General features: G+C 66.4%; 41 protein-coding genes and 3 tRNA genes. 25 read left to right on the top strand and 19 right to left on the bottom strand.

Annotation, left to right across the window (positions count from 1 at the left end; genetic code table 11):
• The first annotated feature begins 239 nt into the window (after positions 1-239).
• Complete coding sequence (locus LCI23_RS18395; RefSeq protein ID WP_224947907.1) at positions 240-2,210, top strand: AAA family ATPase; 1,971 nt, start codon at positions 240-242, stop codon at positions 2,208-2,210.
• A gap of 498 nt (positions 2,211-2,708) precedes the next feature.
• Here LCI23_RS18395 and LCI23_RS18400 read toward each other — a convergent pair whose 3' ends face one another.
• From LCI23_RS18400 to LCI23_RS18410, 3 genes are all read right to left on the bottom strand, one after another.
• Positions 2,709-3,275, bottom strand: coding sequence for a DUF3267 domain-containing protein (locus tag LCI23_RS18400; protein ID WP_224947908.1), 567 nt, complete (start codon positions 3,273-3,275; stop codon positions 2,709-2,711).
• 249 nt (positions 3,276-3,524) lie between these two features.
• Positions 3,525-5,222 carry a YbaL family putative K(+) efflux transporter gene (gene ybaL / locus LCI23_RS18405; protein WP_224947909.1) on the bottom strand — a complete coding sequence of 566 codons (1,698 nt, stop codon included), beginning with the start codon at positions 5,220-5,222 and terminating at the stop codon, positions 3,525-3,527.
• A gap of 81 nt (positions 5,223-5,303) precedes the next feature.
• Complete coding sequence (locus tag LCI23_RS18410) at positions 5,304-5,939, bottom strand: TetR/AcrR family transcriptional regulator (protein WP_224947910.1); 636 nt, start codon at positions 5,937-5,939, stop codon at positions 5,304-5,306.
• Between the two features lie 110 nt (positions 5,940-6,049).
• Between LCI23_RS18410 and LCI23_RS18415 the strand changes: the two genes are divergently transcribed.
• From LCI23_RS18415 to LCI23_RS18440, 6 genes are all read left to right on the top strand, one after another.
• On the top strand, positions 6,050-7,234 hold the full coding sequence (locus LCI23_RS18415; protein WP_224947911.1) for a lipid-transfer protein: 1,185 nt from the start codon (positions 6,050-6,052) through the stop codon (positions 7,232-7,234).
• A gap of 9 nt (positions 7,235-7,243) precedes the next feature.
• Complete coding sequence (locus tag LCI23_RS18420; RefSeq protein WP_224947912.1) at positions 7,244-8,398, top strand: acyl-CoA dehydrogenase family protein; 1,155 nt, start codon at positions 7,244-7,246, stop codon at positions 8,396-8,398.
• A 16-nt stretch (positions 8,399-8,414) separates the two neighbouring features.
• Complete coding sequence (locus LCI23_RS18425) at positions 8,415-9,578, top strand: CaiB/BaiF CoA-transferase family protein (protein ID WP_224947913.1); 1,164 nt, start codon at positions 8,415-8,417, stop codon at positions 9,576-9,578.
• 45 nt (positions 9,579-9,623) lie between these two features.
• Positions 9,624-10,889 carry a DUF445 domain-containing protein gene (locus LCI23_RS18430; RefSeq protein ID WP_224947914.1) on the top strand — a complete coding sequence of 422 codons (1,266 nt, stop codon included), beginning with the start codon at positions 9,624-9,626 and terminating at the stop codon, positions 10,887-10,889.
• 32 nt (positions 10,890-10,921) lie between these two features.
• Positions 10,922-11,236, top strand: coding sequence for a putative signal transducing protein (locus tag LCI23_RS18435; protein ID WP_224947915.1), 315 nt, complete (start codon positions 10,922-10,924; stop codon positions 11,234-11,236).
• A gap of 89 nt (positions 11,237-11,325) precedes the next feature.
• The gene (locus LCI23_RS18440) at positions 11,326-11,484 is read left to right on the top strand and encodes a hypothetical protein (RefSeq protein ID WP_224947916.1); all 159 of its coding nucleotides are present in this window, start codon (positions 11,326-11,328) and stop codon (positions 11,482-11,484) included.
• Positions 11,485-11,545: 61 nt separating this feature from the next.
• On the opposite strand, the gene LCI23_RS18445 is transcribed toward LCI23_RS18440, so the two are convergent.
• The 5 genes from LCI23_RS18445 to LCI23_RS18465 all read right to left on the bottom strand — a co-directional run bounded on the left by LCI23_RS18445 (position 11,546) and on the right by LCI23_RS18465 (position 15,694).
• Positions 11,546-11,622 (bottom strand) — tRNA-Met (locus LCI23_RS18445).
• 74 nt (positions 11,623-11,696) lie between these two features.
• Positions 11,697-11,773 (bottom strand) — tRNA-Met (locus LCI23_RS18450).
• A gap of 82 nt (positions 11,774-11,855) precedes the next feature.
• Complete coding sequence (gene miaA, locus LCI23_RS18455; RefSeq protein WP_224947917.1) at positions 11,856-12,812, bottom strand: tRNA (adenosine(37)-N6)-dimethylallyltransferase MiaA; 957 nt, start codon at positions 12,810-12,812, stop codon at positions 11,856-11,858.
• Positions 12,812-14,740, bottom strand: coding sequence for a DNA mismatch repair endonuclease MutL (mutL, locus tag LCI23_RS18460; protein ID WP_224947918.1), 1,929 nt, complete (start codon positions 14,738-14,740; stop codon positions 12,812-12,814). The genes miaA and mutL overlap by 1 nt, the downstream gene beginning before the upstream one ends.
• A gap of 36 nt (positions 14,741-14,776) precedes the next feature.
• The gene (locus LCI23_RS18465) at positions 14,777-15,694 is read right to left on the bottom strand and encodes a peptidylprolyl isomerase (protein WP_224947919.1); all 918 of its coding nucleotides are present in this window, start codon (positions 15,692-15,694) and stop codon (positions 14,777-14,779) included.
• Between the two features lie 149 nt (positions 15,695-15,843).
• Here LCI23_RS18465 and LCI23_RS18470 point away from each other — a divergent pair, with 149 nt between their 5' ends.
• Both LCI23_RS18470 and LCI23_RS18475 read left to right on the top strand, forming a co-directional pair.
• Positions 15,844-16,488, top strand: coding sequence for a VTT domain-containing protein (locus tag LCI23_RS18470; RefSeq protein WP_224947920.1), 645 nt, complete (start codon positions 15,844-15,846; stop codon positions 16,486-16,488).
• A 151-nt stretch (positions 16,489-16,639) separates the two neighbouring features.
• The gene (locus tag LCI23_RS18475) at positions 16,640-17,728 is read left to right on the top strand and encodes a carbonic anhydrase (RefSeq protein ID WP_224947921.1); all 1,089 of its coding nucleotides are present in this window, start codon (positions 16,640-16,642) and stop codon (positions 17,726-17,728) included.
• A 22-nt stretch (positions 17,729-17,750) separates the two neighbouring features.
• Here LCI23_RS18475 and LCI23_RS18480 read toward each other — a convergent pair whose 3' ends face one another.
• The 3 genes from LCI23_RS18480 to tsaE are packed head-to-tail and all read right to left on the bottom strand — an operon-like array spanning position 17,751 to position 20,423.
• Positions 17,751-18,545 carry a D-hexose-6-phosphate mutarotase gene (locus LCI23_RS18480; protein ID WP_224947922.1) on the bottom strand — a complete coding sequence of 265 codons (795 nt, stop codon included), beginning with the start codon at positions 18,543-18,545 and terminating at the stop codon, positions 17,751-17,753.
• A gap of 13 nt (positions 18,546-18,558) precedes the next feature.
• Complete coding sequence (locus LCI23_RS18485) at positions 18,559-19,974, bottom strand: N-acetylmuramoyl-L-alanine amidase (RefSeq protein WP_224947923.1); 1,416 nt, start codon at positions 19,972-19,974, stop codon at positions 18,559-18,561.
• Complete coding sequence (tsaE, locus tag LCI23_RS18490; RefSeq protein WP_224947924.1) at positions 19,938-20,423, bottom strand: tRNA (adenosine(37)-N6)-threonylcarbamoyltransferase complex ATPase subunit type 1 TsaE; 486 nt, start codon at positions 20,421-20,423, stop codon at positions 19,938-19,940. The genes LCI23_RS18485 and tsaE overlap by 37 nt, the downstream gene beginning before the upstream one ends.
• Positions 20,424-20,476: 53 nt before the next feature.
• Between tsaE and queG the strand changes: the two genes are divergently transcribed.
• Complete coding sequence (gene queG, locus LCI23_RS18495; protein ID WP_224947925.1) at positions 20,477-21,610, top strand: tRNA epoxyqueuosine(34) reductase QueG; 1,134 nt, start codon at positions 20,477-20,479, stop codon at positions 21,608-21,610.
• Here the strand turns inward: queG and LCI23_RS18500 are convergent.
• From LCI23_RS18500 to LCI23_RS18510, 3 genes are all read right to left on the bottom strand, one after another.
• The gene (locus LCI23_RS18500; protein ID WP_224947926.1) at positions 21,581-21,958 is read right to left on the bottom strand and encodes a DUF3052 family protein; all 378 of its coding nucleotides are present in this window, start codon (positions 21,956-21,958) and stop codon (positions 21,581-21,583) included. The genes queG and LCI23_RS18500 overlap by 30 nt on opposite strands.
• Positions 21,959-22,090: 132 nt before the next feature.
• The gene (locus LCI23_RS18505; RefSeq protein ID WP_224947927.1) at positions 22,091-22,681 is read right to left on the bottom strand and encodes a response regulator transcription factor; all 591 of its coding nucleotides are present in this window, start codon (positions 22,679-22,681) and stop codon (positions 22,091-22,093) included.
• A gap of 47 nt (positions 22,682-22,728) precedes the next feature.
• A complete protein-coding gene (locus LCI23_RS18510; RefSeq protein ID WP_224947928.1) occupies positions 22,729-24,717 on the bottom strand; it encodes a nitrogen regulation protein NR(II) in 1,989 nt (662 codons plus the stop codon).
• A gap of 78 nt (positions 24,718-24,795) precedes the next feature.
• Here LCI23_RS18510 and LCI23_RS18515 point away from each other — a divergent pair, with 78 nt between their 5' ends.
• The 5 genes from LCI23_RS18515 (at position 24,796) to LCI23_RS18535 (ending at position 28,405) form a co-directional block, all read left to right on the top strand.
• Positions 24,796-25,806 carry a TRAP transporter substrate-binding protein gene (locus tag LCI23_RS18515; RefSeq protein WP_224947929.1) on the top strand — a complete coding sequence of 337 codons (1,011 nt, stop codon included), beginning with the start codon at positions 24,796-24,798 and terminating at the stop codon, positions 25,804-25,806.
• Between the two features lie 334 nt (positions 25,807-26,140).
• Positions 26,141-26,665 carry a methylated-DNA--[protein]-cysteine S-methyltransferase gene (locus tag LCI23_RS18520; protein WP_224947930.1) on the top strand — a complete coding sequence of 175 codons (525 nt, stop codon included), beginning with the start codon at positions 26,141-26,143 and terminating at the stop codon, positions 26,663-26,665.
• Positions 26,638-27,543 (top strand): site-specific tyrosine recombinase XerD, encoded by a 906-nt coding sequence (gene xerD / locus LCI23_RS18525; RefSeq protein ID WP_224947931.1) that lies wholly within the window; start codon positions 26,638-26,640, stop codon positions 27,541-27,543. The genes LCI23_RS18520 and xerD overlap by 28 nt, the downstream gene beginning before the upstream one ends.
• 79 nt (positions 27,544-27,622) lie before the next feature.
• Positions 27,623-27,796: a hypothetical protein gene (locus LCI23_RS18530; protein WP_224947932.1), complete on the top strand. Its 174-nt coding sequence runs from the start codon at positions 27,623-27,625 to the stop codon at positions 27,794-27,796.
• Positions 27,797-28,078: 282 nt separating this feature from the next.
• Positions 28,079-28,405: a PAS domain-containing protein gene (locus tag LCI23_RS18535; RefSeq protein ID WP_224947933.1), complete on the top strand. Its 327-nt coding sequence runs from the start codon at positions 28,079-28,081 to the stop codon at positions 28,403-28,405.
• A gap of 120 nt (positions 28,406-28,525) precedes the next feature.
• Here LCI23_RS18535 and LCI23_RS18540 read toward each other — a convergent pair whose 3' ends face one another.
• Positions 28,526-28,930 carry a hypothetical protein gene (locus tag LCI23_RS18540; RefSeq protein WP_224947934.1) on the bottom strand — a complete coding sequence of 135 codons (405 nt, stop codon included), beginning with the start codon at positions 28,928-28,930 and terminating at the stop codon, positions 28,526-28,528.
• Between the two features lie 93 nt (positions 28,931-29,023).
• Entirely contained in the window at positions 29,024-29,998 is a 975-nt protein-coding gene (locus LCI23_RS18545; protein ID WP_224947935.1) for an endonuclease/exonuclease/phosphatase family protein, read from the bottom strand.
• Between the two features lie 38 nt (positions 29,999-30,036).
• Between LCI23_RS18545 and LCI23_RS18550 the strand changes: the two genes are divergently transcribed.
• The 3 genes from LCI23_RS18550 to LCI23_RS18560 all read left to right on the top strand — a co-directional run bounded on the left by LCI23_RS18550 (position 30,037) and on the right by LCI23_RS18560 (position 32,045).
• Entirely contained in the window at positions 30,037-30,528 is a 492-nt protein-coding gene (locus LCI23_RS18550) for an aminoacyl-tRNA deacylase (protein WP_224947945.1), read from the top strand.
• A 95-nt stretch (positions 30,529-30,623) separates the two neighbouring features.
• Positions 30,624-31,244: a glycerol-3-phosphate 1-O-acyltransferase PlsY gene (gene plsY, locus LCI23_RS18555; RefSeq protein WP_224947936.1), complete on the top strand. Its 621-nt coding sequence runs from the start codon at positions 30,624-30,626 to the stop codon at positions 31,242-31,244.
• A gap of 135 nt (positions 31,245-31,379) precedes the next feature.
• Entirely contained in the window at positions 31,380-32,045 is a 666-nt protein-coding gene (locus LCI23_RS18560) for a DsbA family oxidoreductase (protein ID WP_224947937.1), read from the top strand.
• Positions 32,046-32,060: 15 nt separating this feature from the next.
• Here the strand turns inward: LCI23_RS18560 and LCI23_RS18565 are convergent, their stop codons facing one another.
• The 3 genes from LCI23_RS18565 to LCI23_RS18575 form a co-directional block, all read right to left on the bottom strand.
• Complete coding sequence (locus tag LCI23_RS18565) at positions 32,061-32,906, bottom strand: endonuclease/exonuclease/phosphatase family protein (RefSeq protein ID WP_224947938.1); 846 nt, start codon at positions 32,904-32,906, stop codon at positions 32,061-32,063.
• A gap of 122 nt (positions 32,907-33,028) precedes the next feature.
• Positions 33,029-34,069 carry a tRNA (adenosine(37)-N6)-threonylcarbamoyltransferase complex transferase subunit TsaD gene (gene tsaD / locus LCI23_RS18570; protein WP_224947939.1) on the bottom strand — a complete coding sequence of 347 codons (1,041 nt, stop codon included), beginning with the start codon at positions 34,067-34,069 and terminating at the stop codon, positions 33,029-33,031.
• 183 nt (positions 34,070-34,252) lie between these two features.
• Positions 34,253-35,314 carry a 3-deoxy-7-phosphoheptulonate synthase gene (locus tag LCI23_RS18575; RefSeq protein ID WP_235584488.1) on the bottom strand — a complete coding sequence of 354 codons (1,062 nt, stop codon included), beginning with the start codon at positions 35,312-35,314 and terminating at the stop codon, positions 34,253-34,255.
• A 109-nt stretch (positions 35,315-35,423) separates the two neighbouring features.
• On the opposite strand from LCI23_RS18575, the gene ybiB reads away from it, so the two are divergent.
• From ybiB to LCI23_RS18610, 7 genes are all read left to right on the top strand, one after another.
• Positions 35,424-36,383 (top strand): DNA-binding protein YbiB, encoded by a 960-nt coding sequence (gene ybiB, locus LCI23_RS18580; protein ID WP_224947940.1) that lies wholly within the window; start codon positions 35,424-35,426, stop codon positions 36,381-36,383.
• 99 nt (positions 36,384-36,482) lie between these two features.
• Entirely contained in the window at positions 36,483-37,700 is a 1,218-nt protein-coding gene (locus LCI23_RS18585; RefSeq protein ID WP_224947941.1) for an NAD(P)/FAD-dependent oxidoreductase, read from the top strand.
• Between the two features lie 97 nt (positions 37,701-37,797).
• Positions 37,798-38,010, top strand: a complete 213-nt coding sequence (gene rpsU / locus LCI23_RS18590) for a 30S ribosomal protein S21 (protein WP_005665410.1) — start codon at positions 37,798-37,800, stop codon at positions 38,008-38,010.
• A 138-nt stretch (positions 38,011-38,148) separates the two neighbouring features.
• Positions 38,149-38,598, top strand: a complete 450-nt coding sequence (locus tag LCI23_RS18595; protein WP_224947942.1) for a GatB/YqeY domain-containing protein — start codon at positions 38,149-38,151, stop codon at positions 38,596-38,598.
• 230 nt (positions 38,599-38,828) lie between these two features.
• Positions 38,829-40,625, top strand: coding sequence for a DNA primase (dnaG, locus tag LCI23_RS18600; protein WP_224947943.1), 1,797 nt, complete (start codon positions 38,829-38,831; stop codon positions 40,623-40,625).
• Between the two features lie 301 nt (positions 40,626-40,926).
• Positions 40,927-43,119, top strand: coding sequence for an RNA polymerase sigma factor RpoD (gene rpoD / locus LCI23_RS18605; protein WP_374041191.1), 2,193 nt, complete (start codon positions 40,927-40,929; stop codon positions 43,117-43,119).
• Between the two features lie 131 nt (positions 43,120-43,250).
• A tRNA-Ile gene (locus tag LCI23_RS18610) sits at positions 43,251-43,329 on the top strand.
• The last annotated feature ends 75 nt before the right edge of the window (positions 43,330-43,404 follow it).

The following is a 43,404-nucleotide window of genomic DNA, read 5'->3' on the forward strand; positions in this document are numbered from 1 at the left end:
TCCGTTTTTCTACTATCGCCATAATCGGCATTTTTTTCTCCATCCGGTATACACCTCGGTTTTTTTTAAGGGTATAGTCTTCCTTATCCCATTGCCTTCGGGCATCAAAACAATATCAAACGCACACGTTTGAACCCCTGAGCGGCCGCCTGCGCCGCAGCCGATCCCGCGAGAGACACCGCCGGCACGGCACTCATGAAGCACTGCTGTCCGTCTCAAACTTAGCTAGAGATCAAACGATGCCCAATTTCGCTCAACTTCAAGTTGCCTTCAAGAATGCCTTCAAGAGCCTCTCCGTGCGGATCGCCCTGGCGGCGCTGCTGGGTGTGCTGGCGACGGTGGCAATCTGGAAGTCGACCGTGCCCCAGGATCCGAATCCGGTCGTGCAGTCGCAAAATATTGCCGAGATCACCGAGCTGGCGGCCAAGAAGGCCCGCCTCGAGTACCTGCTGATCGCCAAGCCGCTGTCGGAGTCGCCGCGCTACGTCTACAAGTTCAAGGACGCGGACGCGATCCACGTGGTGAAAGTGCCGAGCACTTCGCACCTGTCGCTCGAGCGCGAAGTGCTGCTGAAGAACGCGATCCCCTATTCGATCGCCAAGGACGACTACCTGGCCAGCCACAAGGCCGTGATGGACGAAGGCGAGACTTTCCTCGAGAAGACCGGCACTTTCCTCAAGAACTATGGCCTGCAGATCGGTCTCGTGCTGCTGGTGCTCTACCTGCTGAAATTCGGCCTGCCGGGCATGAATGCCAGCGCCTCGATCATCACCCCGGACAAGCTCAAGGGCAGCATGGACGACCTGATCGGCATGGAAGACATCAAGCAGGAAGTGCTGCACCTGGAAGACATGATCCGCAACCGCGACGAATACCACTCGCACAACATCGACAAGCCCTTCAACGTGATGCTGACCGGCCCGGCCGGCACCGGCAAGACCAAGCTGGTCGGCTACCTGGCCAAGCGCCTCGACATGCCGCTGATCTCGGCCTCGGGTTCGGCGCTGGAATCGGGCTACGTGGGCGGCGGCTCGAAGGCGCTCAATGCGCTGTACAAGAAGGCCTGCGCCAAGGGCAAGTGCATCATCTTCCTCGATGAAGCGCAGAGCCTGTTCATGCCGCGCGGCCGCAGCGAGAAGAAATGGGAAGACGATACCGCCAACACCCTGCTGGGCCTGCTCGACGGCGTGAAGAGCGACAAGGGCCAGGGCGTGATCTGGGTGGTGGCGTCGAACTTCGATGACTCGAACACCGAGATGGACGAAGCGATGTTGCGCCGCTTCTCGGTGAAGATCAACTTCCGCCTGCCGAACAAGGCCGAGCGCAAGGAACTCCTGCGCAGCTTCCTGGCACGCAAGAAAGAAGGCCTGGTCGACTGGAACGATACCAACCTGGACCAGGTCGCGGAAATCACCCAGAACCTGAGCCCGGCGCTGCTGGAAACCGTGGTCGAGCGCGCGTCGATGCTGTCGATCCAGGAAAAGACGATCATCAACACCAACCTGCTGTTCCGTGCCTACGAGCGCGCCACCATCGGCCTGACCGACCGCGCCACCACGGCTGAAAAGACCAAGCAGCGCGAGCGCATCGCCCTGCACGAACTGGGTCACTTCTTCATGCAGATCGATCCCTACCTGCGCGCCGGCCTGAGCCTGCTTGAGGTGAAGGAAAAGTCGCACCTGCTGAAGATCAGCACCGAAGCGGTGTCGAAGATCGGCGCGCTGGGCTACGTGCTGCAGTCGGGCGAGGACATGTCGCTGCGCACCCTGGAAGAGCTGGAGCGCGACGTGATCGGCCTGTACGGCGGCGTGGCGGCGGAAGAGCTGTTCTACGGCCCGCGCGGCATCTCGGTGGGCAGCCAGAACGACATCGAGAAGATCACCAGGATGCTGAACCTGATGGTCGGCCGCCTGTCGATGTACTCGCGCTCGAAGCTGGACTATTCGCAGCTGCAGAAGGACATGGGCGGCGAGCACACGCTGCGCCTGGTGGAAGAAAAAGCCGACGAGCTCTACAGCTACACCCTGAACGCGATCCGCGACTACAAGCTGGTGATCGAGTCGCTGAAGGATACCTTGATGGAAGAGTATGTGCTGTCGAAGGATGCGGTGTTCGCGCTGCTCGAAGAGCGCAGCGAGCTGATCCACTCGCAGCTGCACGGCCGCCATGCCAACCTCAAGCTGTGCGTGGAAGAGGTGGTTGCCGCTTAAGTCTTACAAGGATTTTCCTTGCTGTTCTTGAACCCGCCTCGCGCAAGCCGGCGGGTTTTTTTATCCTCAACACACTGCGATCCCTGCCCATCCCTTTTGGCCGGCAGCCGGTGGCGCAGCATTTCCCATTCTGATGCGGATTGCGTGCATTCCGGAGCCAGAGGACGCCGGCCGGCGCTGCCTGGGTCGTTCATGTTACTTTCTCCGTTGACTGTCTGGCAGAACGCTTCCATCGAGATCAGCATAGCAGGTCACAGAGCCAGGACATCACAGCCTATCAGGCGGACAGGAATCGACCCAAGGCGGGCGCTGCTGGGCGAGCACGCGATTACGTCAGAAAGCCAACGGATTCAATGTCAAATGGCGCCGGCGCTACTTTCCAATCGCTTTCAGGTCGTGCGCCAGATGCTAGGTCAAGGGTGGAAGGTGGAAGGAGGCGAGTACGGATCTGTGGCGTGCATGAAGATAACTTCATCGTCTCCGCTGTTGTCCAGCCGCTCAGCCTTCGCGCCACCAGGTTTCCCAGCCCTTGTTGCGCGCCATGGCGCTCGAAGGCAGCTGCGTCATCAAGAGCCAGGCGCCGATCAGGTCGACGCAGGCGAACAGCGCGTTCAGGAGCGACACCAGCATGATCAAGTCGGAGCGAATTGACCATAGCGCGCACACCAGTAGGGGCGCCACGCTGATGATCAGGAACGGCGCCAGGAATACCGCCACGTAGCGGTTGCGCGACATCTCACCGAGGTACATTGCGTAAAAGATGCCCTTCGAGGGCCACACGCCGTACACGGAATCGTCGGACAGGCCGGCCTTCGGGTGCACCATGCCGTGCACCATTTCGTGCACCACGATCAGGATGGCTATGGCCGCAAACATCTCCCATAGCGGCGGCACCTGCGGCTTGCCGGCGATGGGCGTGAGCCAGTACCACAACACGGCCAACAGCACGACCACCCCCATGCCGACCGGTACGCCGATCAGCTGGATCCTGTCGGCCGGCGGTTCATCGAGCTTGCGCCAGGGAGCGGTCGGGTTGAAATCGTCGGAGTCGGGCACTGCGCCCATCTTGAATTTCATTGTACTTGGCGCACTGCGGGATAGTCGCCGGCCAAGTCGTACATCAGCAGAAAATGCATGCGAAACTCTTCCAGAAAATAATCAGCCTCGCATAGTAAACGTGAGATGTTCAAACAGCAATCAACAGCTTCGACGGGCTAATCCTGGTACCGACAATTCTACCGCTGCGTCCGCTTCCGGCCCGATCCCGGCCATTCAACGCGCCACCGGCTGCGCTTCGCCCCAAGCGCACCTGCTTCAATGCGCCGCCGCCCGCTCCTTGAGGGTCTCCATCACGTGCCGCGTCATGCTGGCCGCCAGTTCCTGCTCGCCGACGAACACCTTGCCGCCGGTATCCTCGCGCAGCAGCGCCGCCTCGCCTTCGTTATGCGAACGCACCACCACCTTGACCGATGGGTTGAGCATGCGCGCGATCTCCACCATCCGGCGCACGTGGAAAGTGTCGGGGGTGGCGATCACGAGCAGGGCGGCGTGCGTGATGTGGGCCTGGATCAGCACCGCCGGCTCGGCCGCGTTGCCGGCCACCGCCGGGATGCCGCGTGCGCGCAGGCCTTCGACCATTTCGCGGTTCTGCTCCGCCACGACGAAGTGCACGCCGCGCGCGGCCAGGTCGTCGGCGATGCGGCGGCCCACGCGGCCCAAGCCGACCAGCACCACCTGGCCGCTGAGCTTTTCGTGCGCCGTTTCCATCGGCAGCTCGGCCAGCGGGTCGACCGGGTGTTCCAGCCTGCGCGCCAGGTCCGGCTTGGAACGCAGCCATTTTTCCAGCGGCGTGGCGAGGGTGAAGATCAGCGGGTTGACCGCGATCGAGATGATGGCGCCGGCCAGGATCAGGTTCTGCCCCAGCACCGGGAGCAGTTCCAGCTGCATGCCCAGCGCCGCCAGGATGAAGGAGAACTCGCCGATCTGCGCCAGCGATGCCGACACCGTGATCGCGGTGTTGAGCGGATAGCGCAGCGCCAGCACCAGCACGAAGGCGGCGATCGACTTGCCGAACAGGATGATCGCGACCACGCCCAGCACCTGCAGCGGATACTCGACCAGCACCATCGGGTCGAACAGCATGCCGACCGAGACGAAGAACAGCACCGAGAATGCGTCGCGCAGCGGCAGCGATTCCTCGGCCGCGCGGTGGCTCAGTTCCGATTCGCGCAGCACCATGCCGGCGAAGAAGGCGCCCAGCGCGAAGGACACGCCGAAGAAGTGCGAGGACGCATAGGCGATGCCGACCGCCGCCGCGATCACGGACAGCGTGAACAGTTCGCGCGAGTTGGTCTTGGCGACCCGCCACAGGAACCATGGGAAGATCTTGCGGCCGACCACCAGCATGAAGGCGACGAAGGCGCCCACCTGCAGCAGGGTCTTGCCCAGCGCCGGCCACAATTCGGCGCCGGCGTCGCCGCGGCCGCCAAGCGGCCCGCTGAGTGCCGGCAGCATCACCAGCACCAGCACCATGACCAGGTCTTCGACCACCAGCCAGCCGACCGCGATGCGGCCGTTCAGGGAATCGAGCACGCCGCGCGCTTCCAGCGCCCGCAGCAGCACCACGGTACTGGCCACCGACAGCGCCAGGCCGAACACCAGGCCGGCGCCCAGCCCCCAGCCCCACCAATGCGCCAGCCCCATGCCCATCAGCGTCGCCACCGCGATCTGCAGCAGCGCGCCGGGCAGGGCGATCTTCTTCACGTCGAGCAGGTCGCCCAGCGAAAAGTGCAGGCCGACGCCGAACATCAGCAGCATCACACCGATCTCGGCCAACTGCGAAGCCAGCTGCACGTCCGCGACGAAACCCGGCGTGGCCGGGCCGATCAGGACACCGGCGGCGAGGTAGCCGACCAGCGCGGGCAGTTTCAGGCGTATGGCGAGCATGCCGAACAGGAGGCCGAAGCCCAGTGCGGCGGCAATGGTGGTGATCAGGCTGAATTCATGGTGCATCCGTGCGGCCTCCGTGGCAGGTTGTTAACCCCACGAGTATACGCGACAGGGTCCCCCTGCCCGGAATTATTTACCTGCGGATCAAGGCACGGTCGCGAGCGTTAGCAGCACTTTGTGCACCGATGCACGCACGGAGGCGAACTGCTCGGGACGCGCGCGGCGGTCCAGCCGGAACAGCATCAGGCCTTCGACCTGGGCCACGATCAGCACCGAGCGCCGCATGTACTCCTCGTCGTCGATGGCCGGGTTCAGTCCGCGCACCAGGCCGTAGATGGCCTTGCGTTCGCGCCCCACCATCTTGCCCATCAGGCTCGAAGCGAAGGGATGGCGCGAGGCCAGCGCCCAGATCTCGAAGAAGATCGCATGGGTCACCGGCTCGGTGATCTCGTCGAGGAACATGTCCACCGTGCTCAGGAAGCGCTCGACCTGGGGCCGGCCCGCCATCGCCACCGCGATGTGGTCCATCTTGGCCTGGAACTCGTCCATCGTATACAGCAGCAGCGCCTCGAGCAGTTGCTCCTTGCTGCCATAGTAGTGCTGCACGTTCGACAGGCTCATGCCGGCCTCCTGGGCCACGCGCCGCATCGACAGCCCGGCATAGCCTTCGCTGGCCAGCAGGCCGCGCGCGGCGAGGAGGATATCGCGCGCCCGTCCCAGGCCCTTTTCGGTGGTGGTCGAAGGCTTGTTGCGCAGCGTGCTGTCGAGAGTGGGCATCATGGCGCGATTATCGCAGACACGTACAAAAATTAGTACAGTTGACCTATAATCGGCTGATTAGGTCGTGCGACCTAATCGTATGCGGCTAGGGCAGGACGAGACAGGAGACAGTGGTGAAACAAGTATATGTCAGCGGCGTCGGGATGATCCCGTTCGCCAAGCCGGGGGCCAGCAGCCCGTATCACGAGATGGGCGCCCAGGCCGCCCGGGCCGCGCTCGAAGACGCGGGCCTGCCATATGACCTGGTCGAGCAGGCCTATGCCGGCTACGTGTATGGCGATTCGACCAGCGGCCAGAAGGCGCTGTACGCGGTGGGCATGAGCGGCATCCCGATCGTCAACGTCAACAACAATTGCTCGACCGGCTCGACCGCGCTGTTCCTGGGCCGCCAGGCGATCGCCAGCGGCGCTGCCGACTGCGTGCTGGTGCTGGGCTTCGAGCAGATGAGTCCCGGCGCGCTCGGCTCGGTGTTCACCGACCGCCCGACCCCGTTCGACGCCTTCGACGAAGTCACCGACCGCCTGGTCGGCAAGCCCCAGATCCCGCTGGCGCTGCGCTACTTCGGCGGCGCCGGCCTGGCCCACATGGAGAAATACGGCACCCCGCTGGAAGCGTTCGCCCGCATCCGCGCCAAGGCCAGCCGCCACGCCGTCAACAATCCGCTGGCGCTGTTTCGCAAGGAAGTCACGGCCCAGGACGTGCTGGACGCGCCGGCGATCTGGCCGGGCGTGATGACGCGCCTGATGGCCTGCCCGCCCACCTGCGGCGCGGCAGCAAGCCTGCTGGTGTCGGAAGATTTCGCGAAGCGCCACGGACTGCGCCGCGACGTGCACATCGCCGCCCAGGCCATGACCACCGACACCCCGGCCACTTTCGCCTCCGGCGACATGATGCGCCTGGTCGGCTACGACATGAGCCGCGCCGCCGCCCAGAAGGTCTACGAACAGTCCGGCCTCGGCCCGGAAGACCTGGACGTGGTCGAACTGCACGACTGCTTCGCGCACAACGAGCTGATCACCTATGAAGCCCTGGGCCTGTGCCCGGAAGGCGGCGCCGACAAGTTCATCCTCGACGGCGACAACACCTATGGCGGCAAGGTGGTCACGAATCCGTCCGGCGGCCTGCTGTCGAAGGGCCACCCGCTCGGGGCCACCGGCCTGGCCCAGTGCTACGAGCTGACCCACCAGCTGCGCGGCACGGCCGATGCGCGCCAGGTTGCCGGCGCGCGGGTCGCGCTGCAGCACAACCTGGGCCTGGGCGGCGCCTGCGTGGTCACCATGTACCGCAACGGATAAGGGCGGCGGATGGATACCATCGTCGATTCCCCATCCTCCTGGATGAATGAAGAACTGCGGTCCTTCCGCGACGCGGTGCGCCGCTTCGTGGCGGGCGAGATCACGTCGCACCAGGACAGGTGGCGCGCGCAGCAGCACGTCGACCGCGACCTGTGGCGCAAGGCCGGCGCGATGGGCCTGCTGCTGGCCGACATCCCCGAAGAATACGGCGGTGCGGGCGGCAGCTTCGCCCACATGGCGGTGGTGTTCGAGGAGCTGTCCTACGGCGGCGACACCGCCTTCGGCATCCACGTGCACGCCATCGTCGCCCACTACCTGCTGAACCAGGGTACCGAGGAGCAGAAGCGGAAATACCTGCCGCGCCTGGCCAGCGGCGAGATGATCGCGGCGATCGCCATGAGCGAGCCGGGCGCCGGGTCCGACCTGAAGGGCATCCGTACCACGGCCGTGCGCACGCCCGATGGCTACCGCGTGAGCGGCTCCAAGACCTTCATCTCGAACGGCTACCTGGCCGACCTGGTGCTGGTGGTGGCCAAGACCGACCCGGCCGCCGGCGCCAGGGGCGTATCCCTGCTGCTGCTGGAAACCAGGGACAACCCCGGCTTTCGCGTCGGGCGCATCCTGGAGAAGGTGGGGCAGAAGGGCCAGGACACCTGCGAGCTGTTCTTCGACGAGGCCCATGTACCGCTCGACAATGTGCTGGGCGGGGAGGAGGGCCGCGGCTTCGCCCACCTGATGACCGAGCTGCCGTATGAGCGCACCATCCTCGGCGTATGCGGCGTGGCCGCCATCGAGCGTGCGCTGGCGCTCACCATCGCGCACACGCGCGAGCGCAAGGCCTTCGGCCAGGCGCTCATCGAGATGCAGAACACCCGCTTCGTGCTGGCCGAGATCAAGACCGAGGCGACGGTGGCGCGCATCTTCATGGACCGCTGCGTCGAAGACATGATGGCCGGACGCATGGACACCGTGCGCGCCTCGATGGCCAAGTACTGGATCTCGGACCTGCAGTGCAAGGTGGTGGACCAGTGCGTGCAGCTGTTCGGCGGCTATGGCTACATGCTGGAATATCCGATCGCCCAGATGTACGTGGACGCGCGCGTGCAGCGCATCTATGGCGGCGCCAACGAGATCATGAAAGAGATCATTGCGCGGTCGCTCTAGCGCGGGAAAGGCAGGCATGGCACAGGCGAAGACGGGACCGCTGGCGGGCGTGCGGGTGGTCGAGATGGTGGGCATCGGGCCGTGTCCGTTCGCGGCGATGATGCTGGCCGACATGGGCGCGGACGTGATCCGTATCGACCGCAAGGGCAGGCCCGGCGAAGACAATCCCTATCCGGTGCTGGGTACCCGCCACGACGTGATGACGCGCGGACGCCGTTCGCTGTGCCTGGACCTGAAGAGGGAATCCGGACGCCAGGCCGCGCTGCAGCTGCTGGAAGGCGCCGACGTGCTGCTCGAGGGCTTCCGCCCGGGCGTGATGGAGCGCCTGGGCCTGGGGCCGGATGCCTGCCTGGAACGCAATCCGAAACTGGTCTATGGCCGCGTCACCGGCTGGGGCCAGGACGGGCCGCTGGCGCAGGCGGCCGGCCACGACATCAACTATGTGGCCTTGTCCGGCATGCTGCACGCAACCGGACGCGCCGGCAGCCCGCCGCCGCCGCCACTGAACCTGGTGGGCGACTTCGGGGGCGGCGGCATGATGCTGGCCTTTGGCGTGGTCTGTGCGGTGCTGGAGGCGCGCGCGTCCGGCCAGGGCCAGGTGGTGGACGCCGCCATGACCGACGGCGCGGCGCTGCTGGGCGCCATGATGTACGGCCTGCGCGGTTTCGGGGCCTGGAGCGACGCGCGCGAGGCCAACCTGCTCGATGGCGGCGCGCCCTTCTACGACACCTACGCCTGCAGCGACGGCAAGTTCATCTCGATCGGGGCGATCGAGCCGCAGTTCTTCGCCACCCTCCTGCGGCTCACCGGCCAGGACGATCCGCTCTTCACCCGGCGCTGGAACCGGGCCAACTGGCCCGAACTGAAGCGGCGCCTGGCGGCGCTGTTCGCGACGCGCAGCCGCGAGCAATGGTGCCGCCTGCTCGAAGGCAGCGACGTCTGTTTCGCGCCCGTCCTCGACCTGGACGAGGCGCCGCGCCATCCCCACAACGCGGCCCGGCATACCTTCGTGGAGATCGACGGCGTGACCCAGCCGGCGCCGGCGCCGCGCTTCAGCCGCACGGCGCCGGCCACCCCGCGCGCGCCCAGCAGCCCGGGGGCGGACAGCGTGGCGATCCTGCTCGAATGGGGCTTCACGGCCGAGTCAATCGAAGCGCTGAGGGCGCGCGAAGTCATATAGCATTCGGTGGCAGGCGGCATGGCCGCCATCCTGTTCCCGGAGCCCATGACGAAAGCCACCGAACTGCGCCAGTCGAAACTGCTTGCCCTCGCGTTCCTCGCGGGCGCGGCACTGCTGTTCGTGCTGACCCTGTTCCTGCCGCAGAACTGGTGGACCGGCCTGCTGCGCGCGTTTTCCGAAGCCGCCATGGTGGGCGCCCTGGCCGACTGGTTCGCGGTGGTGGCGCTGTTCAGGCGCGTGCCGATCCCGATCGTCTCGCGCCATACCGAGATCATCCCGAAGAACAAGGAGCGCATCGCCGATAACCTGGCGCGCTTCGTGCACGAAAAATTCCTCGACACCGAATCGATCGTGCGGCTGATCCAGCGCCACGACCCCGCGCAGAAGGTGGCCGACTGGCTGGTGCAGCCGGCCAATACCGCGCTGCTGGGCCAGCAGCTGGTGCGGGTGGGCGGCTGGATGCTCGACTTCATCGAGGATGGCGCGGTGCAGGGCCTGCTCCGGCGCGCCGTGCACGCCATGGTCAACAGCGTGGACCTGTCGACATCGGCCGGCACCATCCTGGAAAGCCTGACCCGCGACGGGCGTCACCAGGAGCTGCTCGACGAAGGCATCATGCAGCTGGCGCGCCTGCTCGACAACCAGGACACCCAGGCCACGATCTCGCAGGGCATCGTTGACTGGCTGCGCGAAGACTATGCCTTCATCGAGCGCATGCTGCCGTCGGAACTCATCGGCCGCAAGGGCGCCGACCTGGCGGTGCGGCTCGCCTCCGGCATCCTGAACAAGGTGGCGGCCGACCCGCGCCACCCGCTGCGCCAGCGCTTCGACGTGTTCACCGCCGAGTTCATCGAACGCCTGAAGGCCGACCCGGCCTTTGCCGCGAAGGCGGACGAGATCAAGGCCTACCTGCTGGGCGACGAGACCCTGAACGGCTACCTGGCCACGCTGTGGGGCGAGCTGAAGGACTGGGTCAGGCGCGACCTGCACAGCGAGGACTCGGCCCTGCGCCGGCGCCTGGTGGCCACCGGCGCCTGGATCGGCCAGGTGCTGGCCGAGGACCCGCAGCTGCGCGCCTCGCTCAACGAGAGCCTGGAAGCGGCCGCGCGCGGCGCCGCGCCCGAATTCGCGGGCTTCCTCACGCGCCACATCGCCGATACGGTGAAGCAGTGGGACGACCGCGAGATGTCGGAACAAATCGAACTCAACATCGGCAAGGACTTGCAGTACATTCGCATCAACGGCACGCTGGTCGGTGGCCTGATCGGGGTCACGCTGTACCTGCTGTCGCAGGCGCCGGCGCTGTTTTGACCGAATGGTAAAACTTTCTGGAAGAGGGCGGCATGGAACAACTCGCACTGAACGCCTGGCTGGCGGCGAACCCGGAGGTCGAGCAGATCCCGGGCCGCGACCTGTTCATCATCGCCCGCTACCTGGTACCGATGGAGGCGAACCTGGCCCAGGGCTGCCTGGTCGCGGCCGGCATCCCGGCGGTGCTGGCCGACGCCCACCTGATGCAGGCCGACCTGCTGCTGGCGCCCGCGCTGGGCGGAGTGCGCATCCTGGTGCCGCAGGAATACCTGCAGCACGCCGCCAGCGTGCTGGCCAGCCTGGCGCGCGGCGACTTCGCGCTGGACGAGTCGTTTACGGATGAGTAGAACGGCGGCTTGCGTGAACTGGCGAACGTTACGGGACGCCATTGCGGCGTAGCCTGATGCCGTCAACTACCATTGCAAGGAGACGCATCATGCCGCAAGGGGATAAATCGTCCTATACGGACAAGCAGAAGCGCCAGGCCCAGCACATCGAGCAGAGCTACGAAAAGAAAGGTGTGCCGAAGAAGGAAGCCGAACGGCGCGCCTGGGCGACCGAGAACAAGATCTCGGGTGGCGGCAAGAAGCATTGAGCCAGCCAGCCCCGCAAACGCACAACGGCCCGGTTCGCGAGAACCGGGCCGTTGTCGAATCTGGTGGTGATAGGTGGACTTGAACCACCGACCCCAGCATTATGAGTGCTGTGCTCTAACCAGCTGAGCTATATCACCGAAAAAAGTCACCGCCAGGCGGTAAAGCAAAATGGCTTGACCCTGGAGAGTCAAGCCATCCGCTTGGAATTCTGTGGTGGTGATAGGTGGACTTGAACCACCGACCCCAGCATTATGAGTGCTGTGCTCTAACCAGCTGAGCTATATCACCGCAACGGCAGGCATTATCGGGGGCGCCGCCTTGCCTGTCAAGGCTGGACGCGCTTCCGGGGCGCAAAAATTTCGTGCCAATGTCATTTTTCCAACCTGCCCAGCCTGTCCATCAGCTCGCCGGTCGGGTGGTTACCCAAGCAGTCTACCACGATCCGCTCCGGCATCGCGCGCAGCCAGGTGAGCTGGCGCTTGGCCAGCTGGCGGGTGGCGATGATGCCCAGCTCGCGCAGTTCGGTACGGTCGATCTTGCCGTCCAGGTAGTCCCAGGTCTGGCGGTAGCCGACGCAGCGGATCGAGGGCAGGCTGGGCGACAGGTCGCCGCGCGCGCGCAGGCGCGCCACTTCCGCCACCAGGCCTGCGTCGTCGCGCTCGCCCAGCATGGCATCGAAGCGCTGGGCGATGCGCGCGTGCAACACGGCGCGCTCAGACGGTTCCAGCGCGAACGAGACCAGCTCGAAGGGCAGCTCCGGCTTGCCGCGCTTGCCCAGCAGGGCCGACATCGGCTGGCCGCTGAGGGTGATGACCTCGAGCGCGCGGTTGATGCGCTGGGCGTCGTTCGGTTCCAGGCGCGCGGCCGTCACCGGGTCGAGCGTGCGCAGGCGGGCGTGCATGGCCGGCCAGCCGAGGCGCGCCGCGTCGTCCTCGATGGCCGCGCGCACTGCCGGGTCGGCGGTCGGCAGGTCGTCCAGGCTGTCGGTCAGGCCCTTGAAATACATCATGGTACCGCCCACCAGCAGCGGCAGCGCGCCGCGCGCGCCGATCTCGCCCACCAGGCGGATCGCATCCTCGCGGAACTGCATCACCGAATAGCTCTCCAGCGGATCGATGATGTCGATCAGGTGATGCGGCACGCTCGCCAGTTCCTGCGCGCTCGGCTTGGCCGTGCCGATGTCCATGCCGCGATAGACCAGGGCCGAGTCGACCGAGATGATCTCGACCGGGCGGGTCTGCGCGATCGCCAGCGCGGCCGCGGTCTTGCCGGACGCGGTCGGGCCCATGATGGCCACGGCCACCGGTTTCTTGCTGTTCATCGTCATTACTGGCCGCGCAGGAAGAGTTTATCGAGCGCGGCGATCTCGAGCTGCACCCAGGTCGGACGGCCGTGGTTGCACTGGTCGGAGCGCTCCGTGATTTCCATTTGCCGCAGCAGCGCGTTCATCTCCTGGGTCGAGAGGATGCGGTTGGCGCGCACCGCCGTGTGGCAGGCGAGGGTGCCGAGCAGCTCGTTGCGGCGCTCGATCAGCACGCGCGAGCCGCCGTATTCGCGCACGTCGCGCAGCACGTCGCGCGCCAGCGTCTGGGCATCGGCGTTCTTCAGCAGGACCGGCACGGTGCGCACCGCCAGCGTCGTCGGCGACAGGGCGGCGATGTCGAAGCCGAGCGCCTTCAGGGTGTCGGCATGGTCCTGGGCGGTCGCCACCTCGACCGCGTCGGCGTAGAAGGTCACGGGAATCAGGAGCTGCTGCACCTGCAGTTCCTCGCCGTCGGCGCGCGCGTCGAGCGCGTTCTTGATCTGCTCGTACAGGATGCGTTCATGCGCCGCGTGCATGTCCACCAGCACCATGCCGCGGGTGTTCTGGGCCAGGATGTAGATGCCGTGCAGCTGGGCCAGGGCGAAGCCGAGCGGGAAGTCCTCGTTCGACAGCGGGCGCTCGCCGCCGGACAGCGGCATGCCGGCCGCGGCCTCGGCCCTGGCCGGCGCGCCGGCGGCGAACAGGGCGCCGTAGGATTCGAGGCGCTGCGCCACGCCGCCGGTCGGGTTTGCCGGATGCTGCGCGGGCCGCGGCTCGTCCCAGCGGCTGCCCGGCGCGAACGGAGAAGGCGAGAAGCTCGGCGCCAGCTGCGCGCCGAAGGAAGTCTGTTCGTGCGGGCGCGGCGCCCACACCGGCGTGCCGGTCGGCCTGATGTCGGCGGCCGAGACCGGCGCCGGCGCGCTGCCGTGCGCCGTGGCCGAGGTCTGCGCCAGGGTGCGCTGCACCGCGTGGAACACGAACTGGTGCACGGCGCGGCTGTCGCGGAAGCGCACCTCGATCTTCGACGGGTGGACGTTGACGTCGACCAGCGCCGGGTCGAGTTCGAGCGACAGCACGTAGCAGGGGAAGCGGTCGCCGTGCAGCACGTCCTGGTAGGCCGCGCGCACCGCGTGCACCAGCAGCTTGTCGCGCACGAAACGCCCGTTCACGTAGAAGAACTGGCCGTCGGCGCGCGCCTTGGACGCCGTCGGCAGGCCGACGTAGCCGTGCAGGCGCAAGGGGCCGGCCGCCTCGTCCAGCGCCAGGCGCGCCTCGGCGAACTCGCTGCCCAGGATCTGGCCGCTGCGCCTGGCCGCTTCGCTCACGTTCCAGTGGTCGATGGTGCGGCCGTTGTGCGTCAGGCTGAACGCGACGTCCGGGCGCGACAGCGCGATGCGGCGCACGACTTCGGCGCAGTGGCCGTATTCGGTCTGTTCGGACTTCAGGAACTTGCGCCGCGCCGGGGTATTGAAGTACAGGTCCTGCACGTCGATGGTGGTGCCGAAGGTGCCGGAAGAGGGCGCGACACGGCCCTCGTGCGAGCCGACGATCTCCCAGGCGTGGGGCGCGTCCGGCGTGCGCGAGGTGATGCGCACCGCGGCCACCGAGGCGATCGAGGCCAGCGCCTCGCCGCGAAAGCCCAGGGTGCCGACGTGCTCCAGGTCGTGCAGCGAGGCTATTTTTGAGGTGGCATGGCGCGCCAGCGCCAGCGGCAGCTGCTCGGGCGCGATGCCGCGGCCGTTGTCGGTGATGGCGATGCGCTTGACGCCGCCTTCTTCCAGGCGCACGGTGATCTGGGTCGCGCCCGCGTCGAGCGCGTTTTCCAGCAGTTCCTTCACCACGGCCGAGGGCCGCTCGACCACTTCGCCGGCGGCGATCTGGGAGATGAGCTGGTCGGGCAGTTGCTGGATCGGGCGCTGCACGGTGGCTGGAGGTGGGACGGGCGCGTTCATCGCCAGATTATATCCCGGCGCGCGGCCCGGTCCACCCTAGCGCTCCCGCACCGGGATCGGGGCATTGCACAGGTCGATCTTGCCCGTGGCGACCTTGTTCCATGGCCCGCCGCGGTTGCGCTGGGCTTCCACCACGGCCTGGTAGGTGGCGCTGTCGGTGCGCATCACCTCGAAGCGGCTGCGCTCGGCTTCGGGCAGGTCGGCCGCCAGGCGCACCTGTTTGATCGGCATGCGCTGCTCGGGTTTCTCGTAGAAGCCGGCGGCGCCAAGGCCGCGCGGCTGGACCGACAGCAGCGGCATGCCGGAGACGACGCGGCCGACCACGGTGATGTTGCGGTCGAGCTGGCGCGGCGAGTGGCCGGTGACCACGTACAGCTGCGAACCGTTGCCGGAGTCGGCCTCGTTGCCGCGTGCCACGCCGATCATCGCATAGCAGTGCACCAGCCAGGCCTGGCCGCTCTTCGGATCGCGCGCGGCCGGGAAGCCGCCCGCATGGCCGACCTCGGGCGCGTAGACGTCGCCGTCCTTGAGCGGCGTGAAGGCGCCGGCCGACTTCATCGGCGCGGTGAACTCCGCCTTCACGGTCCTGGCGGCCTTGTAGGGCCTGGGCTGCTCCTCGTTGGCGTCGCCCCACTGCACCACGAAGCCGTCCTGCGAGCGGATGATCGCCAGGCCGTCGAAGTACTGTTCCCGCACCAGGGCGCGGATGTTGGCGGCCGTGGCCGGGGCGAAGGCCGGCGCCAGCTCGATGACCACGCGGCCGGTCGGCAAGTCCATGTACAGCGTGTTGTCCGGATCGAGCGGGCGCCAGTCGCCCGGCTTGGAAGCCTTGACCACGTCGGCCACCGAGGGCTTGGGCGGCAGTTCCTTGGGCGCCGGAGCGGCGGCGGCTGCGCCGGTGGCAAGGACCAGCATGGCGCTGGCAAGGCGGTGGACGATCGGCGAAACGGTCATGCGGTCTCCAGGATGGGGTAGCGGTGGGTCGATTGTGCGGGAATGTGGTCGGAAGGTAAAGACATCGGCGGCGCGCCATGCCGCGCTGTCCTGACGGCCGGGCGGGGCGGCCGGAAATGGTATGATGCGCGGCTACCTCTAGGAAGATTATGGATCTGATGCAGTTGTTCGACATGCTCCTGCATGTCGATAAGACGCTGGGCACGCTGCTGGCCCAGTACGGAACCTATGTATACATCGTGCTGTTCGCGATCGTGTTCTGCGAGACCGGACTGGTCCTGTTCTTCTTCCTTCCTGGCGACACCCTGCTGTTCATTGCCGGTGCCTTCTGCGCCACCGGCGAGATGAACTATGCGCTCCTGATGACGCTGCTGGTCACGGCGGCGGTGACGGGCAATACCGTCAACTACTACGTCGGGCGCGCCATCGGCCACCGGGTCTTCACGCACAATTACCGGTGGCTCAACAAGGACGCCCTGCGCCGCACCCACGACTTCTTTGAAAAGCATGGCGGCAAGACAATCATCGTGGCGCGTTTCGTGCCGGTGGTGCGCAGCTTCGCGCCGCTGGTGGCGGGGGTGTCCGAAATGAGCTTCACCCGCTTCCAGCTGTTCAACGTCACCGGCGCGCTGCTGTGGGTGGCCAGCCTGGTCACGGCCGGTTACCTGTTCGGCAATGTCCCCGTGGTGAAGGAGCACCTGACCGAGATCGTCCTGGTCGGCATTTCCGCGGCCATGGTGCCGCTGGCGATCGCGGGGCTGGTCAAGTTCGGCCGCAGGATGCTGAGCCGCTGAGCCACCGGGCCGCCCGCGGCCCTGGTCCGGCAAGGAAAGACCTTGCCATCCTTGCAGCGCCCTGATCTTTCAGGGCGTTTTTGCTTTAGCGCACTCAAGTTTTGACGACAAATTGCCGATAAGCATTAGGACAGACACTCCCCGGATTCTCATGCGCCACCTCATCGCCCTGTTCGCTTGCAGCCTCGTCATGGCTTCGGCAAGCGCGAGCGAAGCTGCTCCACAAGCCAGGCCCGACGGCAAGTCGGCCGACGTCAAAGCCATCCTCGAAGGCAAGGTCAAGATCGGCGCGGCCAAGCCCGACATGAAGGCCCTGGTGGCGGCGGCCGACGCCCGTACCGCTGCTGCCGCCGCACCTGCGCCGGCCCCGGCCCGCACTGCGCCGGCCGCCAGCGAGGAGCAGGCGGAAGTCGACCTGTCGGTGCGCATCGCCGAGCGCCTGGCCCAGCTGCGCGAACAGCAGGCCGCGCGCAATGCCGCGGCCGCGCGCGCGCGCAAGGCCGCGGAAGCGAAGCGCCGCAAGGAAGCCGAGGCCGCCATCGCCGTCGCCAGCCAGCCGAAGAACGGCACCCACTGGTCCTACGAGGGCGAGTATGGTCCGGCCAACTGGGCCAACATTAATTCGAACTGGGCCAAGTGCAGCACCGGCAAGCGCCAGTCGCCGATCGACCTGCGCGACGGCATCAAGGTCGAACTCGAGCAGATCGCCTTCGACTACCACCCCAGTTCGTTCAGCGAGATCGACAACGGCCACACCATCCAGGTGACGGTCGGCGGCGGCAACTTCCTCACCGTGGGTAACATGACCTACGAGCTGCAGCAGTTCCACTTCCACCGTCCGTCGGAAGAGCGCATCAACGGCAAGGGCAGCGAGATGGTGATCCACTTCGTGCACCGCAGCTACGAAGGCAAGCTCCTGGTGCTGGCCGTGCTGCTCGAGCGCGGCAAGGCCAATCCGATGATCCAGACCGTGTGGAACAACCTGCCGCTGGAAAAGCAGCAGGCCGTGTCGCCCTCGATCATGATCGATCCGAACGAGGCGCTGCCGGAGAAGCGCGACTATTTCACCTACATGGGTTCGCTGACCACGCCACCCTGTACCGAAGACGTGCTGTGGATCGTCATGAAGCAGCCGATGCAGGCGTCGCCCGCGCAGATGGCGCTGTTCTCGCGCCTGTATCCCTACAATGCGCGGCCGGCCCAGGCGGGCAACGGCAGGATGATCAAGGAATCGAACTGAGGGAGCGGAGCGGCTGCGCTGTTCAGCTGATCCGGTAGGTACCGGTCCAGGTCTGCCCGGCATCCAGGGTCAGCGGATCGAGCAGCGCCGGCTCGACGCACACGAAGCGCTGGTACTCGTCGTTTTCCAGGTCGGGCAGGGCGGCCGCGTCGACCGCGCCCGGATTCCACACGACGGCGTCGGTGAAGCCGGCCTGCTCCAGCGCCAGGCTGCGCGCGCCGGTGGCCAGCTGGGCGCGTCCGGCCACGTGCGGATAGACGGCGTCGAGCTTGTCGAGAATCGAGATCTCGTCCGAGGAGATACCCTCGATGCGCACCGCGCACACGTCCGGTACCAGGTGGTAAGCATGCAGCGCGGCCGAGAACGGGAAGGGCGCGGCGCCGAGGTTGCGCACGGTGAGCGCCATCTGCAGTGTATTGGCGCGCAGGGCCACCCGCAGCGACAGCGCGAAGGTGTGCGGCCAGGCGTCGGCCACGGTGCTCGGCAGGTCGCCCGCGGCCAGGTCGAACACGGCCCAGGCGGTGTCGCCATCCAGCCCGCTGTCTTCCAGGCGCCAGGTGCTCACGCGCGCAAAACCGTGGCGCATGCCGCGGCCGCGTTCGGCGAACTGGGGGAAGATCACCGGCACGCCGCCGCGGATGGCACGGCTGCCATCAAGCGCCGAACGGCTGCTGAGGAACAGGCGCTCGGCGCCGTCGGCGCCCTTCCACGACACCAGGTGGGCGCCATACAGGGTCACGGTGGCCTCGGCGCCGTCCGGCGCCTGGATGCGGATCGCGGGCAGCTGGCCGCAGGTGGTATGGGTGGCGAGGTTCATGGTGTCGTCGCAATCAGGTCTGGCGGCTCTTGGCCATCGGCGGGTTGTCGGCGAAGTAGCGCTTGATGCCCTTGGTGATGGCCTCGGCCAGCTGGTTCTGGTAGCCGTCGTCGCGCAGCCTGGCTTCTTCCTCCGGGTTCGAGATGAAGGCAGTTTCCACCAGAATCGAGGGAATGTCAGGCGCTTTCAGCACGGCGAAGCCGGCCTGCTCGACCGCGGCCTTGTGCAGGCGGTTGATGCCGCCGATCTCGGTCAGCACGGCCTTGCCGACTTTCAGGCTGTCGTTGATCTGGGCCGTGGTGGACAGGTCGAACAGCACGCTGGCGATCTGCTTGTCCTGCACCGCGAAGTTGGCGCCGCCGACCAGGTCGGCCTTGTTCTGGTCGTTCGCCAGCCAGCGCGCCGCGCTCGAGCTGGCGCCTTTTTCCGACAGCACGAACACCGAGGAGCCGCGCGCCGTCGGCGAGATCCAGGCGTCGGCATGGATCGACACGAACAGGTCGGCCTGCACCTTGCGCGCCTTCTGCACGCGCTGGCCGAGCGGCACGAAATAATCGCCGTCGCGGGTCAGCATCACGCGCGTGTTGGGCAGCTGTTCCAGCTTGGCCTTGAGGCGCTTGGCCACCGCCAGCACGATGTCCTTCTCGCGGCTGCCGTTGGCGCCGATCGCGCCCGGGTCTTCGCCGCCGTGGCCGGGGTCGAGCGCGATGGTCACCATGCGCACCACTTTCGGCGCCGGCGCCTTGGCCCCGCGCGCGGGCGTCGGCTGCACGGCCTGGGGCGGCGGCGTGCCGTCCAGGGCCGACATCTCGGATTCGAGCTTGGCGATCGCATCGGGGCCGACGCCGGTCTGGGCCGGCGGCGTGGCCGGCAGGGGCGAGGCCGGGTTGGCGCCGCCGGCGGCGGCCGCCGTGTCGCCGGTGCTCCATTCTCCCTTTTCGATCAGGGCCGCGATCGGGTCCACCGGCTGGGTCGGATACAGGTCGAAGATCAGGCGGTGCCGGTAGCCGGCCACCGGCGCCAGCGTAAACACCTGGGGCTTGACGGCTTCCTTCAGGTCGAACACGAGGCGCACCACGTTCGGCCGGTTCTGGCCGACCCGCACCTGCTTGATGTAGGGGTCGTTCGGCTCGACCTTCGCGACCAGGCTTTTCAAGGTGTCGTTCAGGGCCAGGCCGTCGATGTCCACCACCAGGCGCGGCGGATCGGGCACGAGGAAATGCTCGGTCGCCAGAATGCTGTCGTTTTCCAGCGTGACGCGGGTGTAGTCGGGCGCGGGCCAGACCCGCACGGCCAGGATCTGGGCGGCGCTGGCGGGCAGCGGCGCAAGCACGGACAGCAGCAGCGTGCCGCCGGCCTTGAGCAGGGTGCGGCGGCGAGGCGAACGGGCGCTCAGGGAGGCGGAGGATAGGCGAGACGGTCGAGGCATAGCAGGCCTGGTTGAGACAACGCCTGCAATTCTACCTCACGCCCGAGACCGCTGACATTGAGCAAGACCCGTACGTCGGGCGGGGGCAACACCGGCTCGCCCTTTTCCGGCCATTCGACGATGCAGACATTCTGCCCGTCGAAATCCTCGCGAAAGCCGGCGTCGAGGAATTCCTCGGGGCTGGACATGCGGTACAGGTCGTAGTGGATGATCTGCCCCGGCTGGCCGTCGATCTGCACCCGGTAGGGCTCGGACAGGGTATAGGTCGGGCTCTTGACGGTGCCGCGGTGGCCGGCGGCCTGGATCAGGGCGCGCGTGAGCGCCGTCTTGCCGGCGCCGAGGTCGCCGTGCAGGTAGAGCACGAGGCCGGGCCGCAGCGCGCGGGCAAGCGCCGCGCCAAGGGCGGCGGTGGCGGATTCGTCTGCCAGGTAGGCTTTGAAAGGCTGCATCGAATAAAATAGCGGGTTAGGCGGCACCCTTGGGCCGCATCGTTCCATCTGCCATGCCGACACCTTCTCCTGACCTGCACGCACTTGCCCGCACCATCAAGACCTGGGGCGCGGAACTTGGTTTCGCCGAGCTGCGTATCGCCGACGTCGACCTGGCGCATGCGGAAGCCGGACTGCAGGCCTGGCTGGACGCCGGTTGCCATGGCGAGATGGATTATATGGCAAGCCACGGCATGAAGCGTGCCCGCCCCGGCGAACTGGTGCCGGGCACGGTGCGCGCCATCGTCGCGCGCATGGACTACCTGCCCCGGGACCGGGGTGAACACTGGCGCGCCGAGGAAAGCGCGCGCCAGCTGGAGCCGGGCGCCGCCGTGGTCTCGGTGTATGCGCGTGGCCGCGACTACCACAAGGTGCTGCGCAACCGCCTGCAGGCCCTGGCCGAGCGCGTGAAGGCGCTGGTGGGCGAACTGGGCTACCGCGTGTTCACGGATTCGGCGCCGGTGATGGAATTGCCGCTGGCGGAAAAAGCCGGCCTCGGCTGGCGCGGCAAGCACACGCTGCTGCTGTCGCGCACGGCCGGCTCCACCTTCTTCATCGGCGAGATCCTGGTCGACCTGCCCTTACCTAGCGATCCGCCCACCGGCGCCCATTGCGGCGGGTGCCAGGCCTGCATCACGGTCTGCCCGACCGAGGCCATCCTGGGACCGGGGCGGCTCGATGCGCGACGCTGCATTTCCTATCTCACCATCGAACTCAAGGGCAGCATTCCCGAGGAGCTGCGGCCGCTGATCGGCAACCGCATCTACGGCTGCGACGACTGCCAGCTGGCCTGCCCGTGGAACAAGTTCGCGCAGCGCGCGCAACTGCCCGATTTCGACGAGCGCAACGGCCTGGGCGGCGCCAGCCTGGTTGCGCTGTTCGGGTGGGAAGAAGAGGAATTCAACCGCCGCATGGAAGGCAGTCCGATCCGCCGCATCGGCCACGAGCGCTGGCTGCGCAACCTGGCGGTCGGGCTGGGCAATGCCGCCGCCAGCCCGGCGGGGAAGGGCGACGCCGCGATCGTGGCGGCGCTGCGCGCGCGTGCCGGTCATCCTTCGCCCCTGGTGCGCGAGCACGTGGCCTGGGCACTGGCGCGCCATGGGCTGGCGCCCGCTGGGTCACTCGATGCGCTTGAGGCGCAGGCCTGACCAGTCGCCGTCGATCGAGATCATCGCCACCGCCGTGATGCCGTTTTCCTTGGCATAGGCGTTGATCGAATCGCGGTTGATGTCGGTGGCTTTCGATGCGGTCTGCTTCAGGTAGGCGATCCACAGCGAACCCTTGTCTCCCAGCCGCTCCTTGGCGATCGGCAGGTAGTGCTCGAGTTCCTTGCGGTTGAGCACGAACATCAGGATCACGTCGAAGGGCCCGTCGCCTTCCTGCACGATCTGCTGCGGCATCTGCGCCGCGGCACCGGGATTGGCCTGGCCGTTGAGGATCAGCATCGATTTCGCCGTCCTCAGGAACATCTTGTCTGCAACTGTCTTTTCGCTCATGAGAATTCCCAAAATGCAATTGCACCGTCGCCACAACGGAGACAGGCGCGGCGGGTTCCGGCCCATTCTACAAGGCTTCCGGCAAATGGCAGGGACGCTTGCCTGATGCAATGGAGCGCCTTGCCGCGCACCTTACTTGAGCAGGCCGGCCAGTTCCACGGCGGTCTTGACCCGCATCTTGTCGAAGATGTGCGCGCGGTGCACCTCGACCGTGCGCATGCTGATGCCGAGCTTGTCCGCCACCACCTTGTTCATCATCCCGGCCAGGATCAGGTCCAGCACTTCGCGCTCGCGCGCCGACAGGGTGGCCAGGCGTGCCTGCACCAGGGCCGCTTCGCGCGCCCTGCGCGAGGCGGCCAGGGCCTCCTCGACCCGGTCCATCAGGACGTTGTCATTGAAGGGCTTCTCGAAGAAATCGAAGGCGCCGCGCTTGAGCGAGTCGACGGCCATCGGCACGTCGCCGTGGCCGGTGAGGAAAATCACGGGCAGGCGCGCGCTCAGGCCGTTTTTTACCAGCTGGTCAAATACCGCGATGCCATTCATGTCGGGCATGCGCACGTCCAGCAGCACGCAGTCGCCCTGCGGATCCGGTTCGCCGGCGGCGGCGATGGCATCCAGGAAGGCCTGGCCGCCGGCATGGCCGCGCGCCTCCAGGCCGCGCGACTGCGCCAGCCAGGCGAGGGCGTCGCGAATGACATCTTCGTCGTCGACGATGTGCAGCATGGGGCGGGTCTCCGTGTCGTGGTCGCGGCAAGCGCCGCAGGCGGATTTTAGCCCAGCGTCCCGCCCGCCGCTTGCGCCGGCAGCGCGAAGCTGAACACGGTGCCGCCGCCCGGATTGGGCGCGTGGCTCAGGGTGCCGCCGTGGAATTCGATCGCCGTGCGGCAGATCGACAGCCCCATGCCCATACCGTCGAGCTTGGTCGAGTAGAAGGGCGAGAACAGGCCGGCTGCCACGTCCGGCGCGATGCCGTGGCCGCGGTCGATCACCGACACCGTCACCATGCCGTCGGCGTGGGCGGCGGCGATGCGCAGCACGCGCTGCGCCAGCGGGGTGTCATGCATGGCCTCGACCGCGTTGCGGGTCAGGTTGAGCAGCACCTGCTCCAGCATCAGGCGGTCCGCCTCCACCCTGGGCAGGCCGGACGGCAGTTCCACGCGCAGCGCCACCCCGGCCTGGCGCGCCTGCAGCTCGACCAGCGCGCGCACCCCCTCGACCACATCCTGGATCGTCACCGGTTCGCGGCGCGGCTCGCGCTTCTTGACGAACTCGTGCACGCTGCGAATGATCTGGCCGGCGCGCTGGGCCTGCTGGCGCGCCTGTTCCAGCGCATGGCGCAGCCTGCCGGTGTTCACCGGCTCGCCGGCCTGGGTGCTGCGTTCGAGCACGTTGAGGGCACCGGCCGTATAGCTCGAGATCGCCGCCAGCGGCTGGTTCAGCTCGTGCGCCAGCATCGAGGACATCTCGCCCATGGTGGCCAGGCGCGCGCTGGTTTCCAGTTTTTCCTGCTGCTGGCGGTTGAGTTCCTCGGCACGCTTGCGGTCGGTGATGTCCTGGATCGAGCTCATCCAGCCGGTCTGGCGCCCGTCGGCATCGACCAGCGGCGCCTCGTACACCAGCACCGGCACCCGCTGGCCGTCGGGACGCTGGAACACGGTCTCGAACTGGGGCACGACCGTGCCCGACAGCACGCTCTGGAAGCGCTCCTCGTATTCGGAAAGCACTTCCGGCGCCCAGTAGGGCATCGGCGGCTTGCGTCCCACCAGCTGCTCGGCCGGTACCCCGACGATCTCGCAGAAGGCCCGGTTCACATAGGTGACGCGGCCCTCCAGGTCGCGCGCGCGCAGGCCGGTGATCAGGGAGTTTTCCATCGCCGTGCGGAAGGCCATCTGCTGGCGCAGCGCGCTCTCGGCCGCCAGCGTGCGCGAGATGTGGCGCCACAGGGTGGCCAGGCTCAGCACCAGGCCGAGGGCCAGCACGATCACCGAGCCCACCAGCAGGTTCGGTAGCAGCTGGGGGGCGCGCTTGACGCTGTCGGTGGACAGCACCACCAGTGCGCCCGGCAGGTCCAGCTCGCGGCGGTGGGTGTACACGCCGCGCCCCGGGCCGCCGGCCGCGCGCCGTGCCACCGGATGGTCGTCGCGGTCGAGCAGGGTCAGGGCATTGTCCTGGGCGAACCACCAGGGCACGGTTTCGTCGAGCAGGACCTGCAGGCTGTAGGTGGCGACCAGGCTGCCGGCCGGCTTGCCGTTCGCATACAGGGGCAAATAGTAGTCGAGCAGCCCGGGCGTGGCGGCCGAGGCGCCATACGGCTCGCTGTAGCGGCCGCTGCGGGTGGCGCCCGCGACCTCGGCCGCGAGCAGGGTCGCGGCGGGCAGGGCGGCTGGGGGTGCGGCCCCGTGGGTCTCGCGCAGCGCGCCGTCCGGTCCGTACCAGCTCACGCGCACCAGTTCGTGGCCGTTGCTGAACATCTGCCGCAGACGCGCCTGCAGGGCTTCCGGCGCGGGCGGCCGCGCCACCAGGTCGGCCGCCAGCGCGCCCAGCGCTTCCTCGCTGCGCGCCAGCTCGAAGCGCAGGGTCTGCTCGACCCACAGCGTGTCTGCAATCAATTGCTCCTGGCGCTCGGTGGCTTCCATCTGGCGCGCCTGCCAGGGCAGCCAGATCAGCACCGCCAGGAACAGCAGCACCAGCAGTACCGGTACCAGCCAGCGCCAGGAGCGCGCGCGCTGCGCCGGCGGCTGGGTGAACGGAAATTTCATAAGACTCCGGTTTTCGTTACACTGTCGGGCCAGGGGAGACAGGATTGTTCCCACCCATCATATTCCGTTCCCGCCCAGATGAAGCGCTGCGCCCTCCCGATCCGCCTCCTTGCCGTCCTGCTGCTGGCCGGCGCCGCCCATGGCGCCAACGCGCAATCCCGGGCGCCGATCGTGATCAAGTTCAGCCACGTGGTGGCGCCGGACACGCCGAAGGGCCGCGCGGCCGAGCGCTTCCGCCAGCTGGCCGAAGAGATGACGGGTGGCCGGGTGCGGGTGGAAGTCTACCCCAACAGCCAGCTCTACAAGGACCGCGAGGAACTCGAGGCCCTGCAGCTGGGCGCGGTGCAGATGCTGGCGCCTTCGCTGGCCAAGTTCGCGCCGCTGGGCGTGCGGGAATTCGAAGCGTTTGATCTGCCTTATATCTTTCCGTCCAAGGCCGCCCTGTACCGGGTGACCGAAGGGCGCATCGGGCGCGAGCTGCTGCGCCGGCTGGAGCCGAAGGGCATCACCGGCCTGGCATATTGGGACAATGGCTTCAAGATCATGTCTGCCAACAAGCCGCTGCTGGCGCCGGCCGACTTCCGCGGCCTGCGCATGCGCATCCAGGCTTCCCGGGTGCTCGATGCGCAGATGCGCACGCTCGGCGCCCAGCCGCTCGCGCTGGCATTCTCGGACACGGCCCCCGCCCTGCGCGACGGCGTGGTGCAAGGCACCGAGAACACGCCCTCGAACATGTACACCCAGGGCATGCACGCCTACCAGCGCCACCTGACGGTGTCGAACCATGGCTACCTCGGGTATGCGGTGATTGTCAACAAGAAATTCTGGGATGGCCTGCCGCGCGGGCTGCGCCGGACCCTGGAACGGGCCATGCAGGAGGCCACCGCCTACGAGAAAGCCATCGCCCAGCGCACCAACGACGAGGCGCTGGAAAAGATCCGCCAGGCGGGCAGCACCACCATCCACCGGCTCAGTCCCCAGCAGCAGGCACAATGGCGGCGCGCCATGCAGCCCGTGTATACACAGATGGACGCGCGCATCGGGCGCGACGTGGTACGCGCGATCCGGCGCGAAGCGGGTACCGACTAGGCGCTTGTCTTCCTGCAATTTCCGCCCGCATAAAATATCGGTACTGTGGTCAAAAAGATACGCGAGACCCCGGCGCTTGCGTTATGATGAGCCCCTGCTGCACCCGGATGGTGCGTGCGCGTACAGAACATGCCGTTTTTTGGGGAGTGTAGATAACATCACGGTAGTCCATACCGGAGACAAATCGAGGAGACGCACGTTTTACAGAAGCCGTTGGCACCGCTAAACGGCCGGGAACGTGACCCGTATTGAAGCGCACCGCGGTGCGCTTTTTTTTCGTCCGCCGCCGTCCCCGGGACTGGCGACGCGCCATGCGAGCGGTTAAGATGCGGAGATGAAGACCGACCAGGCAAGCACTCTGTTCAACGCGATCGTTCCCGCGGCATTCGGCGCGATCGGTATCCGCAGCGCCGACGGCCGCCTGCGCGAACTGGTCTACCTGCCGCCCGCATTCGCGGAGAAAGCCGCCGACTGCACGGCGGCCGAGCTGGCCGCGCGCCAGGTCGCGCACTACCTGGAAGATCCGGACTTCCGCTTCGACCTGCCGCTGTACGACGCCGGCACCGCCTTCCAGCGCCGGGTGTGGGAAGCGATCGGCGCCATCCCGCGCGGCAGCGTCAAGACCTACGGCCAGCTGGCCAGGCTGATCGGCTCGGCCCCGCGCGCGGTGGGCCAGGCCTGCGGCGCCAATCCTTTCCCCCTGATCAATCCCTGCCACCGCGTGACCGCTGCGGGCGGCCTGGGCGGCTTCTCCAACCAGGACGACGAGAACGGCTTCCACCTGTCCGTCAAGCGCTGGCTGCTGCGCCACGAAGGCGCCACCGCATCGCCATGGCAGCAGCAAGCGATCTGGGACTGATCGACGCGTTCTGCGACACCCTCTGGCTGGAGCAGGGGCTGGCCAGGAATTCGCTCGACGCCTACCGCCGCGACCTGAAACTGTTCGCCGGCTGGCTGGCCGCCAGGCGGCCGGAGCGCACCGGCCTGCTGGCGGTGCAGCCGGAAGACATCGCCGCCTATTTCGCCGAGCGCCACGCCGATACGCGGCCGAGCTCGGCCAACCGGCGGCTGTCGGTGCTCAAGCGCTTCTACGGCCTGGCCCTGCGCCGCAGCCAGATCGACCAGGACCCCTGCCTCAAGATGGCCTCCGCGCGCCAGCCGCTGCGCTTCGTGCATACCCTGAGCGAGGCCCAGGTCGAGGCGCTGCTGGCCGCGCCGGACGTCTCCACCCCGCTCGGCCTGCGCGAACGCACCATGCTCGAGCTGATGTATGCGAGCGGCTTGCGGGTGTCGGAACTGGTGGAGCTCAAGCTGGTCGAAGTCAGCCTCAACGACGGCGTGCTGCGCATCACCGGCAAGGGCAGCAAGACCCGCCTGGTCCCTTTCGGACAGGAAGCGCGCCTGTGGCTGGAGCGCTACCTGAAGGAGGCGCGCGCCGTCATCCTCAACGGCCAGGTCGACGATGCGCTGTTCGTCACCGGACGGGGCGGCGCGATGACGCGCCAGATGTTCTGGATCCTGATCAAGAAACACGCGCAAAAGGCCGGCATCCAGGGGCCGCTGTCGCCGCATACGCTGCGCCACGCGTTCGCGACCCATCTACTGAATCACGGCGCCGACCTGCGCGTGGTACAACTGTTGCTGGGACACGCGGACATTTCCACGACCCAGATCTACACGCATGTTGCGCGCGAACGCCTGAAACACCTGCACGCCCAGCATCACCCGCGTGGTTAAGGCAAGCCGCGGCGCCGGCAGTCGGCCATAATGGCGCAGCACAGGGTAGCACCATCCCATCCACAGCAACGAGGTGAACATGGCACGAACCAATTTCCAGTACGAAAAGCGGCAACGCGAGCTCGAGAAGAAGCGCAAGGCGGAAGAAAAAGCCCGGCGCAAGCAGGAAGCCAAGCGCGAGACGCCCGAGGGCGGGCTGGACGAAGCGGCCGGCACCGGCCAGGACGAGCCGGTCCCGCAGGACGCCGCCTGAGGCAGGCGCCGGCGGGGCCGGCCGGAATGCTTCGCGCGCGGGCTCCGTCCTGGAAGCAGGGTGGAGCTCCTTGCGCATGTTGTTAACATAAGGATCGCGCGCCGGCCGCGCCAGCCGGATGCGACAGGCGGCATGGCGGCAGGTCTGGAATGCGCTGGAGCGCGACGAAATGCGGGTGTCCCGCAGTTTTGCGTGGCCGCGAACGGTGCCCGGCTCCAGCGGGAAACAATGGGCGGATTCAACGACGCCTCCACTGTTTTCCGCTGAAAAGGACCTGTTTCCGTGAGTGGGCTGCCGCATGCCGCTGACGGTGCCTTGCCCGCCGAAGCGCATGAATCCGCAGGCCCCGGCCGCCAGGCACGCGACTGGCTGTCCCGCTTCGTGACGGCCATCGCGCTGGCGCCGGCGGTGGCTGTGCATTCGACCGATGCCGCCGGCATCGTGCGCTTCTGGAACCACGCCTGCGCCCAGCTGTTCGGCATCCCGCCAGCCATGCCCTGGGCCGTCCCTTGCGCGAGCTGGTCTCGCATCGCGGGCGCCTGGACAAGCTCAAGATCGACCGCAGTGTCGTCGCCGACATCGAGCACGACCCGCGGGATGGGGCCTTGACCGCGGCCCAGCCGCGCTTCCTGCGCCAGCACGACTGTGACGACTACAGGGTTTCCATGCCGCCGCGGCCAGCAGCCGGCCGGCGTTCACGCCGCTGCCGCCATGACGGCGGTGGCGGGCCTAGAACCGTACCGGAACCGGCCAGTCGGCTGCCACCAGCCGCGCAATGCGCCTGGCCATCCAGCGCGCCAGTCCTACCTGCACCAGCGGCACCAGCGGCACGAACAGGACCATGGCGGGGAAGGGCAGCGACATGCCGAGCACGAGCGGGGCCAGCGCGTAGGCCAGGACCAGCATGCCCAGCAGGACGAGCACGAGCAGGATGAAGGCGGCGCTGGTGCCGACTGCCCAGTTGGCCTTGTTGACGATTTCCAGCTGCAGTCCCGGGGGCAGGGCCGCCATGTCGCGGTTGCGGTAGATGGGCGGCACCGGCACGCCGGACGGATCGGTGAACCCGAACCTGCTGGCGCGGGCCTGGTCGAGCAGTTCCTCGGCAATACGGCTGATGGCGGCCTTCGATAACATCTGCTTCTCCGTCACGGACTGGAACAGCAGTGTAGCGAAGCAGACTGCGTAGTAATGCGCGAAATGTCACGATCGGTGGGAAATCCCGCCTTTTCAGTCCAGCCTGCCGCTGGAAGCCACCGCCTGCGGATACAGGCGCAGGCGCGCCAGTACCTGGCCGTGGTCCGAGGCCTCCGGCAGGCCCAGGTCGAGGTGGTCGTTGAGGTAGACCACGTCCACCACCTCGCCAATCGCCTCCGGCAGCACCGGGTTGAATTCCTGCGACACCAGGATGTGGTCGATGGTCGAGTGCCGGCTCTCGTGGACGATCGAGAAGCCGACATTGCGCAGCTTATCCTGGTGCATGTGCAGGCGCGCCGCATCGAACATGCGTTCGCCCAGCGGCGCGCCTTCGCCCAGCACGATCTCGGTGGTGACCGAATCGGCGACATCGTTGAAGTCGCCCAGCACGATGCGCGGACGCTGTTTGTCGCGCGCCATGTCGGTGAGCAGCACGCGCAGCGCGGTCGCCTCCGTGCCGCGCCGGATCAGCGAGCGCAGGCAGGCCAGCGCGTACAGGTTCGGATCTTCGCCGGTGTCGCTGCTGCGGTAGTCGGGGCGGCGCGATTTCAGGTGCACGACAATGACATCCACCACGATGCCCGGCGCCAGTTCGACTTCCGCATGCAGCGGCGCGCGCGTGAAGCGGTCCGGATCGCGGCTGCCGGGCGGCATCGCCACGTTCTCGGGAAACATCGACAGCGCACGGCCATGGCTCAGCACCGGCAGGCGCGAGACCAGGGCCACGCTCGGGGTCAGGCGCGGCGCTTCCGGGTCGGGGTCGAAGCCCAGGTGCACGGCGTCGCGGTAGCGGCGGGTGCGGGCCAGCACGTCGCGCAAGGTGGCCTGGGAAAAGATTTCTTGGAAACCGATGACGTCGGCATTGAGCAGGTCGACCTGGCGCGCCGTCCATTCCAGCTTGGCGTCATATTCCTCGGGCGTGCAGGGCGCGAGGTTCTCGTAGCAGCGCATGCCGGGTGGGGCCAGGTTGAAGGTATTGAAGGTGGCAAAGCGAATTTCTTGCTGCATAATAGAAACCCCTTATGTTCGTCTTTAGCGTACCACGCATGGCCAAGAAAGAGCACGTTTCTGAGACCCCCGCGACGCAGTTCCTGCGCAAGCATGGCGTGGCCTTCAGCGAGCATCCCTACGAGTATGAAGAGCATGGCGGCACCGCCGTGTCCTCGCGCGCACTCGGGGTGCGCGAGCACGATGTCGTCAAGACCCTGGTGATGCAGGACGAGGCGGCCAGGCCGCTGATCGTGCTGATGCACGGCGACTGCAAGGTCTCGACCAAGAACCTGGCGCGCGCGATTCCCTGCAAGTCGGTGGAACCGTGCAAGCCGGACGTGGCGCAGCGCCATTCGGGCTACCTGGTCGGCGGCACCTCGCCCTTCGGCATCCGCAAGGCGATGCCGGTCTATGTGGAGGCTTCGGTGCTGGCGCTGGACAAGATCTATATCAATGGCGGCCGCCGCGGCTACCTGGTGGGGATCGCGCCCGCCGTGCTGACCGAGGTGCTCGGTGCGCGGCCGGTGCAGTGCGCCCTTGCCGAGTAATATTCCGCCACATGCGAATTGCCAAAATGCATCGGCGCTGTGTATAGTCCGAGCGCCCGGCCTCCATACCGACCAGAACAACGCCTGAGAGAGACATGAACACCCTGATCGCCACCATTGCCGCCTACCTGGTCGGCTCGATTTCCTTCGCCGTCGTGATGAGCCGCGCTTTTGGGCTGTCCGATCCGCGCACCTATGGGTCGAAGAACCCGGGCGCGACCAATGTGCTGCGCAGCGGCAGCAAGAAAGCCGCGATCGCGACCCTGGTCGGCGACGCCGCCAAGGGCTGGCTGGCGGTCTGGCTGGCAGTCCACTTCGGGCCGCAGTTCGGCCTGGACGAGGGCGGCATCGCGCTGGTCGCCATCGCTGTCTTCCTGGGCCACCTGTGGCCGGTGTTTTTCAAGTTCGTGGGTGGCAAGGGCGTGGCGACCGCGCTCGGCGTGCTGCTCGGGATTAACGTCTGGCTGGGGCTGGCGACGCTGGCCACCTGGCTGATCGTGGCCTACGCCTTCCGCTATTCCTCGCTGGCGGCGCTGGTGGCCGCGGTATTCGCTCCCTTCTATTACGGGCTGCTGTTCGGCGCCGACGAGATCCTGTTCGCGGTGGCGGCGATGAGCATCCTGCTGCTCTACCGCCATGGCAACAACATCGCCAACCTGATGGCCGGCAAGGAATCGAAGATCGGCAGCAAGGCGGCCGCGGCCAAGAAGAAGTAGCCGCAGCAGGCAAACCACGATGCGCGCCACGGCAGGCGGCGCATCGCGTTACCATATCGCCACCGGGCACCGCGGTGCCACATGAGCAGAGCGTGAAGAGAGCGCGAACAGCGCGAACAGGAAAGGTGGCAGCCCATGAGCAAGCAACTCAGAATCGATTTCGTATCGGACGTCTCGTGCCCCTGGTGCGCGATCGGCCTCAGCTCGCTCGAGCTGGCGCTGGCGCGCGTCAAGGGCGAGCTCGAGGCCGACCTGCACTTCCAGCCCTTCGAGCTGAACCCGGACATGGGGCCGGACGGCCAGGACATCGTCGAGCACATCACCGAGAAATATGGCGCGACCATCGAGCAGCAGGCCAACAGCCGCGAAATGATCCGCCAGCGCGGGCTCGATGTCGGCTTCACCTTCGACATGGAAAGGCGCGGGCGCATCTACAACACCTTCGACGCCCACCGCCTGCTGTCCTGGGCCGAGGAAGAAGGGCGCCAGCGCGACCTCAAGATGGCCTTGTTCGAAGCGTATTTCACCAACTGCGAAGATCCCAGCAAGCACGAGGTGCTGCTGCGCGCCGCCGAGCGCGCGGGCCTGGACCGCGAGCGCGCCGCCGCCATCCTGGGCAGCGACGCGTATGCCGACGAGGTGCGCGAGCGCGAGCAGTTCTTCCAGCGCGCCGGCATCCATTCGGTACCGGCCGTCATCATCAACCAGCGCCACCTGATCTCGGGCGGCCAGCCGCCGGAAGTGTTCGAGCGGGCGCTGCGCGACATCGCGGCGCAGCCCGAGGCGCCCGCGCAGCAGTAGTTCCCGGCGAGGGGCTCAGCGCAGTTCCAGCAGCACCGGCTGGTGGTCCGAGGCGGCCGTCTCGGACTGCACGTCGACCGTCGCCACGCGCGGCGCCAGGTCTTCGGTGACGAAGAAATGGTCGTAGCATTCCGGCCGCTCGGGCCAGGGATAGCCGTGCAGGCCGGTGGTCGGCGCGCGCGCCACGCTGCCGTGGGCGACGCGCCAGGCGTCGAGGAAGGCCGGTGCGTTTTCCTCGAAAGGCGCCAGCAGCGTGCGGTAGTGCTCGTCGTCCGGCACCAGCTTGAAGTCGCCGCACAGGATGGCGGACGCCGGGCGGAAGCCCAGCTGGTAGGGGGCATCCAGGTTCGGGTCGGGCTGGAACAGGCGCGCCCGCGCGCAGGCCTCCGCATGCAGCTCGCGGATACGGCGCACCTGGGCCATGCGCTGCAGCGGCGAGTAGTATTCGAGCTGGGTGGTCATCAGGCGCAGCTTGCCGCTGGGCGCGTCGATCACGGTTTCCAGCATCCCGCGCGGCATGCCGGCCGGATGGCCAGGATCGGCCGGCCAGGGCAGCAGGTGGCGGTGCACCTGGGAGATGCGGTATTTCGAGAGGATCAGGTTGCCGAACAGGCGCGGCGAGTTGTTCTTGTAGAGTTCACTCGGAGCATGTTCCATCATGTGGTAGCCGCCGAAGGCGCCGCCCAGCTGCTTGAACTGGTTGGCGCTGGCGCTGCCATCGAGTTCCGGGTGGTTCGCCGCCACTTCCTGCAGGCACACGACGTCCGGGTTCAGCCGGCGCAGGACGTCGATGATCGCGTGGATGCGGATCCGTCCGTCCTTGCCACAACCCCAGTGAATATTCCAACTTACAACACGCATTGCATCCGCTCCTTCGTACTCAACCGCCGGAGTTTGCCACCGTTTGGCGAGCGGCGGTCACACGGTAGGATCGATGTCAGGCTTGCAAGTTCAATGCGCCAGGCATGGATGCCTGCGTGGATTCAAGCGGCTTCCAGCTCGTCCAGCGGCCAGCGCGGACGCACGTTGAATGCATAGTCGCGCTGCGCCAACTCCGGGTTGCGCTCGAGGCGCATGGCGCCGGCGAAGGCGATCATGGCGCCGTTGTCGGTGCAGAATTCCAGTTCCGGATAGTACACCTTGAAGCGGCGCCGGGCGGCCGCCGCGTCCAGGGATGCACGCAGCTGGCGGTTGGCGCCGACGCCGCCGGCGATCACCAGGCGCGTGAGGCCAGTGTGCTTCAGCGCGTTCACGCACTTGGCGGTGAGCACCTCGACGATGGCGTCGACGAAGCCGCGCGCGATGTTGGCCTTGTCCTGCTCGCAGATGTTGGCCACCACCTGTTGCTCGTGGTTCCTGACCACGGTGAGCACGGCCGTCTTCAGGCCCGAGAAGCTGAAATTGAAATCCTTCGAGTGCAGCATCGGGCGCGGCAGGGTATAGGCGGCGGGGTCGCCGAACTCGGCCAGGCGCGAGATGGCGGGACCGCCCGGGTAGCCCAGGCCCAGCAGCTTGGCCGACTTGTCGAAGGCTTCGCCGGCGGCGTCGTCGAGCGTCTCGCCGAGCAGGGTGTAGCGGCCGACGCCGTCCACCCGCATCAGCTGGGTGTGCCCGCCCGAGACCAGCAGGGCGAGGAAGGGAAAGTCCGGACGCTCGCTGGCCAGCAGCGGGGAAAGGAGGTGCCCCTCGAGGTGGTGTACGCCCAGCACCGGCTTGTCGAGCGCCAGCGCGAGCGAGCAGGCGACCGAGGAGCCGACCAGCAGCGCGCCGGCCAGGCCCGGGCCCTGGGTGTAGGCGACGGCGTCGATCGCATCCATCGGGATGGCGGCGCGTTGCAGCACCTCGTCCAGCAGCGGCAGGGCGCGGCGGATGTGGTCGCGCGAGGCGAGTTCCGGCACCACGCCGCCGTACTCTTCGTGCATGGCCACCTGCGAGTGCAGGGCATGGGACAGCAGGCCGCGCTCGGTGTCGTACAGAGCCAGGCCGGTTTCATCGCAGGAGGATTCGACGCCGAGGACAATCATGGGGGAAGAGAGAGGTAGAGCGGAATCCGCCATTGTACCGTAGGGTGGGCGGGTCTTCCCGCCCACGCGGTGATCGTTATCAGCAAGATCATCCGGCGCGAAACCGGATCCGTCAACGCTCGCCGCGTGGGCGGAGAATCCGCCCACCCTACGCCAGGGCACGCATGGCCGGTACGCGGAGCCTTACGGCCGCTGCGACAGCTCCCGGTGCGCCGCCCGCAGCATCTGCGCCGTTTCTTCCCACCCGATGCAGCCATCGGTCACCGAGCAGCCATACTTCAGCTGCGACAGATCCGCCGGGATCTCCTGCGCGCCGCTGACGATGTTCGATTCGATCATCACCCCCACCAGCGAGCGGTTGCCATGCCGGATCTGCTGGATCACGTCCGACATCACCAGGGGTTGCAGCTCCGGCTTCTTGTAGCTGTTCGCATGCGAACAGTCCACCACCAGGTTGGCCGGCAGGCCCGCCTTCTTCAGCGCCCCTTCCGCGATCGCCACCGAGACCGAGTCGTAGTTCGGCCGCCCGCCGCCGCCGCGCAGCACCACGTGACCGTAGGCGTTGCCGCTGGTGCGCACGATCGCGACATTGCCCTGGCCGTTGATGCCGAGGAAGGCATGCGGCTTGGACGAGGACAGCACGGCATTGACCGCGATGCTCACGTCCCCGTCGGTGCCGTTCTTGAAGCCGACCGGGGTCGACAGGCCGGACGACATCTCGCGGTGGGTCTGCGACTCGGTGGTGCGCGCGCCGATCGCGGTCCAGGCGATCAGGTCGCCCAGGTACTGGGGCGAGATCGGGTCCAGCGCCTCGGTGGCGGTAGGCAGGCCCAGTTCGCACACGTCGAGCAGGAAGCGGCGCGCACGCTCCATGCCGACCTCGACCCGGAACGAGTCGTCCATGAACGGGTCGTTGATATAGCCCTTCCAGCCGGTGGTCGTGCGCGGCTTCTCGAAATACACGCGCATCACCAGCACCATCGTGTCGGCCACTTCCGCCTGCAGCGCCTTGAGCCGGCGTGCATAATCCAGCCCGGCTTCGGGATCGTGGATCGAGCAGGGCCCGACCACGACGAACAGGCGCTTGTCCTTGCGGTCGAGGATGTTGCGCAGCGTTTCGCGCCCGGCCATCACGGTGGCAAAGGCGCGCTCGCTCAGCGGCAGGGTGGCGTGGAGTTCGGTCGGCGTCGGCATCTGCGCGAACGAACTGACGTTGGTATTTTCAATGGCAGGCGTGTTGATCATGATGCTGTGATTTCTGGAGGGAACAAGCAGTGTAGTCCGAAAATGCTGCATCTGCACAAAGTCCGCCGATCGCGCCACACCCGGCACGGCGACGTTGTATGCTTGCGTCATGGACAAGCACACCGAAGCATTTGCCGCCGCCCCCTTCATCAAGGAAATCGGACGCGGCGTGAAAGGCGCGCGCAGCATGGCGCGCGACGATGCCCGCGCCCTGTATGCGGCCATGCTCGACGGGCGGGTTTCCGACCTGGAACTGGGCGCCATCCTGCTGGCGATGCGCATCAAGGGCGAGTCGGTGGAGGAGCTGGCCGGCTTCATGGATGCGGCGGAGCACGCGTTCGCGCCGCTGCCGGCGCCGCCCGGCCCGTTCGCGCCGGTCCTGGTCCCGAGCTACAACGGCGCCCGCAAGCTGGCCAACCTGACGCCGCTGCTGGCCCTGCTGCTGGCGCGCGAAGGGGTGCCGGTGCTGGTGCATGGCGTGCGCAGCGACCCGGGCCGCATCACCACGGCCGAGATCCTGGCCGAGCTGGGCCTGGCCGAAGCCGGTTCCAGCGCCGAGGTGCTGGACGCCGCGGCCAGCAGGCGACCGGCCTTCATGTCGATCGAGCGCCTGGCGCCGCAGCTGGCGCGCATGCTGGCGCTGCGCCGCATCCTGGGCGTGCGCAATTCCACCCACACCCTGGTCAAGATCCTGCAGCCGTTCGAGGGGCCGGCGCTGCGCCTGGTGTCCTACACCCATCCCGAGTACCTGGAGACCCTGGGCGCGTATTTCACGACGGCGGCCCCGCCCGCGCGCGGCGACGCCTTCCTGATGCGCGGCACCGAGGGCGAGACCGTCGCCCATCCCCACCGCGCTCCGCACATCGACTGGTTTCATGCAGGCCAGCGCAGCGTGCTGGCCGAGCGCGAGGCGCCGACCGACCTGCTGGCCGAGGTGCCGGAAGCGCGCGATGCGGCCACCACCGCCGCCTGGATCGCCGCCGCCCTGCGCGGCGAGGTGCCGGTGCCGGCCCCGATCGTGGCCCAGGTGGCGCATTGCGTGCAGGTGGCGCGCGCATTGCGCGGGTGAGGCTTGCAATGCGCCCGCTACGCTACTAGCCGGCAACTTCATTCCCGGGCGCCAAGCGTATACAATGGCCGGTTTGGCGATTCGCGGACACGGCAGGGCATGGCAAAACAATACGACGTAGCAGTGATCGGCGCAGGCGCCGCCGGCATGATGTGCGCAGCGGTCGCGGCCCAGCGCGGCAAGCGCGTGGTGCTGCTCGACCACGCCACCCGGCTGGCCGAGAAGATCCGCATCTCCGGCGGCGGGCGCTGCAATTTCACCAACCTCAACGCCGGCCCGGCCAACTTCCTGTCGCAGAATCCGCACTTCTGCCGCAGCGCGCTGTCGCGCTACACGCCCCAGGATTTCCTCGGCCTCGTCAAGAAATACCGCATCGCATACCACGAGAAGCACAAGGGCCAGCTGTTCTGCGACGATTCGTCCGAGCAGATCATCGGCATGCTGCGCGCCGAATGCGCCGCCGGCGACGTCGCCTGGCGCATGCCGTGCAAGGTCGGCGGCATCGAGAAAACCGCAACCGGTTTTCGCATCGAGGCGGAAGGCGGCGACATCGACTGCGCGAGCGTGGTCGTGGCCACCGGTGGCCTGTCGATCCCGAAGATCGGCGCTACCGACCTCGGCTACCGCATCGCCCGGCAGTTCGACTTGCAGGTGGTCGAGCCGCGCCCGGGCCTGGTGCCACTGACCTTCGACGGACCCAGCTGGGAAGCCTTTGCGCCGCTGGCCGGCATCGCGCTCGAAGTCGAGGTGAGCACGGGCGACCCCAGGGCGAAGGGCAAGGCCAGGGACCAGCGCGGCCATTTCCGCGAAGACCTGCTGTTCACCCACCGCGGGCTGTCCGGGCCGGCGATCCTGCAGATCTCGAGCTACTGGCAGCCGGGCACGCCGATCGTGCTCGACCTGTTGCCGGACATGGACGTGGCCGAGGAATTGATCTCCTCCAAGAACACAGTCAAGAAACAGCTGGGCAATGTGCTGGCCCAGTGGCTGCCGGCGCGCCTGGCCGAGGGCCGGCTGCGCGCCAACGGCTTTGCGCCGGATGCGCGCCTGGCCGACCTGGCCGATGCCAGGCTGCGCGTGCTGGGCGACGCCATCAACCGCTGGGGCATCACCCCGACCGGTTCGGAAGGCTATAGAAAGGCCGAGGTGACGCTGGGCGGCGTGGACACGCGCGAGCTGTCGCAGCAGAGCATGATGGCGAACAAGGTGCCGGGCCTGTACTTCATCGGCGAGACGGTGGACGTCACCGGCTGGCTGGGTGGCTACAACTTCCAGTGGGCCTGGGCGTCGGGTTATGCGGCCGGGCAAAGTGTGTAGGCTGTGGCAATTGCGGAACACCTTGCTAAAATCTTCCCTTGAACAGCAAATGATGCTACACTTTCGTTCTTCCTAAATCCAACGGTTTCATTTTTACATGACCACTATCCGCCTTAAAGAAAACGAGCCGTTCGAAGTCGCTATGCGTCGCTTCAAGCGCACTATCGAAAAAACCGGTCTGCTGACCGAACTGCGCGCTCGCGAGTTCTACGAGAAGCCGACTGCAGAGCGCAAGCGCAAGCTGGCCGCCGCAGTGAAGCGTCACTACAAGCGCATCCGCAGCCAGCAGCTGCCGAAGAAGCTGTACTAATCCGATTGCATCTCGGCTTGGTCCGGTGACAGCATTGTCCCGGCGAGCCGCTGAGCGTCCGCAAGCCCGCTCCGGTTTTACCGCGGCGGGTTTTGTCGTTCATACCTTTATCATTTACCTCTACCGGACGGAGAATCCATGAGCCTGAAAGCACAACTTACCGAGGACATGAAGGCCGCGATGCGCGCCAAGGAAAGCGCCCGCCTGGCCACGATCCGCCTGATCCTGGCTGACATCAAGCGCAAGGAAGTCGACGAGCAGATCGAGCTGGACGATACCCAGACCCTGGCCATCGTCGAGAAGATGATCAAGCAGCGCAAGGATTCGATCACCCAGTTCGAAGCCGGCGGCCGCGCCGACCTGGCCGAGATCGAGAAGGGCGAACTGGCGATCCTGTCGGCCTACATGCCGGCCGGACTGTCGGACGAGGAAATCGCGGCCGAAGTGACTGCCGCCGTGGCCGCCACTGGCGCTGCCGGTCCGCAGGACATGGGCAAGGTGATGGGCGTGCTCAAGCCGAAGCTGGCCGGGCGTGCGGACATGACCGTGGTGTCGGGGCTGGTGAAGAAGGCGCTCAGCGGCAGCTGATCGGATTCGCCCGGGCCGCCTGAACGCGTGGGCAAAAACTTGCCCACCCTACGAAAGGCGGTATAACGTAGGGTGGGCAGATTTCCTGCCCACGCGGTCAAGCCGCTCAAGAACACCCTAGATGCGCGCCCCCACAAGCGACCTCATCCAAACGGATGCCTTGTCATAAGTCAATTTGCAGGCACCGCTGCGGTATAGTCTGAGTTGAGACAAACACTGAGTACCTCCTAGTGATTCCGCAATCCTTTATTACCGATTTGCTCAACCGTGTCGACATCGTCGACATCGTCGGTCGCTACGTCCAGCTGAAAAAGGGTGGCGCCAACTACATGGGCCTGTGCCCGTTCCACAACGAAAAATCCCCCAGCTTCACGGTCAGTCCGACCAAGCAGTTCTACCACTGCTTCGGCTGCGGCGCCCACGGCACGGCGATCGGCTTCCTGATCGAATACTCCGGCATGGGCTTCGTCGATGCCGTCAAGGACCTGGCGCAGAACGTCGGCATGGTGGTGCCGGACAACGACGACAAGATCCCGCCCCAGCAGCGCGCCGCCCAGCAGGCCCAGTCGCTGGCCATGACGGATGCGTTGACCCAGGCCTGCGCCTACTACCGCGCCCAGCTGCGCGAAGCGCCGAACGCCATCGCCTACCTGAAGAAGCGCGGCCTGACCGGCGAAGTGGCGGCCCGTTTCGGCATGGGCTACGCCCCGTCCGGCTGGGACAACCTGCGTTCGGTCTTCCCCGACTACGACGCGCTGGCCCTGGTCGAATCCGGCCTGGTGATCGACAAGGTCGACGAGGACGGCAACAACAAGAAGCGCTACGACCGTTTCCGCGAGCGCATCATGTTCCCGATCCGTAATACCAAGGGCCAGGTCATCGGCTTCGGCGGCCGCGTGCTCGACAGCGGCGAACCGAAATACCTGAACTCGCCGGAAACCCCGCTGTTCCAGAAAGGCCTGGAACTGTACGGCCTGTTCGAGGCAAGGCAGAGCATCCGCGATGCCGGCTACGTGCTGGTGACGGAAGGGTATATGGACGTGGTCGCCCTGGCCCAGCTCGGTTTCCCGCAGGCCGTGGCAACGCTCGGCACCGCCTGCACCAGCACCCACGTGCAAAAGCTGCTGCGCCAGACCGACAACGTGATCTTCAGCTTCGACGGCGACAAGGCCGGCCGCCGCGCCGCGCGCCGCGCGCTGGAAGCCTGCCTGCCGCAGGTGAGCGACAACAAGACCATCAAGTTCCTGTTCCTGCCCCAGGAGCACGATCCGGACAGCTTCGTGCGCGAGCGTGGCTTTGAAGCTTTCGAGCAGGAAATCCAGGATGCGATGCCGCTGTCGCAGTTCCTGCTGCGCGAGGTGACAACCGAGCACGATCTCGGCACGCCGGAGGGCAGGGCGCATGCCCAGTTCGAGGCCAAGCCGCTGCTGCAGGCAATGGCGGCATCAAGCCTGCGCCTGCAGATCGTGCGTGGCCTGGCCAGCCTGACCGAATCGACGCCGGCCGAGATCGAATCGCTGTTCGAACTGTCCAAGCCGGTCTCCGTGGTGCGCCGGGCGCCGCCGCGCCAGGGCCGTCCGAAACCGGTGGGACTGGAGCTGCAGATGCTGCGCATCCTGGTCTCGCACCCGCCGCTGGCGCTGCTGCTCGACGACGCGGCCCAGGCCTCGTTCGACCACTTCGGCCAGGAAGCCGCCGATGCCCTGCGCCACCTGGTGCAGATGGCGCAAGGCCTGGGAGAATTCGGCAGCTTCGCCGCCCTGTCCCAGCAGCTCAAGGAAGTGACGGGAGAATACGACAGTTTAATTGCAGAAATTGCCTCCGAACCGGAGACGGACCTTGAAGCAGATCGTATCTGGCTGTTAAGCGCTGTGCGCCAAATCAAGATGGACGCGTTAAAACAAGAACTTAACCAGTTGTTTTCTTCCGGGCTGACCCCAGATCAGGTGAGTACTCGCTATCGCGAAATCGTTGCCCAGCAGGACCTCCTGGCCCGGGAGGCAGCTGCGGAAATGACGCCCCGCTAAACAATCACAACCTGATGCCGACGGCCACAAATGTGGCCATTTGTGCAACTTGGAAAAATAGGGGTGCGTGCTATAATAAAACGCTAACTATTGCAACTGTTGAAACCATTTTTCGTTTCAATCGGCGCGTGGAGTTTCAGTTAGCGAGGCAACATTGCTTTGCCTGCAGGGTGATGTAAAGTAACAAAAAACTTTATCTTTAACCATCGTAAAGTTAGTCGTTGTGACTTCGAAAGCGCCTGTGCCAACCAAGAAACCCGAAACCAAAGTGGCTGCAAAGACCACCAGAGCGTCCGCCAAGGTGGACAAAGGCCAAGACCAGGCCGAGGTTCGTACGGCGAGCCCGGCACCGGTCAATGCGACGACCGATGCGGCCGCACTGGCTGCGATCGACACGTCCGGTTATGTCCTGCCATCCGTCAAGGTCCCCGGACGCCGTGGCCGCAAGCCCAAGGAATTCACGCCCGAGAACGATGAAATCGCCGCCCTGAACGCGGTCGAGCGCGCCGAACTGAAGGCTGCGGACAAGGCCAAGGCCAAGGACCGCAAGGCCAAGGAAAAAGCGCTGCTGAAAGACGCGTTCTCTTCGGACACCGAAGCGAGCGAGGAAGAGCTCGAGATCCGCCGCAACAAGCTCAAGGCCCTGATCAAGTCGGGCAAGGAGCGCGGCTTCCTGACCTATTCCGAGATCAACGACCACCTGCCGGAGAATATCGTCGATCCGGAAGCGATCGAAGGCATCATCGGCACCTTCAACGACATGGGCATCGCCGTCTACGAGCATGCCCCTGACGCGGAAACCCTGCTGCTGTCCGACGCGGTTCCGAACGTCACCAGCGACGACGAAGCCGAGGCGGCCGCCGAGGCGGCGCTGTCGACCGTCGACTCCGACTTCGGCCGCACCACCGACCCGGTGCGCATGTACATGCGCGAGATGGGTTCGGTCGAGCTGCTCACCCGCGAAGGCGAGATCGAGATCGCCAAGCGTATCGAAGACGGTCTGAAGGACATGATCCAGGCGATTTCCGCCTGCCCGGTGACGATCGCCGAGATCATCGACGCGGCCAACAAGATCGAGAAGGACGAGATCAAGATCGACGAGATCGTCGATGGCATGGTCGATCCGGAAGAAGAGGAGCAGACCTCGCCAAGCGCGGTGGCCCCGACCTCGACCGACGACGAGGACGAGGACGAGGACGAAGAGGAAGAAGCCGAGGAAGAGGAAGAGGACACCTCGAGCGCTTCCGGCGCCGCCGGCTACTCGGCCGAGCAGCTCGAAGCCCTGAAGCAGGCCGCCCTCGGAAAGTTCGGCAACATCGCCGACCAGTTCGAGAAGATGCGCAAGGCCTTCGAGAAGGACGGCTACAACAGCAAGGCCTACGTCAAGGCGCAGGACGCGATCTCCAACGAGCTGCTGGGCATCCGCTTCACGGCCAAGGTGGTCGAGAAGCTGTGCGACACCCTGCGCGGCCAGGTCGACGAGGTTCGCCACATCGAGAAGCAGATCCTGGACGTGGCCGTGAACCGCTGCGGCATGCCGCGCGCCCACTTCATCAAGGTCTTCCCGGGCAACGAAACGAACCTGGACTGGGTCGATGGCGAAGTCGATGCGGGCCACGCCTATAGCGCCATCCTGGGCCGCAACATCCCGACCATCAAGGAACTGCAGCAGCGCCTGATCGACCTGCAGGCGCGCGTCGTGCTGCCGCTGCCGGACCTGCGCAACATCAACCGGCAGATGGCCGCCGGTGAAATGAAGGCGCGCAAGGCCAAGCGCGAGATGACCGAGGCCAACCTGCGCCTGGTGATCTCGATCGCCAAGAAGTACACGAACCGCGGCCTGCAGTTCCTCGACCTGATCCAGGAAGGCAATATCGGCCTGATGAAGGCGGTGGACAAGTTCGAATACCGCCGCGGCTATAAGTTCTCGACCTATGCGACCTGGTGGATTCGCCAGGCCATCACCCGCTCGATCGCGGACCAGGCGCGCACCATCCGTATTCCGGTGCACATGATCGAAACGATCAACAAGATGAACCGGATCTCGCGCCAGATCCTGCAGGAGACCGGGGCGGAACCGGATCCGGCCACCCTCGCCATCAAGATGGAGATGCCGGAAGATAAGATTCGCAAGATCATGAAAATCGCGAAGGAGCCGATTTCGATGGAGACGCCGATCGGCGACGACGACGATTCGCACCTGGGCGACTTCATCGAGGACAACAACACGCTGGCGCCGTCGGATGCGGCCCTGCATGCCTCGATGCGCGGGGTGGTGAAGGATGTGCTGGATTCCCTGACGCCACGCGAAGCCAAGGTGTTGCGGATGCGTTTCGGGATCGAGATGTCGACCGACCACACGCTGGAGGAGGTGGGCAAGCAGTTCGACGTGACCCGCGAGCGGATTCGCCAGATCGAGGCGAAGGCGCTGCGCAAGCTGCGGCATCCGTCGCGCTCGGACAAGCTGAAGAGCTTCCTCGAGGGCAGCAGCTGATTTGGCCATGCTTGTCAGCTAAGCCTTGACGGCGCTGCACTAAACGCAATATCCTCTCGCCACTCTGCTTCAGCGGTACCGCGCTGCTGGAGCAGGTGGCGAGATTCTTTCTAGCCATTGTCCCGATTTCTGGGCCTCTAGCTCATGCCTGGTTAGAGCAGCGGACTCATAATCCGTTGGTGCCCGGTTCGACTCCGGGGAGGCCTACCAGTAAAAACAAGGGCTTACGCGAGTTTTTCGTGTAAGCCTTTTTTGTTTCTAAGTAGTCACCCAAAATTTATCGTG

The organism is Massilia sp. MS-15 (genome assembly GCF_020176695.1).
GTDB classification, from domain to species: domain Bacteria; phylum Pseudomonadota; class Gammaproteobacteria; order Burkholderiales; family Burkholderiaceae_D; genus Telluria; species Telluria hydrophila.

Coding starts and splice junctions, on each gene's coding strand:
- LCI23_RS18550 (WP_224947945.1), top strand. CDS start 30,037: ATGGCCAAGAAAGAGCACGTTTCTGAGACCCCCGCGACGCAGTTCCTG.
- LCI23_RS18540 (WP_224947934.1), bottom strand. CDS start 28,930: ATGTTATCGAAGGCCGCCATCAGCCGTATTGCCGAGGAACTGCTCGAC.
- miaA (WP_224947917.1), bottom strand. CDS start 12,812: ATGACGATGAACAGCAAGAAACCGGTGGCCGTGGCCATCATGGGCCCG.
- LCI23_RS18440 (WP_224947916.1), top strand. CDS start 11,326: ATGCCGCAAGGGGATAAATCGTCCTATACGGACAAGCAGAAGCGCCAG.
- LCI23_RS18545 (WP_224947935.1), bottom strand. CDS start 29,998: ATGCAGCAAGAAATTCGCTTTGCCACCTTCAATACCTTCAACCTGGCC.
- LCI23_RS18475 (WP_224947921.1), top strand. CDS start 16,640: ATGCGCCACCTCATCGCCCTGTTCGCTTGCAGCCTCGTCATGGCTTCG.
- LCI23_RS18595 (WP_224947942.1), top strand. CDS start 38,149: ATGAGCCTGAAAGCACAACTTACCGAGGACATGAAGGCCGCGATGCGC.
- mutL (WP_224947918.1), bottom strand. CDS start 14,740: ATGAACGCGCCCGTCCCACCTCCAGCCACCGTGCAGCGCCCGATCCAG.
- tsaE (WP_224947924.1), bottom strand. CDS start 20,423: ATGCAGCCTTTCAAAGCCTACCTGGCAGACGAATCCGCCACCGCCGCC.
- LCI23_RS18465 (WP_224947919.1), bottom strand. CDS start 15,694: ATGACCGTTTCGCCGATCGTCCACCGCCTTGCCAGCGCCATGCTGGTC.
- LCI23_RS18410 (WP_224947910.1), bottom strand. CDS start 5,939: ATGATGCCCACTCTCGACAGCACGCTGCGCAACAAGCCTTCGACCACC.
- LCI23_RS18425 (WP_224947913.1), top strand. CDS start 8,415: ATGGCACAGGCGAAGACGGGACCGCTGGCGGGCGTGCGGGTGGTCGAG.
- LCI23_RS18395 (WP_224947907.1), top strand. CDS start 240: ATGCCCAATTTCGCTCAACTTCAAGTTGCCTTCAAGAATGCCTTCAAG.
- LCI23_RS18520 (WP_224947930.1), top strand. CDS start 26,141: ATGAAGACCGACCAGGCAAGCACTCTGTTCAACGCGATCGTTCCCGCG.
- LCI23_RS18565 (WP_224947938.1), bottom strand. CDS start 32,906: ATGCGTGTTGTAAGTTGGAATATTCACTGGGGTTGTGGCAAGGACGGA.
- LCI23_RS18430 (WP_224947914.1), top strand. CDS start 9,624: ATGACGAAAGCCACCGAACTGCGCCAGTCGAAACTGCTTGCCCTCGCG.
- LCI23_RS18470 (WP_224947920.1), top strand. CDS start 15,844: ATGGATCTGATGCAGTTGTTCGACATGCTCCTGCATGTCGATAAGACG.
- tsaD (WP_224947939.1), bottom strand. CDS start 34,069: ATGATTGTCCTCGGCGTCGAATCCTCCTGCGATGAAACCGGCCTGGCT.
- LCI23_RS18500 (WP_224947926.1), bottom strand. CDS start 21,958: ATGAGCGAAAAGACAGTTGCAGACAAGATGTTCCTGAGGACGGCGAAA.
- LCI23_RS18435 (WP_224947915.1), top strand. CDS start 10,922: ATGGAACAACTCGCACTGAACGCCTGGCTGGCGGCGAACCCGGAGGTC.
- LCI23_RS18505 (WP_224947927.1), bottom strand. CDS start 22,681: ATGCTGCACATCGTCGACGACGAAGATGTCATTCGCGACGCCCTCGCC.
- queG (WP_224947925.1), top strand. CDS start 20,477: ATGCCGACACCTTCTCCTGACCTGCACGCACTTGCCCGCACCATCAAG.
- LCI23_RS18585 (WP_224947941.1), top strand. CDS start 36,483: ATGGCAAAACAATACGACGTAGCAGTGATCGGCGCAGGCGCCGCCGGC.
- LCI23_RS18560 (WP_224947937.1), top strand. CDS start 31,380: ATGAGCAAGCAACTCAGAATCGATTTCGTATCGGACGTCTCGTGCCCC.
- LCI23_RS18400 (WP_224947908.1), bottom strand. CDS start 3,275: ATGGGCGCAGTGCCCGACTCCGACGATTTCAACCCGACCGCTCCCTGG.
- rpsU (WP_005665410.1), top strand. CDS start 37,798: ATGACCACTATCCGCCTTAAAGAAAACGAGCCGTTCGAAGTCGCTATG.
- LCI23_RS18515 (WP_224947929.1), top strand. CDS start 24,796: ATGAAGCGCTGCGCCCTCCCGATCCGCCTCCTTGCCGTCCTGCTGCTG.
- LCI23_RS18510 (WP_224947928.1), bottom strand. CDS start 24,717: ATGAAATTTCCGTTCACCCAGCCGCCGGCGCAGCGCGCGCGCTCCTGG.
- LCI23_RS18480 (WP_224947922.1), bottom strand. CDS start 18,545: ATGAACCTCGCCACCCATACCACCTGCGGCCAGCTGCCCGCGATCCGC.
- LCI23_RS18530 (WP_224947932.1), top strand. CDS start 27,623: ATGGCACGAACCAATTTCCAGTACGAAAAGCGGCAACGCGAGCTCGAG.
- LCI23_RS18575 (WP_235584488.1), bottom strand. CDS start 35,314: ATGATCAACACGCCTGCCATTGAAAATACCAACGTCAGTTCGTTCGCG.
- xerD (WP_224947931.1), top strand. CDS start 26,638: ATGGCAGCAGCAAGCGATCTGGGACTGATCGACGCGTTCTGCGACACC.
- ybaL (WP_224947909.1), bottom strand. CDS start 5,222: ATGCACCATGAATTCAGCCTGATCACCACCATTGCCGCCGCACTGGGC.
- LCI23_RS18420 (WP_224947912.1), top strand. CDS start 7,244: ATGGATACCATCGTCGATTCCCCATCCTCCTGGATGAATGAAGAACTG.
- ybiB (WP_224947940.1), top strand. CDS start 35,424: ATGGACAAGCACACCGAAGCATTTGCCGCCGCCCCCTTCATCAAGGAA.
- plsY (WP_224947936.1), top strand. CDS start 30,624: ATGAACACCCTGATCGCCACCATTGCCGCCTACCTGGTCGGCTCGATT.
- LCI23_RS18485 (WP_224947923.1), bottom strand. CDS start 19,974: ATGCCTCGACCGTCTCGCCTATCCTCCGCCTCCCTGAGCGCCCGTTCG.